The organism is Anderseniella sp. Alg231-50 (genome assembly GCF_900149695.1).
Taxonomy (GTDB): Bacteria; Pseudomonadota; Alphaproteobacteria; order Rhizobiales; family Aestuariivirgaceae; genus Anderseniella.
This window is the reverse complement of the sequence record NZ_LT703003.1, coordinates 2,401,555-2,459,225: the sequence shown is the minus strand read 5'-3', so window position 1 is coordinate 2,459,225 and position 57,671 is coordinate 2,401,555. Positions and strand designations below refer to the sequence as shown.

Below are 57,671 nucleotides of genomic sequence, written 5' to 3'. Positions count from 1 at the left end.
CCGCCTTTGCCAACCGGAACACGTCCGAGATACGAGATACTGCCAAGGACGCCCCTTTGCAGGAAGACATCCGCCTGCTTGGGCGCATGCTGGGCGACTGCGTGCGCGACAAGGAGGGCAACGAGATTTTCGACCTTGTCGAAAACATTCGCCGGACTTCGACGCGGTTGCACAGGTCGGATGACAAACCATCCCATGACGAGCTCCAGGACCTGCTGGAACAACTGACGCCGGAGCAGGCGGTCGAGGTGATCCGCGCCTTCAGTTATTTCTCGCACCTGGCAAACATTGCCGAGGACCAGCACCACATCCGCCGTACCCATCATCATGAACTGGCAGGGTCTCCGCCGCGGGCCGGTTCCCTGCAGCGCGCCATTAGTACAGCACTTGCGTCAGGAATGACCGCCGGCCAACTGGCGAAATTCTTTGAAACCGCGCTGGTGTCGCCGGTTCTGACCGCCCATCCGACAGAGGTGCGGCGGCGCACGACCATGTACTGGGAAAGCGACATTGTCGACCTGCTGCGCGAACGCGAGCGCGGCCAGCTTACCGCGCAGGAACTGGCAGCCACGGAGACGCAGTTGCGCATCGCCATCGAGACCCTGTGGCAAAGCAACCTTTTGCGCCGCTCCAGGCTCACGGTGGCGGATGAAGTCAAGAATGGCGTATCGTATTACAACAGCACCTTTCTGGCCGAAGTGCCCCGGCTGCACCAGCAGGTCGAGGAGACGCTTGCCCGGCATCTGGACGGCAAGGCCATGCCGTCGCTGAAGTTTATCCAGATGGGCAGCTGGATCGGCGGCGACAGGGACGGCAATCCGTTTGTGACAGCAGATGTCCTGCAACAGACCCTGACTCTGCAGACCGATGCTGCACTGAACTATTATCTTGAGGAACTCGAAGGGCTGAGGAGCGAACTGTCGATTGCGACCACCGTGTCCAATGTCTCCGACGCGGTGCTGGCGCTGGCGCAAGGTTCGCCCGACAAGTCCGCTCACAGGGAAAAGGAGCCGTATCGGTTGGTCTCACGACTGATCAAGCACCGTGTTATGGCGACAAGGCACAACCTGACCGGGACGGCTTCGGAAAACGACGATAACGTGTATCCGCCTTACCAGACACCGGATGAACTGATTGCAGACCTCGATGTCATGTACGCTTCATTGTGCGAAAACGGCTCGAAGCTGATCGCCAATGGCCGTCTCAGCAGCTTGCGCCGGGCAGTGGAATGCTTCGGGTTCCATCTCGCCAGTCTCGACCTACGGCAAAACTCGGATGTGCACCAGCGCACCGTGGCAGATCTTCTGGCTGCCGTGGACCCGGACGTCGACTACCTTGCGATGAGTGAAGCTGAGCGGGTCGAAATCCTGGAAACGGAACTTACCCGGCACCGGCCACTGCTGCGCCCGTACTGGGATTACAGCGAGGAGACGGCAAAGGAACTGGCTATTTTCAGGGCGGCCAACGAGGCGCACCAGAAGTACGGCCCGCGGGTCATCACCACGTCGATCATTTCCAATACCACCAGCGTGTCCGATCTGCTTGAACTGGCGATCCTGCTCAAGGAGGCCGGTCTGATAACGCCGGAGGGTACTGCCAGCGTAAATATTGTGCCGCTGTTCGAGACCATCGAGGATTTACGGGCGTGTACCGAAATCATGGATCAGCTGTTGTCGATCCCCGCTTACCGCAAGCTGGTTGATCATCTCGGCGGTGTGCAGGAAGTCATGCTGGGTTACTCGGACAGCAACAAGGACGGTGGATTTGTTACCTCCGGCTGGGAACTCTACAAGGCCGAAACAGGCCTGGTCGCACTCCTGACCCGCCACGGTGTCCGCCTGCGCCTGTTCCATGGGCGCGGCGGTTCGGTGGGGCGCGGCGGCGGTCCGGCATTTGAAGCTGTTCTTGCCCAGCCTGCGGGGGCCGTTCAGGGCCAGATCCGGGTCACCGAGCAGGGCGAGATCATTTCAAGCAAGTATTCAAACCCCTGGCTTGGCAGGCGCAACCTGGAAACCCTTGTCGCAGCCACGCTTGAAGCCTCGCTGGAGCAGCCTGACAAGCATGCCGTTCCGGCGGAATGGCTCCAGATCATGGAAGACCTGTCGGCCTATGCGTTTGCCGCCTATCGCGACCTGGTCTACGAAACCGAAGGCTTTGAGGATTTTTTCTGGTCTTCAACGGTGATCAACGAGATCGCGACCCTGAACATCGGTTCACGGCCTGCGTCGCGCGCCAAGACCCGTGACATCACGGCATTGCGCGCTATTCCCTGGGTGTTCAGCTGGGCACAATGCCGTGTCATGCTGCCGGGCTGGTATGGCTTCGGGGCAGCGGTGGAGAAATGGCTGGACGCAGATCCGAACAACACGACAGACAAGCTGACCGAGCTTTACAATGCCTGGCCGTTCTTCCGGGCCCAGTTGTCGAACATGGACATGGTGCTGGCCAAAACCAGCATGGCCATTGCCCGGCGTTATGCCAACCTGGTCGAAGACGAAACCCTGCGTGAAACCATTTACGGCCGCATCCGCGGGGAATGGCAGTCCACGGTTGACGCGGTGCTCCGCATCAGCCGCCAGCATGAACTGCTGGAACGCAACCCGCTGCTGAACCGGTCGATCCAGAACCGCTTCCCGTATCTCGATCCACTCAATCATATTCAGGTCGAGATGATGAAGCTGAGCCGGGCCCAGTCGCAGGATCCCAAGGTTTTGCGCGGCATTCAGCTTACCATCAACGGCATTGCCGCCGGCCTGCGCAATAGTGGCTAGGGCCGAGCGTCGTGGCTCAATGCCCTGTGATGTGGTCACGGGACTTTAGTTCAGCCGACCTGCACGGTGCTTGCGAATGGTCGTGCCATAGTGTGCGGAATAGGCTCTCGCGAGCGACGCAGACGACGAAAACCCTGTCTTGGCAGCGATCTGGGAACAGGACAACCTGGTTTCCTCAACCAGTCTCCGCGCGGCTGACAGGCGGATTGAAGCATAGTACCGGCCCGGCGACACATTGATCTCCCGCAAAAAAATCCGGGTAAGGGTGCGCTGAGAACACGAGGCCAGAATCGCAATCTGGTCGACCGACAGCGGCTCTTCTATATGGGCGCGCATGGCGTCGATTGCCTTGAGCATTTGCGGCGACCGGTTTGAGACACTCAGGTTGATGGCACCGCGACCCTCGCGGTATTTCATCTCGGCATCGTAGACGAACATATTGGTGACGTCGAAGGCCAGTGCCGAGCCGTAGTCCGAATATATGCGCGAAATCATCATTTCCAGCCCCGCCGTGGCACCGCCGGCACTGATGCGGGGACCATCGGAAACAAACCGGTCGCTTACAACCTTCACATTGGGAAATGTCTCGGCGAAATCGCCGAGCTCCTCCCAGTGGACGGTCGCCCTGTATCCGTCCAGAACACCGGCGCTGGCCAGCAGCCACGCGCCCATGTCGATGGCACCGAGATCACAGCCGTGATGGTCCAGTCTTCTTAATGCGGCGCTGGTCGTGCGCGTGGCATGTTCACGCGCGCCGACGCCGGCAATTGTAAAAAGGTTCTCCGGCAGCCGGGACACTGAATTGAGATTCTTGCACCGGATTTCAATGCCGCTCGAACTGGTTGCAGTCGATCCTTCGACACTCAGCAACCGCCACTCATACAGCTTTTGACCGGACAGACTGTTGGCGGCCCGCAAAGGTTCGAGACCACTTGCGAGAACCATGTTGGAGAAACCATCCAGCAGCAGGAAATCCATCAGTATGGGCGAGATTGTCATAACAAGTGAAATCTATGGCTGAAATCGCAAAATTTATAGTTGTTTTTCAACCTAGGCTTTTTCGATGCGGAGGTTAGGGCAGGATTCTAAAAAACAGATACGAGGCTGTTCCGACAAGTGGGCGGGTACTTTGGCCACACCGGATCAGGACGAATTTTGGTTACCGGGGACAATACCCCGGTGCTGACCGCCTCTGACATGTTCGAGCAACTTTTCGGGTTCTGCCGAAGCCGGGTTGCTCTTGCGGGAGCAAAACAAGAATTACGGGAGTAGGTTGGATGAGCTTGAATCCAGTGAAGTATGCGTGCGGCCGATTGATTGCGTTGGTCATTCTGGGATGCATGACCGTTTCGGGCGCAAGTCACGCCCAGGACAGTTCAACCACATCAGGTGGTGATGCCATGAGCGCCGGCAGGGCGCTGACATTCACTTCCTGGACCGGACCCTATATGCGAAGCCAGATGCTTGGGTTTGTCAGGCCGTACGAAATGGCCCGGGGCTCACGCGTGCGGGTGGAACACTATGCCGGCGGTATAGATGAGATCCGCGACCAGGTGGAATCTGCAAACGTCATCTGGGATGTGGTCGATCTGACCCAGGCAGATTCGCTTCGCGCATGCAATGAAGGCCTGCTTGAGAACCTTGAAGATATTGATCTGCCTGACGGCAAGGACGGTGCAAAGTTTCGTGACGACTTCGTCGATGGCGCGCTCAACAAGTGCGGGGTAGGCGTTATCGTCTGGGCCACTGCCTACGGCTACAACAAGGACGTCTTTACCGACGGTGCCCCAGGCTCAATAGCCGACTTCTTCGATACCAAGAAATTCCCCGGTCGGCGCGCTATTCGCAAGGATCCTTCGGTGGTCATGGAATGGGCCCTGATTGCCGACGGAGTTGCACCGCAGGATGTCTACCCGCTGTTGGAAACGCAAGATGGTGTCAAACGTGCCCTGAAAAAGATGGATGCGATCAAACCAGGCCTGCAACTGTGGACAAAGGGACTGGAGCCGGTGCGGCTGCTGAATGCCGGTGAGGCGGCCATGAGCATGATCTGGGCGACCACCGGAGCCACCGAAGCGCAGAAGGAGAATGCCAAATTTTCGATCATCTGGGATGGCCGGGTCATCGAACTCGATCTTTTCGGCATTCCCAAAGGCAGCCTCAACAAACAAGCCGCCATTGATTTCATCCGGTTTGCCAGCAGCTCTGAATCGCTGGCAAACATGGTGAAGCAACTGCCCAACGGGCCAACCAGAAAATCGTCGCTGGCACTGTTGCCGGAAGACGTGCAGGCACAATTGCCGAACGGACCTGCCTATGCAGACAAGGTTTCGATCCGGTCTGATGCGCAGTGGTGGTCGAAGAATCATGCATCCCTGAAAGAAGCGTTTGACGCGTGGCTGGCGGAATCGGGCCAGCAGGGTGCAGCCGGTACAACAAGATAAGGGGAAGGAAGAATGTCTGACAATTCACCCAATAAGCCCGACAACCTGATTGCCAAAACAGGCCTTTTTGCGGGTATGAATGCGACCATGGCGATTGCGTCCATGATGATGATCCTGGCCTTTGTCGGCTATACCATCATCGATGTGGAACGCTCATCGGCCGTATTCCTGGTCGGCAAGAATTTCATAATTGGAACAATGGACTGGTTTTACGTACTGGTCGTGAATGCCGCCCTGTTCTTCTCGCTTTGGCTGTTGTTCAGCCGGTTTGGCGATGTGAAATTGGGCAAGGATGATGATGAGCCGGACTTTTCGACCTTTTCCTGGATTGCGATGCTGTTTTCAGCCGGTCTCGGATCAGGCTTGATTTACTGGGGCGTCTCGGAGCCAATGTTCCATATTCAGGGCAACCCGATTGCTGATCAAACCGGTATTGAGGCAAATTCCACAGCCGCTGCCGTCAAGGCAGTAACCGTGACAATCTTCCATTGGGGATTCCATGGTTGGGGACTTTATGTACTGGCAGGCTTGTGTCTGGCGTATTTCGCCTACCGCAATGACTTGCCGCTGACACCCCGTGCAGCCCTTTACCCGATCCTGAAAGACCGGATCTACGGTCCCTGGGGGCATCTGGTCGACCTGATTGCGGTATTTGGTACGATTTTCGGTATTGCAACATCCCTTGGCCTCGGCATCACGCCGATAGCCGCAGGTATCGAACGTCTCGGACTGATGGAAAACAACCTGACCAATCAATTGATACTGGTCGCGATCATTACGGTGCTGGGAACCGCGTCTGCGGCGTCGGGTGTCGGCAAGGGGGTGCGGATATTGTCCGAGATGAACGTAATCGCTAGCCTGGGACTGCTGATCCTGTTTCTTGTTCTTGGGCCAACGGCGTTTCTTCTCGGGGTAACCATCTCGGGAATAGGCGACTATCTGTGGAACGTCGTTCCGATGGGTTTCTGGATCAACGGGGACCCCAAGAACGAGTGGCAGAGCTGGTGGACCATTTTCTACTGGGGATGGTGGATTGCGTGGTGCCCGTTTGTGGGCATGTTTATCGCCCGCGTATCCAAGGGGCGGACCATCCGCGAGTTCTGTATTGCCGTGCTGTTCGTTCCGGTCTCCGTAGTGATGATCTGGATGGGTGTTTTCGGCGGAGCTGCTGCGGGTGTTGATCTGTTCTACAACGCAGGTGTTGCTGAAGCAGTCAACGATGATTATGCCCGCGGCGTGTTCCAGACCGTAGCCGGATTTGGCTATAGCTGGCTGACCACGCCGATCTATGCCCTGATCACGGTGCTTCTGATTTCATGGTTTGTGACTTCGTCTGACTCCGGCACGCTTGTGCTATGCACGATGCTTTCCATGGGAGACGAGCACCCGCCCATCAAATTCCGCATTTTTTGGGGATTGACCGTGGGAGTTGTAGCGGCCGTGTTGATGCTGGCAGGCGGCTTGAGCGCCTTGCAGACAGCATCGATTGTAGCTGGGCTGCCAATTGCGGTAATTGTGCTTCTGATGATCTATGGCATGGTGAAAACCCTGCATGAAGAGCATCCGGCGCCTGATTACAAGGACAAGTACGACCTGGAGTTCCTCAACAGGTAAATTGCCTATTCAACAAATCAAGTGCTTGGCCAAGAGTTTGGCCAAGCACAGACTGTCTACTCCCCAATTCGCTGCAGATAGCCGTGATAGAATGTTTCTATGCCCCATTCCATGTTCGAAAGCGGGCCGGGCCTGAAGGCGACCGAATTCACCCCCTGCTGGTTGTAGCGGATGATCCGCTCATCATCCTGGGACGTGACATCCCACAGCCAGGTCAGATCGTCGATTGTGTAGTCGCGTCCTTCAACGGCGTCACCACGGACCATCCAGACAATCTGGATGTCTGTTTCCTGCAGTGTCCTGGGGACGAAACGATATCCGACGATGTAGTCGGCATAGGCCAGGAAGCTGTTGAGCGGCCCGATCATCACATCCGTTGCGCCGCCGTCATACCCGGTGAGTTCTCCCACCAGTGGTGCCACCGGTTTACCTGACCGCGAGCCGGTCTTGTAACCGGGATAAAGCGGATAGCGCCGGTAATAGATGTCGCTGCCGAGGTTTTCCGCGTCAGGTCCGGTCTCGTTGAGTTCAGCAACAGGCAGGCCGGCAAGACTCGAATTCTCCGCCAGTGCCGACAGCAGTTCCTCTGTCATGGAGGCGGGGTCCTTGAGGCTGTGCGAGCGTGAATATTCCTTATGTGCAGGCGCACAGTGATAACACTCGAGATAGTTTTCCAGCGCCAGCTTCCAGTTGGCAGGTACCGGGTAGGATGCAGAGTGCGCCACCTTCAGGTTCTCAATGCCGAACGGCTTTGTAAGCGGTGCAAGCCGTTCAAGGGCAGGTTGCAGGTCGGGCGGCTGATCGGAAAGACAAACGAAAATCAGGCCCTGGAATATTTTAAGGCTGGCCGAGAACAGACTGTAGTCAGCGCGGTTGAAGTCAGCGTCCATTTCACGCTCAGTGCGCAGGCTGCCATCAAGATCGTATGTCCAGGCATGATAGGGGCAGGACAGCACGGAGGTTTTCCCGGACGCTTCCAGGCATACTCGCGAGCCACGATGACGGCAGACATTGACGTGCGCACGGATTTCACTTTGCCGGTCTCTCACCACGACAACCGACTCGGCACCATAGTCGAACCTGAAGAAATTTCCGGGTTCGGGGACCTGGCTCACATGGCCGACCCAGATCCAGTTCCGGTTCCAGAACGATTTGATATCGTGGTCAAAAACGGCCTGTGAGGTGTAAAAAGCGCCCGGCAGCGCAAAACCGGCTTGTCGGGTTGTTGCCAGTTCCTTCACGTCGGCAATAGCGGCTTGGTCCAATGACATTCCCATACTGAGGCTCCACTTCAAGTGCCTGACAAGGCAGTGATTTCCCGCCTGAATACTGCAGCTGCAACATCTGCGGGGTCTTTCTCGAAATCGCGCGCAGCCATGTGGCCGGAGTAGACAGCATCGGCAATGAGGCCGGGAGCCGCCGCGTCGCCAATCAGTTCGAGTGTTGCGGGCCTGAACCCGTCCGCGCCTGCTTGCTGCAACTCTTCAAACAATCCGGTGTGGCGTAGACGTTCGGTCACCAGGACAACCGCCTCACAGGTAAGTATTTCTGCCTGCCCGGTGAACGTACAGGCCACCTCGCAAGAGCCGGCGGCTATGGTCTTGAGCTGCTTGTGAGGCATGATCTCGACGCCCTTTTGCAACAACGAGGTCTGTATTCTGCTCTGCTCAAGCGTCGCCTGCGTCCATGGCGACACCATGCTGGCAGGCGTAATGAAACAGACCTTGTTGCCGAGCTCTGCAAGACGTTCGGCAATGACGCCGGCCAGATAGGCCTGATCATCATCATAGATGACCACCCGGCCTGAAGCCGGCAGGTTGCCTGACATGATGTCGTCAGGCGTGAACATTGAAGCACCTTCGCTGATTTGAAGCGGTGTCCTGGACGTCCTGCCGACGCCATCGCGCCGCCAGCTTGCGCCGGTTGCAAGAAAGATGTTGCCGATGCCAAGCTCGTCGATGTGAGCCGCGTCGAGCTTGCTGTCGAGGAAGACCTGAACGTTGCCGCGCTGGGAGAGGTCATAGGTCCTGTGATCAGCGACTCTTTTCCAGGCGCCGAGACCGGGCAGGGCGGACTCGCGCAGGACCCTGCCGCCAAGCTGATCCGCGGCTTCCGCCAGTGTCACGTCATAACCACGCCTGGCAAGCTGCATGGCGCATTCAAGACCTGCCGGGCCGCCGCCGACCACGAGCGCATCCTGCTCGCTTCCCCTGGCGTGAATTTTCTCCGGATGCCAGTTACGTCGCCATTCTTCACCCATGGTGGGGTTTTGCGTGCAGCGGATCGGGATGCCGAAACTGTCGCAGGACACGCAGATATTGCAGCCGATGCACTCGCGGATTTCCTCAATCCTGTCGTCCCTGATCTTGGCAGGCAGAAACGGGTCGGCAATAGACGGGCGTGCAGCCCCGATGAAATCAACGACACCGTTCCTGACCATGGCGGCCATCATGTCGGGCGAATTCAACCGCCCGACTGCAACGACGGGCTTGGAGGTGAGCTTCTTGACGAAGTCGATGTAGGAGGTCTGGTAGCCGTCTTCCGGCTGGAACCGGGTGGTTGCTGAATCATTTGACCAGTCAGACACGTTCACATCCCACAGATCGGGGAATTCAGCCAGCATCTCCACCACTTCGCGGCCTTCAGCCGATGCCTGCATGCCGGACGGACCCATCATTTCATCAACAGCGAAGCGAAGCGCCACGGCGCAGTCATCGCCGATTGCGTCCTTTGTGTCTTCGAGCAGTTCCCGCATCAGGCGGGCACGGTTTTCCAGGCTGCCGCCATACTCGTCGGTGCGATCATTGTATTCCTTCAACAGGAAATGATGCGCCAGTGTCATGCGATGGCCGGCATACACGTAGACGATGTCAAAGCCTGCCCGCTTTGCGCGCAAGGCTGCGTCCCTGTGCCATTGACGGAAGGCGCGGATATCCGACTTGTCCATTGCCCTTGCCTGCTTGGGGTAAATCAGATCGACGGTCATGTCGGACGGCGCCAGCACGGGCGCCCTGGACATCAGGTTGGCTGAGTGATTGCCATTGTGAACAAGTTCGATTGCGGCAAGTGACCCTTTATCATGTACCGCCTCGGTCATCAGGCGGAGTGCCGGTATGTCATGGTCGTCCCAGATCCGCTGTTCGGGATAAGGTGACAAGTCCGATGACGGGTGCAGTTCTGCTTCTTCGGTGCTGACAACGGCCCAGCCGCCTTCGGCTTTCATGGCTCGCATGGCCGCATGGGCACGCGGGCGCAAATGGCCAAGCCCGCAACAATGAGGCACCTGGTAAAACCGGTTGCGTGCTGTGACAGGACCTATTTTGACCGGTTCAAAAAGTACAGAATACTTGCCACTGTCCGCCATGCGTGCGCTCCGTTCACAAACCCGATCAGCGCCGTTGAGCCCGGGTAAAGTGCAATCGGCTCGTCGACCTGATCACCATCAAAAGTTTGATCGACCGACATTGGCAAGGCTTGCATATTCGTCGGCTGATCGTGGTTGTCGGCCCTGGATTTTTCCAGTCGTGTCCTAGCGTTCAATTTCTGGACATGCATTCATTTTATGATGCAATTGCGATGCGGAGTCAATTCATTGTATGATTATGGACGCACGATCATATCAATTGAACCTCCGGGCAAGCCGCAAGTTGAACAGCACTCAGAACCTGCAATCAGAGGATCGGCAGCCACGCCGGTATTCCAGCGAGGAGAGCCGTCGCCTGCTCATCGAAGCAACGCTTGAGTCAATTGTGGAGGTTGGTTTTTCCAGTACATCGGTCAGCGAGATCGTTAGCCGCGCAAAGCTGTCACGCGGCATGGTTCATCTGTACTTCGACAACAAGGATGCGCTGCTGATCGCCGCCGCGCGGCATTCGGCAGAGGTTTACTACAACACTCTGTCTGAACAGCTGGATACCGCAGGCTCAAGCCCGCAGAAAGTTGTTGAAACTGTTGTATTGAGTGACCTCGGCGAGAAGCTGCTGAACGAGCAAACCATAAAAATCTGGTTTGCGTTTCGCGGTGAAGCCCATGCCAATAAAGCCATCGCCCAGTTCAGCGACACGCGCGATGACCACTTGCGGGACATGATTTTCAATGCGTTCCTTGAGATAGCCACCGCACAGCAGGCGACTGATCCAGGGAAAATTGCCAGAGATGCGACCCACGGTACGTTGGCCTTGCTGGAGGGCATGTGGACGGACTATCTGCTGCATTCAGATTCATTCAGCCGCACATCAGCGGCGCGCATCATATTCCGGTTTCTGTCCGCGCTGTTCCCGCAGCATTTCAACCTTGAGGGCGCGGTTGTGGAACGGGATCTGCCCTGCACATCCTCATAAAGATTCAGATACGCACGGCGGGTTCGGACCTGATTGCGCGCGGATATGTTCAGCTTTCGAAGTCGCAGTTCGCCCAGGTGGGGGCTTGATAGTTACAAAAGAAACTATCACCCTTGCACTGTCTGAAAAATATGCGGCGCGTCGATCGCAGACCGCATCGCAATAACGAAAAGTCCCGGGAGGATTTCCAATCATGAAGTTTGGTTTCAAAACGCTGCTGAGTGCAGGGCTGCTGGCGTCCGGCATGGCTCTTTCCAGCATGTCCGCCTTGGCTCAGGAAGTGACGTTGAAGGTTCACCATTTCCTGCCGCCGAAGGCGACGACCCATGCCAAGGTGCTGGTGCCGTGGAAAGAGGCTGTAGAAAGCCAGTCCGGCGGACGGATCAAGGTTGAAATCTATCCGGCCATGCAGCTGGGCGGCAAGCCGCCGCAACTCATGGACCAGGTGCGTGACGGCGTGGCAGACATCGTCTGGGCGCTTCCCGGCTATTCTCCCGGACGATTCCCGAAGATAGCCGTGTTCGAACTGCCATTCATGGTGTCCGATGCGACTGCAACGTCGCAGGCGGTGCAGGAGTATTATGAGACCCATGCCAGGGAAGAGTTTTCAGATGTGCATGTCCTGCAGTTTCACACCCATGCCCGGGGCCTGTTCCACACGGTCAAGAAACCGATCAAGTCCGTGGACGATTTCAAGGGGCTGAAAATGCGCGCGCCTAATCGCGGCATTGGTGAAGCCCTCGGAGCGCTAGGCGCATCGGCAGTCTTCATGCCGGTACCGGCACTGCCGGAAGCCTTGTCCAAGAACGTGGTCGACGGAGCAGTGATCCCGTGGGAGATCGTGCCAGCCCTGAAAATACATGAGCTGGCACCGAACCACACCAGGACGCCCGGCGCTCGTGGCCTGTACACGGCTGTTTTCGTGTATGCGATGAACAAGGCCAAATACGACGGACTTCCAGACGATCTGAAGAAGGTCATTGACGACAATTCGGGCATGGCAATGGCCAAGAAAATCGGGGAAGCATGGGACGTGGCGGAAAAGCCGGGTGAGGGGCTTGCCTCTGCCAAGGGCAACCCGATCATTGATCTGAGTGAAGCCGATATTGCCAAAATGCGTGAGATCACCAAACCGGTCACCGACAAGTGGATTGCCGACATGGGTGCGGACGGGCAAAAGCTGCACGATGCCGCCAGTGCGTTGCTGGACAAATACAGCAAGTGATATCGGGGGCATCCGATTGTTGAACCGCTGAAGAATGGGTGACGGCGTCCACAAGGGCTCCAGTCTGAAACGCGTTGCAAGGTCAATTGAGTGGCTTTGCGGCGCGTTCGCTGTTGCCGGTGGCTTCGTCCTGTGCGTCATCGCCATGACGACGGTCGTCAGCGTGCTTGGGCGCAAATTCTTCGGTGGCGCGATTACCGGTGACTTCGAGATCGTGGAGATCGGTTGCGCCGTTGCGGTGTCTCTGTTCCTGCCCTATTGCCAGTTGAACAAGGGCAATGTGATTGTGGACTTTTTTACCCTGAAGGCGTCCCCGGCCGCACAGCGCCGGCTCGACGCATTGGGCTGCGTGCTGCTGACCCTTGTCGCCATGCTGATGACATGGCGCCTCGGGGCCGGCGGCATATCCCTGTATTCCAGCAATGACCAGACGATGGTCCTGCAGGTTGGAACCTGGTGGGCATTTCTCGTTGTAGTGCCGTCAATGGCATTGCTGAGCGCGGTCGGCATTTTGACAACGATGCGAGCCTTGAGTGATGACAGCACCACACCGGACAACTCCGCGACACCGGAAACAATGTCATGAGCGGTCCGGTAATCGGCATGGTTGCCGTGGCGGCGATGCTGGCCATGATGGCGCTGCGCATACCGATTGCCATTTCCATGTTCCTGGCCGGGGCGGTCGGGTATGTGTCGGTTTCCGGATGGATCCCGCTGCTGGGCTACCTGAAGACCAGCCCGTATTACCAGATGTCTTCCTACTCGCTGTCGGTGGTGCCGCTGTTCCTGCTGATGGGGCATCTGGCAACCCATTCAGGCATGTCGAAAGCCTTGTTCAATGCGGCCAATGTCGCGCTTGGCCGGTTCCGCGGCGGTTTGTCCATGGCTTCGATCGGGGCATGTGCGATGTTTGGCGCCATATGCGGGTCTTCCCTGGCAACGGCAGCCACAATGGGGCAGGTCGCCTTGCCGGAAATGAAACGCCGCAAGTATTCCGATGCGCTTGCCACCGGCACAATGGCGGCCGGAGGCACCCTGGGCATCCTGATTCCACCGTCTGTGATCCTGGTGATCTATGCCATTCTCACCGAACAGAATGTCGCTAAAATGTTTCTCGCGGCTTTCGTGCCGGGCCTGCTCGCAGCGGCAGGTTACCTGATCGCCATAGCGATTTATGTCCGGCTCAATCCGGAAGCGGGGCCGGCCGGAGAGCCGCTCAGCAAACTGCAGATACGCGAGGCACTGCTGGGGTCTGCGCCGGCGGTGGTGGTTTTTGTCGTTGTTATCGGCGGTATCTACGGCGGAATATTCACACCCACCGAAGCGGCAGCCTTCGGCGTCATCGGGGTTGGCGCAATAGCCCTGGTCAACGGCATGCGCTGGGCCGGCCTGAAGGACGCCCTGACCGGCACGGCGGTCTCGACGGCGATGATCTACATGATCCTGCTGGGCGCGGACATTTTCAACGCTTTCCTGTCGCAAACCCAGTTGCCGCAAACCCTGGCTGCCTCCATCGGCGGGTCAGGCCTGTCGCCAATGACAATCCTCATCATGATCCTGGTCCTGTACCTGGTGCTGGGCTGCGTGATCGATGCGCTGTCGATGATACTGCTCACCATTCCGATCTTCTTTCCGATTATCAGCGCGCTCGATTTCGGCATGAGTCCGGAGCACACGGCCATCTGGTTCGGCATCATTGTGCTGATTGTTGTGGAAGTCGGGTTGATCACACCGCCGGTGGGCATGAATGTCTTTGTGATCAACAAGCTGGCCGGAGATGTTCCGCTTGCCGACAGCTTCAAGGGCGTCGTGCCGTTTCTGATATCAGACTTCGTGCGGGTGGCGTTGCTGCTGGCGTTCCCGGCCATCACACTGTTCATGCTGGAGATATTTTGACGAGAGGTCTGAGCGATAGCTGCCACAAACCTCTTGTGCCGTCTACGGATCCAGCACTCCCAAAGCTTTCTCCAGAATCGAGATGCCGCGCAGCATGTCATTACGCTCCGTGGCGGTCAGTCCGGACAAAAGCTGAACCTCGAACTCCAGCATCCGGGGCTCAAGCTGCTTGTAGGCCTGCTCGCCGCGTAGCGTCAGGTTCAGCTTTTCCAGCCTGCGGTCCGCGGCATCTCTTTTGCGGGTCAGCCAGCGCCTGGTGTTGAGGGAGCTGACCGCCCGGCTGACCTTGGTCTTGTGCATGGAAGAATGTGCACCGATCTGCTTTGCCGTCAGCTCGCCGAACTGGGCGAGAGTGGAAAGGGTTCGCCATTCAGGAACCGTGAGACCATACTTTTTCCGGTAGATGGATGAGAGCTGGATGCTCGCGGCGGCGGCAGCGCGGTTCAACCTGTATGGCAGGAAGTTCTCCAGCTGTAGTTTCTGGCCCATATATCTCTCTTGATAGTTACAAATGTAACCATCATTCTTACCCGATCACTGAAGCAATTGTAATCACCAATGGACGACATGATGAAACTGCAATACCAGCCGGGCTTCGGGAATGACTTCGAAACAGAGGCCCTGAAAGGCGCCTTGCCACAAGGACAGAATTCACCGCAAGACTGTGCCTACGGGCTTTATGCGGAACAATTGTCAGGCTCTCCGTTCACGGCATTGCGCGGTCAGAACGAAAGATCCTGGCTGTACCGGATCCGGCCGTCGGTGAAGCATGTCGGACAGTTCAGCAAGCTTGATCTGCCCGGTTGGAAAAGCGCCCCGTGCCTTGATGATCATGATTTAACGCCCACACAGCTGCGCTGGGACCCGCCGCCATTCCCTGACGGTGAGGTGTCGTTTGTGGAAGGCATGCGCACGGTTACCACCGCCGGTGATGTGAACACGCAGACCGGCATGGCGGTTCATCTGTTTTTCGCCAGCAGATCAATGACGGCGGAAAGTTTTTTCAATGCTGACGGAGAACTCCTGATCGTGCCGCAGCAGGGCCGGCTCCTGGTGTTCACCGAAATGGGCAAGCTCGACGTGGGCCCGTGCGAAATCTGCCTGATACCACGAGGCATGAAATTCCGGGTCGAGGTGATTGACGGACCGGCGCGCGGATATGTGTGCGAAAACTACGGCGCCAAGTTCACCCTGCCAGAGCGCGGTCCCATCGGCGCAAACTGCCTGGCCAATCCGCGTGACTTCAAGACGCCGGTTGCGGCATTTGAAGATGTGGATGAACAGCACACGGTGATCATGAAATGGTGTGGTGGGCTGTATGCAAGCGACATTGATCACTCGCCCATGGACGTGGTTGCTTGGCATGGCAACTACACCCCTTTCAAATACGACCTGAGGACTTTTTCGCCGGTCAATGCGGTTCTTTTCGATCACCCGGACCCGTCCATTTTCACGGTCCTGACAGCCCCGTCCGAGAGTCCCGGCACCGGCAATATCGATTTTGTCATCTTTCCGGAGCGGTGGTCGGTGGCAGAACACACGTTCCGGCCACCCTGGTATCACATGAACATCATGTCGGAGTTCATGGGGCTGATACACGGCGTCTATGATGCCAAGGAAGAAGGCTTCGTGCCCGGTGGCATGAGCCTGCACAATTGCATGTTGCCGCATGGACCTGATGTTGATGCGTTTGAGAAGGCAAGCACGGTGGACCTGAAACCACACAAGCTGGAAAACACACTGGCATTCATGTTTGAAACCCGGTTTCCACAACACCTGACAAGCTATGCCGCCCGGCTGGAAACCCTGCAGGACGATTACACCGATTGTTGGGATGGCCTGGAAAAACGGTTCAACTCCGAGGATGCCGGATAATTCTCCATGAAGCTGGCATCCCTTGATAATGGCACCCGCGACGGTTCTCTCGTGATCGTAACATCCGACCTGACACGGTGTGTTGGTGTGTCCGCGATTGCGCCAACCCTGCAGCAGGCACTGGACAACTGGGACGAAGTAACCCCGGAGCTGGCACGTCACGCTGCGTTGCTGGAACGCGACGAAGACATGGGCGGGCCGTTCGAGCAATCCCGCTGCCGGTCACCGCTGCCTCGCGCGTTCCAGTGGGCAGATGGATCGGCCTTCGTGAACCATGTGGAACTGGTTCGAAAAGCCCGTGGCGCGCAAATGCCTGAAAGCTTCTGGGCAGAGCCGCTGATGTACCAGGGCGGGTCGGACAGTTTTCTGGATCCGCACGGTGAAATCGTGCTGGCGCATGAAGCCTGGGGCATGGATTTCGAAGCCGAGATTGCGGTTGTCACCAATGATGTGCCGATGGGGGTGTCGCGCGAGGCGGCACTCGACCATGTTGTGCTGATCATGCTGGCCAATGACGTGTCTCTGCGAAACCTCATACCGGGTGAACTGGCAAAGGGATTCGGGTTTTTCCAGTCCAAGCCGTCAACAGCATTTTCTCCGATAGCTGTAACACCGGACGAGCTCGGGACCGCCTGGGCGGATGGCAAGCTGCATCTGCCGCTATTGTCCGACCTGAACGGCAAGGCGTTCGGTAAACCGGATGCCGGCGTCGACATGACGTTCGATTTCGGCGACCTGATTTGCCATGCCGCACGTAGCCGGCCCCTGTGTGCAGGCTCGATAATCGGTTCCGGTACCGTTTCCAACAAGGGGCCAGAGGGATCGCCGGGCAAGTCGGTCACCGATGGCGGGGCGGGGTATTCCTGTATCGCGGAGTTGCGGATGGTCGAGACTATCCGCGATGGTAGTGCGCACACGCCGTTCATGTCGTTTGGAGATGTCGTGGACATCCGAATGATGACGGAAGCGGGCAGTTCGATTTTTGGCTCAATCACACAAAAGGTTGTCAGACACCATGGCTAAACAATTCGCATCCACCGGTGACATGGAAGAGAAGAAGATTTCATTCAACGAGATCGGCGACAACCTGTACGCCTTTACCGCTGAAGGTGATCCGAACACCGGCGTTATCATTGGCGATGACAGTGTGATGATCGTTGACGCGCAGGCCACGCCCCGGCTTGCCGGCAAGGTCATCGAGAAAATCAGAACCGTGACCGACAAGCCGATCACGCATGTGGTGCTGAGCCATTATCATGCGGTACGCGTGCTTGGCGCGTCTGCCTATGGTTCCAATGAGGTCATCATGTCCGAAATGGCCCGCGCCATGGTTGTTGAACGTGGCCAGGAGGACTGGGATTCGGAGTTTGAACGGTTTCCCCGGTTGTTTCAGGGCCATGAAAGCATCCCAGGCCTGACCTGGCCCACAGCGACTTTCAATGACCGCATGACGGTCTATCTCGGCAATCGCCGCATCGACCTGATGTACCTCGGACGAGCCCACACTGCCGGTGATATCGTGGCCCATGTGCCCGATGCAAACGTCATGTTTACCGGGGACATCGTCGAGTACAAATCTGCGTGTTATTGCGGGGACGGGCATTTCCTGGATTGGCCGGAAACGCTTGAGACCATACGCGACTGGGATGTCGATGCGATCGCACCGGGCAGGGGGGACGCGCTTGTCGGCCGTGAAATGGTTGGCGAGGCGCTTGATCTTACCGCCGACTTTGTTCGCTCAACCTTCAATCCGGTTGCCCGGATTGCCCTGAAGGGCGGCGATCTGAAGGCTGCATACGAGGCATGCCGCGAACAATGTGATCCGAAGTTTTCCGACTATGCCATCTATGAACACTGCCTGCCATTCAATGTGGCACGCGCTTTCGATGAGGCTCGCGATGTGGATACGCCGCGCATCTGGACCGCGGCCCGCGACAAGCAGATGTGGGAAGCGCTGCAGGGTTAGTTCATGAGCAGTTACGACTACCAGCCGTTCGAATACTCCGTCGCACCGGAACTGTCGGGCAAAGGCACTGGTCCTTATCCGGTTGTCATAATAGGTGCCGGACCGGTTGGGCTCAGCGCAGCAATCGACCTGGCGCTGCATGGAGTGCGCTGTGTCGTGCTGGACGACAATGATGTGGTGTCGGTCGGCTCCCGGGCCATTTGCTGGGCCAAGCGCACGCTGGAAATATTCGACAGGCTCGGTGTCGGCGAGCGCATGGTGGAAAAAGGCGTGACCTGGAAAGTCGGACGGTTGTTCCATCGTGACCGCGAGGTCTACAGTTTTGACCTGCTGCAGCAGGCCGGACACAAAATGCCCGCCTTCATCAATCTGCAGCAGTACCATGTCGAGCAATATCTGGTTGACAGATGTGCCGACTTTCCAGATCTGATCGATCTCAGGTGGAAGAACAAGGTAACCGGCATTGGACAGCACAAGGACGCGGTAACGCTTCAAGTCTCCACGCCGGACGGCGACTATGACCTGGAAGCGGGTTTCGCTGTTGCCTGCGATGGCGCGCGCTCGCCGGTTCGTTCAATGCTCGGCCTGTCGTTCGAAGGCACGCATTTCGATGAACGGTTTCTGATAGCAGATGTCGAGATGAAGGCGGATTTTCCGTCCGAGCGCTGGTTCTGGTTTGAACCGCCGTTTCATTCAGGCCAGTCTGCCCTGCTGCACAAGCAACCGGACAATATTTACCGCATTGACCTGCAATTGGGCGCAAATGCCGATGCGGAGGAAGAGAGCAAACCGGAGCGGGTTGTTCCCCGCATCAAGGCGATGATGGGAGATCGTCCCTTCGAGCTTGACTGGGTCTCGGTGTATTCGTTTCAGTGCGCCCGGCTCGAGCGCTTCGTTCACGGCAGGATCGTCTTTGCTGGTGATTCAGCGCACGTGGTTTCGCCGTTCGGTGCCCGTGGCGGCAATGGCGGTATCCAGGACATAGACAATCTGTGCTGGAAACTTGCCCAGATTGTCAGGTTTCAGGTGCCGACTGAGCTGTTGGAAACCTACAATACGGAACGCGTTGAGGCAGCGGATGAAAACCTGTCGAATTCCGCGCGTGCCACGTCCTTCATGACGCCGAAGTCGGCGATGGAGAAACGGTTTCAGGAAGCAACGCTGCGCCTGGCAGGTGAGGTGGAATTTGCCCGGACCCTGGTCAATTCCGGGCGCTTGTCGGTGCCATGCAGTTATGCTGCCAAACATCAAAACCTTGGCGTGGAACACAAACTTCCTGAACCGGCGTGTCCCGGTGCACCAGCCCAGGACGCACCCCTGGGCGATGACTGGCTGTTGAACAGGACCGGCAATAATTTCTGTCTGCTGTTGATAGGATTGTCGATGCCGGACGGGGAAGAACCACCCGATGGTGTTGTGATCCTGGAAGTAGAGGCAAGTGACGATGTTCGCGCGCGCTATCTGGGTGATGAGCCACAGGCGCTTTACCTGTTGCGGCCGGACCAGCACATCGTCGCCAGATGGACGCAGTATTCAAGGAGCTGTGTGAGCGAGGCAATATCAGGTGTGCTGGCAAACAACCGGGAGAACTTTCATGTCACAGGGTGACCAGCTTGTTACGGCACTGAACATGGCTGAACATGACGACTTTTATGCGGATCTCTTAAACGCCCATGACGGATTGAGCGACGAAGAGAGCCAGGCATTCAATGCCCGCCTCATTCTCATACTGGCCAATCATATTGGAAACCCTGATGTGCTGAAGCAGGCATTGCTGGCGGCCCGGTAAGCTGGTCACCTGCCGATCATTCCCGGTTTTCCAGATTGTTCAGCTTGGTATTTCCAAGCATAGCCAACAGCAGGGCGCGGCCTGTCTTGAGAATCGGATAGAGGATCCTGGACAGGGTTTTTGACCTGAAAACCAGGAAGTTCATCCTGTTGAACACACCGGTTTGGGTGCTCAGCAATGCCAGGGTGTGGATGGCGTCCGCGCCATGATAGAACTGATCTCCGATCTTGAGGACAAAACCTTCGTCCATATCAAGGTTCAGTGCGTTGATTTCCTTGACGATTGGCGGGTTGTCGCGAGCATTGAGAAGCTCGAAAGTCCCGGCGGCCTGCTTGATTGACAAATGTTGGGTATAGTTCCGGCAAACCGGGCAATCGCCGTCATAAACAAGGGTGATTGCAGGAGATGTCATGGTTTCAGTTCAGCTTCGCCCCGGAAAATTTTTCCGCATACCTTTCCGGCATAGTCGAATGTGCTTTTTCCGGTCCAGCGGATTTCAAGAATTGCGTGTGGCAACCGTTCAGGCCGGATCGGGTTTCGCTTCATCTCCTTCTCCGTCACGATAAATCGTAAGGGGACACCGATATACCTGGGATTGTTCCTGAGCAATTTTTTTATGGACTCCACTTTCAGGGGCCGGCAGCGGAAAATGAAATACAGGTTGTCGCGCGCCAGCGTAAGAACGTCTTTTTGGTCCATGGTTACCTCAAACCCCTCAAAACGCGCATCGAAAAAATGAATTAAGGGGGTGGGATGAGGACCGGTATACATGCCATAGCCCCCCAGTTTCCACTGGTTTATCATATCCCGCGATACCAGGTTCAGATGAACAACGATCCATACCGAATGGACCAAAATAAGCCCCAACAGGACGATCTTTTGAATGGACCAGCCGGACGGCTTTGAGAATGGAAGTTCAAAGGACATAATTGACGAACTCCCCAATTCCGTGCATGTCGATCAGCAGCAGAGCACCACAAACTGCAAACAGCGAATAAGACATTCCCACTCTGAATGCTATACACAACAACGCAATGTTCAGGACCTGAAAATTCATCTCGTCCGCATACAGCCCCGCGCCAAGCAGAAAGCCCACTTCGACTGTCAGGAAAATCAACGATTTGACACCGGCCAGAAGCAGTAATCCTACCGCGATCTGCCAGATCACTATGAACGTGCCAAGGAATATGTGCCAGCCGCATGGATTGTTCAGCGTGTCTTCAGAACAAAGAATGCGAAACATGTTTTCGGTGGTAGTGCCAAAATAACTCAAGTAGGCAATGTACGATCCGTCGAGATAGGTGCCTGCAAGCAGCTTCTGCGCCGCAGCACCCAGCATGACAACACCGAGGGTGATGCGCAGGTAATCTGCATACAGCGGTTGTTGCCACCATTTCGTGAAGAATATCGCGATCGGTATCGTCCAAACGGCAAGCCAGCCGTGGTTTGCCTGGCCGGACCATGCGATAGCAACATCATACAGGAAGACGACGCAGAAAGCGGCGACGGCAATCCGGCTGTATTTCTCGGACAAGGTGCCTGCCAGTGTAACGACTGCACCTAAAAGTACAGCTGTCGAAAAAAACCAATGAAAATTGTCCGGTTTGAACTCACCCGGAATCCGTTCGAAACACACCGACAGCATCGCCGTCATCAATGCCAGCCGGATGTACTTGCCAACGTCCTCGCCAGACTTCACCACCGGAACAGGCATCAATATGTCCGGCAACTTTGGAATTGTCAGCCCCTGCATGCTCATCGCCCACTCACCATTGCAATTCTTACAGCAAGGTAACTCGATAGCAGACAATAACATCTTGAACAATCGCAAGTCGTGCGGATTGTGGAAGAATATTGCGGTGGCGCACATTCCCCCCTTGTGATGCTGCGAAAGCGTCAGGAGAACGACTTAAGAACAGGCACGCCGGCCACGGGTGTGTAAATCTGAGTCAAGATCACGAGCCACGCAATTGCCAACCCGACTGGCTCTCACATCTGTCCAGCAGGGCTCAGGGCTGATTGATTTGCCTGCTGAGGGAGCGCGCGGTTTGCTTTGCACTTTCGTCGCCAGCGTCGACAGCCTTGTTGTACCAGTCCAGCGCCAGTTTGGAATCCGGCCTCAGGCCCTGCACACCCAGTTGAGCAAATATGCGCGGGTCATAGGTAGAACCGATCCTGGCGGCGGCAAGCTGATCGCCCTGCTGGAAAGCGTGCTGATAGAGCTGACGTGCCGATACGATGTCGCCAAGCAGCAATAATTTGTCGCCACGCTCAAGCAGAATACTAACCTTCTTGCCGTTCTTTGAAGGCAGAGGACTCTTGCTGTCATCTGCCGTTTTATCCTCGGCCAGATCGGAGTTTCCCAGCTCCATTGATTCCGGCGGTACACTCAATGCGCTTTCAATGGCAGCATCGTCGGCATCGGTGGCTGTCGCAGAAACAGTGTTGGACTTGGGAGCTGTCACCTGTGGCGACAGGCTGGCAACTTTCTGTTCCGTTTCCTGCTTTGCTGTTTCAACAGGCACCATGATGAGTTCGCTGGTGGCAGTATCGGAAGCCGCTGCCGCTTGCGCCTTGTTCAGGTTGTAGATGGTGTCAGGCGCTGCCGGCATCGCTGTGGGGGCGATACGCACAAGCCGTTTGGCTGCCGGTTTGACGAAGTTGGGAGCCGGTTTGGCGGGCTTGGATTCAGCAACGACCTGCTTGGCAGCAGCTTCATTCTGAACCTGGATCGGTGCAACTGGTTCACGAACCGGTTCGGCGGCTTTTTCAGTCTCCAGGTCCGGCAGCCGGGGAATTTCAACCGCTGCTACTTCGGTTACTTCCTCAACCGCTTGCTGCGGTTCGATCGCAGAAGATGAAGATAGTGCCAACGCTTCCGCGTTCTGGAAGTGGGAGCTCGACGAATCCTCCACGGCGCTGCCGCCACCTGCTGCAGATGCGGTTTGCAGACCTTGCAAATCCGGCGCATCCAGGCTGTAGGAGGAGAGGAACTTCCAGTCGTCGGCTGTCCTGTAGTAAAATGCGCCAAGGCCGCTGGCACCGATAAACATCAGCGCAGCAGAGAATGCATACCACTTGCGGGCCTGCCTGTTGCGATGGGCGTCAAGCTGGGCGCGCCGATGTGCCATGACAGCCATGCGGTGTTCGAAGACCTCTTCGCGGGACCTGAATTTTGACGCGCGCGCAGGGCGCTGCGCGGCCTTTGCAGGGATGTCGCGGGCATCATGTTTAACTGCACCTGCACCAAGCGGGGAAGATGTCGAGGACGGGTCGGCGTCATCCAGGTTGGTCGCCTGTTGATCATTCCAGATTTCATCGCCTATTTCGGCCAGATCTAGCCTTAATGAATCCAGTGAACTTCGATTGTCGTCGGCCTTCTTGCTCATGATGTCATTTTCCCTGTTACGCGCGCGACCTCGTTGGATCGACTTACTTACTGGCCGGGTTTTCCCGGCATGCTTTGTCTAGTTTGCCTTGGAAACCGCCTCATTCCATTGGATAAATTTGTTGAACAGTATCTTCTGGTCTGACTGGCTGAGTGCCACCGTGCGACCCTGACTGGCGAGATACGCCTGGAACGCCTCAAACAGTTTACGCTGTTTCTTGGTCGGCGCAGCTGTAGCCACCTTGGCCTGGTTTGCCGCAAGCCAGTCCCTTGCAACCGAATACCTGCGCCAGCCCGGCAATTCCGCGGCGAGGTTCACTTCACCCCATTTCTGGTGCCGCGGTGCCTTCTGGAATTCGTCAAACTGCGCGAAGAAGCTTTCGATAAACCGCTTCACGCGATAATAGCGCCCGGTCTTCGGTTTCCAGTTGAACACCGCCATGACTGCCCCGACTGCGATGGTATCAACCGGGCTGTCAGCATCCACCATATTGCCGTAGTCCTTCGAGCTCAGCTTTGCCGGCAGGTAGCTGCGCTGCAGTTTTGCCGTGTAGGGGACCGGCACGATGTGCAGTCCGTCATCCTTTTTGACGGAAGTGAAAATGGATGCGGGTTTGCCGGCGACATAGACCATTGCATCAATCTTGCCGGTGCGCACTTTCTCCAGGGCGTCTTCGTAGCCGTGGCTGGACGGGGTGACCTTGATTCCGAGAGCGCCGAACACTGTTTCGGACGTCATGTAGGTGCCTGAACCCTTACCGCCGAAGTTTACCTTCTTGCCGCGAAGTTGCCTGATGTCTGTTATGTCCCGGCGTGCGACCAGATGCAGCTCTTCATTGTAGAGCTTGGTGATGTAGTTCACCCGGTTGCGAATATCGCCGTAAACTTTCTTGTTGCGCAAATAGGTCAGAACATCCGATTGAACGATGGCGACATCAACCCCGCGCAGATACAGCAAATCCTCGATATTCTTGATGGAACCCTTGCCGACAATAGGCAGGATGCGCAGATTATCGATATCATCCAGTTCGGCCTGCAAATCGGCGGCTATCCGGATATAAGTTCCTCCGATGCCGCCAGAGATCACACTCACGGTGTCATTGTTTGCAGCCTGCACCCTATCGGAATGGGCTTGCCCAAACGCTGATCCGACAGGGACAATACTGATAACCACAAGAGAGAACAATGCGGCAACCGCCGCAGAAAACAAACGATACATATGACCCCTTTGCCCGGCGTAAACACCAGGACTTTGGGTAAGACTATACGTACGGATACGTACACTTACACGCCGTGCCATCCCATTTTCAGGGCTCAGATTGTGAATATCGAATCAGGTTTAAACGAGTAAAGAATCGGGTAAAATTATGTTCGTATGCTGGCAATTGTGTGGCCACGTTAACTTATCAACAAATTGAAATTCTTACCTTGCGTGCACTAAATAGCGCTACGTTCAGCAAGTCAGTAGGCTGATTTCAGCATTTAGTACATGCTCTAATTCAGGGCAAAGTGAGTCTAAAAAAAGGCCAAGTATGGCCATTTGAGTGTCTGGCACTACCAATGCAGCTGTGTTTTGCATTGCATTGTCAGAGCCCAAAGTATGTGGCATTTAAAACTGCCTGGAGCATCGATGAGCGCGCAACTTTTCCAGATACGCCTGATTTTCCGCTGAAATTGACCTGATGGTCACAAAACCGGTGCGGCCGGGGTTCGATTTGGCGAGCGCGGTTTTGATTTTAACAGTATCGGAATCGCTTTACGGTGCAATCTGGAGCAAATGGAGACAGGCATCATGGGTATCGAAAGTCTTGTGGTCTTGCTGCTGGTCGGCGCCGTGGCCGGCTGGTTGGCGGGCCAGATCATGAAGGGTTACGGCTTTGGCCTGATCGGCAATATTGTGGTCGGCATCGTGGGGGCATTCGTCGCCGGCCTGATCTTCCCGGCCATCGGTGTATCGCTCGGCAGTGGCATCATCGCATCGATAATCCATTCCACGATCGGGGCCATCATCCTGCTGTTTGTGATTGGCCTCATCAAAAGAGCCTGATAAGCGAGGGTGCCAGCTCAGAAAAACTTCCTGTGTGAGAAACTGCCACAGAAGCAGTATGTCAAACTGCACCGGAATTGGTCTTGTTTGTGAGGCTTGTAATATATTGAAGCTGCAATATCTGTTTGTTTTCGCGACCGGTTTCTTCTTGTTGCCGGACGGCATCTCTATGGCTGCATCTGCGGACCGGGATGTGCCGTTGCCACGACCCAAGCCGGTGCAACCGCAGGCGCTACAACCGTCGGCACCTGCGGTGAGTTATTCCAACCTTGGCGAAAATGCCCCCGGCCGCAGCGAGCAATGCAAAGCCGCACTCAACGCTGCCGGAGCTTCCTTCAAATGGGTAGGGACCGCGACAGAGGGATCGTGCACGATAGGCGATGCGGTGGAACTGGCGTCGGTGAACAATGGAACGGATACGATCAGTTTCCGGCAGAAACCGGTCATGGCATGTGAGTTTGCCGCCTTGCTGGCGAGATGGACAGGAGAGGTGGCCGGTCCGGTGATGGCAGACCACGCGGGCGCCAGGCTGAAAGCGATAGACACCGGGCCAGGCATTGTGTGCCGCAGGCGGGCAGGCGGCGCAAAGGCCAAGATCAGCGAGCATGCCAAGGGAAACGCACTCGATATTACCGGCTTTCGATTGTCGGACAAACGCAACCTGCAGATTGGCGGCAACCTGGGCAAGCAGGAGAAACTGGCGTTCAAAGCCCTGCGTACGTCGGCTTGCGGATACTTCACCACAGTGCTCGGGCCCGGTTCCAATCCGGCCCACCAGCACCATTTTCATTTCGACCGCGCCAAACGCGGCAAGTCATACAATTACCGCATATGTGAATGAAACATGTCCGCGGGCAATGGGTGTGACGCGAGTTTGCCATAAATTGACGCGATGGTTCTGTCGCGTCAGACTTAACTAACGGCGGTTGTGATGCGTCTGATACCCGTTTCGAAAAATACGCCCCCGATGTCTTTCGGAAGCATTGAATCGACAGTCTTTACCCGGTTTCGCCGGGTTTCCTGGGCCATACCAGCGGCGATCCTGTGGATATCCGGTTCCGCACCAGTTTCAGCGCAAGGCTTTGCCGTTTCCTACAGTGATCCTAACCTGTGCGTCGCTTCGGTTTTGTATGCCACCGGCAGGCAAATCCTGGAAACCCCTGACCGGGACCTGACCCCGACGCCACCTCCATCGTCCCGTCCGCCGCAAACGCGGCCGGAGGATATCCCCGATTGTGTCCCGGTTCCCGGCCTGACGAGCGTTCCCGGGCAACCTGCTGCTGTCACGACCGAGCCGACACCAAAACCGCCCAAGCAGGCCGGCGAAGATCAAAAACAGCCTCCTGTTGCATCAAAACCGCCTGAAGAGGATCAACCGGGCGAAAAACCGGAACTGGGACTGGTCAAGGCACAGGACACGCTTGTCTCGCTGATCCTTGTCAACGAGGACGATGGTCAGCCTCTGCAGGGCGCCACGGTCCGGTTGCTGGCCCCAGAACCCGATCTGCCAGGCGGTGACACACCTGATGCAGACCTCACCGGTTCGGAAAACTATGCAGCCGGGGTTGAGGGCGATGAGCTGGGGGATGACGGACAGCTCCTGCTGTCGGTGGCACCGCAACCGGAAGATGATCCTGGCAGCATCAAGCTGACAGAGGTGTCAGAGGATAAGACCGCCGCCGACGCCGTGACACCCGGCAAGCCCGAGGTGACCCGGACGGCGCGGGTCGTCAGGCAAAATCCGCAACTGGTCGTTGCGACCGCGGCCAACTGGACACGCTTGCCGGTAAGACTGGTTCCCCAGGGGGCAAAGGTATGCGTCAACCGGAACTTCCGTATCGGAGACAACAATATCCATGTTGTCAGTCTTCCGGGGCAGCACATCGCCGAGTTCGCCCGGAATGCCAGTCGCTGGCAGGAGACTGAGTTTGTCGAAGCAGACCCGTGCCGCAACAAGGAAGACAGCAAGGACCCGCTGTATGAAACATCAGGACTGTGGGGTCAGAAGTTCGACAATCAATGGGCGATCAAGCGGGTTGGTTTTGAAGAAGAGAAACTGCCCCAGTGGCCGAGCAGGCTGCCTGCCTCGACAGACGTTACCGTCGCCGTCATCGACACCGGCCTGGACTGGTATCATCCCGACATAGACCACGACAAGATATGGACTAATCCCAACGAGGTGCAGGGCAATGGTATCGACGACGACAAGAACGGATATGTCGATGACATTGTGGGCTGGAATTTCGTCCGCAACAGAAACAAGCCGTGGGACTATGATGGTCATGGCACGTTCGTAACCGGTGTCATTGCCGCTGCGCAGAACAATGGCATTGGTATTTCAGGCATCAGTTCCTCCGCCAAAATCATGCCCTTGAAGGCGCTTGATGCTTTTGGCCGGGGATATGCCTCCATGGCAGCAGAGGCGATCAACTATGCTGCAGAGCATGGCGCACGGATCATCAATCTGAGCCTGGGTGGCCGGACCCTCACCAAAGTTGAACAGCTGGCTATCGATCATGCGCGCAGCAAGGGGGCTATCGTGGTGGTTGCGGCAGGCAATTCCGGCAAGTCGGTGGCGGACTTTTCGCCCGCCGGGCTGCGCGGTGTTGTGACCGTAACCGCAACGGACCGCAAGGACAGGCGGGCCGGGTTTTCCAATTGGGGACCTTTGGTGGATATTGCGGCTCCGGGCGTGGATGTGTTGAGCCTGCGGGCCCGGCGCACCGATCTTTTGTCACTCATTCGTGGTGTGAAATACAAGCGTGGTGAAGGTATTCTCGGAGAGGACCGGTCTTACTATCGGGCCAGCGGAACCTCATTTGCCACTCCGATCGTGACAGGAACTATAACAGAGCTTCTCGCCGGCAATCCGGAACTCACCGCTGAACAGGCGACCCGCATGGTGTTGCATTCGGCCCGGGATATCGAGACGCCGGGGGTTGATAACTATACCGGCTATGGACTGCTGGACGCCACGGCGGCGTTGGCGGCGGACCCGGAATACTTCAATGAAAGCCGGATCAGCGGCGTCAAGGTTGTTACACGCAGCGGCAAGCCTGTGCTGCGTGTTCTCGGCACGAGTAACACCGACGATTTCAAGGAGGCGGTTATCCGGCTTGGCAAGGGACCGGAACCGAAAAAATGGCTCGAAGTGAGCCGGAAGATACTGAAACCGGTGAACGACGGATTGCTGATCGAATTGCCGACCGGGGTTTTCAAGGGCGCCAAGCAGTGGACGATCAGGCTGATTACCCGGCACAAGAACGGAGCCGAGCGCGAGGCACGTTTCAGCCTGAAACTTGGATAACGAACAGTCAGGGTCGATGCCCTGGTTTGAACAGGAGTTGATTGCGATGAAACAACACGGTCTTTCATGGGTGCTGGCGATGTCGATGGGCATGGTGCTGGCGACGCCGGCAGATGCGGTGATTGTTGATATCGACATTGAAACCGAAGGAGAACCGGTTCCGGGCGCGTCGATTTCGTTTCGAACGCCCGGTGGCAAGGATGTGCCGGGCATAAAGGTGACGGAGGTTTCCGAAGAGCCCGAAGAAGTTGAAGAGGATGAGCCGGGCCGGGTGGTTGAACTGGATATCCCGCCGGTGCGCGTGGACGAGGAAAAGCCAGAGAAAGAGCGTCCCGAAAAGGAACGCGACCCGCAGCGGGAAACCGATCCGGACAAGCCCGGCAAGCCGCGGCCGGGACGTCACCGTGTTGAACTGCCCGACAATCTTGTTGGCCGCGACCTGGTTGTCGTGGTGACCAAGGGCGATGAAGTGGTGAAACGCGATCCGGTGCGGGTCGAGCAGGACACGTCCCGCATCGCTGTCGAGGCTTATGATCCCGTCGATGCCAGGCTGACGATCAAACTGGCGCAGGACAAGAAATGCCGCCGTGGCAAAACCTGCAACTACAAGCTTGAGGTAAGCAATGACGGCGCGGGAATTTACAAGGGTCCGCTGTTTCTGACCGGCGTGTTGCACGGCGCCGTGCGCAAGCCGGCAAAGCAGGACGGGTGGCAGTGCGCCTATAGCGGCCGGGGCAAGCAGATCTGCCATAGCCAGGTCGCGCTTCAACCCGGCGCCAGACAGTCCTGGACCCTGGGCGCCAGATTGCCCAGGCGGATGTCACAGACATCCTCCAATTGCCTGGAGATCGATGTGTTTTCCGGGGAGGTTTCGGGCCGTGTAAATCCACTGCTTATGGCGGTGCAGCTCGGCCTTGCCGGCCAGGGCATGAAGGTCGGACGCCCCGACGGCATCATGGGGCCGAAAACGGCAGCGGCGCTCCGGCAATTTACCGAGCAGAACGACTATGAGGGCACGGATGACCTTAATGACGTGTTCACGGCCCTTTACGGGCTGGCGCCGGCGCGGTTGGGCCGCCTGGGGGTTTCCGGCCGCAAGCACTGCAAGCGGGTAGCGCTGTATGCGCCGCCAAAACGGAAAAAACGGGTTACCAAGATCAAGCGCCGCAGGCCGCAATACCGGGATGACGACGACTTCGACGATTACGATGACTACGACGACTATGATGATTATGACCGGCGCCCGAACATCGGGATCGGCATTGGCGGATGGAACAGAGGCTTTTACCGGGGTCGCGGCAATCGCCGCCGCCGGTAGGCCACGACCTTCTTATGGCGGTGTCATGACACCGATGACCGCGCCGGTCATCAGTGTTGCCAAGAGGCCGGACACCAGCGAACGAGGCCCGAGAGACAGAATGTCGACCCGCCGGTCCGGACACAGGGCCAGCAGGCCGCCGGTCATGATCCCGAGTGAGCCGAAATTGGCGAAACCGCACAGTGCATAAGTCAGAATAAGCCGGCTGCGGTCCGACAGTACAGTCGTGCCGGTATCTGCAAGTTGCAGGTAAGCAAGCAGTTCGTTGAGAACGGTTTTGACACCGATCAGCTGGCCCGCCTGAGCGGCTTCGCTCCACGGGATGCCGGTCAGCAATGCAAGGGGTGTCATCACCCAGCCGAATATCTGTTGTGCTGAAACGGTTGCACCGAAAGGTGATGTGGCAGCCGACAATGCCATGTCGACCAGCGCGACGAGCGCGACCATGACCACCAGCATGGCGGCAACCGACACCACAAGCCTGACGCCGTCGGTTGTGCCGGTTGCGATGGCTTCCATGACCGAATCGCTTTTATACGGTTCGCCAATCTCGGTGACGTCGATGGCGTCTTCCTCGCTCGACCAGGGCACCATCAGACGGGCGGTCACCAGCGCTGCCGGCGCGCTCATCAGTGAAGCCAGCAGGATATGACCTGCGGCGCCGGCCAGTACCGGTTCCAGGAATATTGCGTACAGGGCCATGACCGTGCCGGCGACTGTGGCCATGCCGGTGGTCATCATGGCGAACAGCGCGCCGCGACTGGCGCCTTCAAGGTACGGCCGAGCCAGAATGGGTGCTTCCACCATGCCGACAAACACGTTGGCTGCAGCGACCGTGCCTACCGGACCGGTGACGCCCATGCTGCGGCCAAGCAGCCAGGCAAGGAAACCGACAACTTTCTGCAGAATGCCCAAGTGGTACAGCAGTCGCGCAATAACGCTCATCATTACGATTATCGGCAATGCCTGCAGTGCCAGTACAAACCCTTTGCCGGGGTCTGTAACGGTGAAGGGTGTGGGACCGCCTGCCAGATATCCGAACAGAAATTTCATGCCGGTGCCGGTTGCCGTTTGCAGCGCAATGACGGCGCCTGCCAGCAGATCAAAGACGAAGCTGAGTTGCGGGATCAGTATGAACAGGCCTGCGATGATGAACTGCAGCGCAATTCCGCCGGCTGCAATCTTGCCGGCCTGGCCTATGGGAACCGCAGCACGCCGTTCGCACAGCAGCCAGGCAATGAGCGGAATAACAATCAGCCCGCACAGGCTTTGCAGCATCAATCCCAAAATTCTCTCCCACCCGGATAACTGCTCTGCACCCCTGTGCGGCAGGCAACGATAAACGATTATGCGCTGTCATGACCATCAATTTTCCCGCTAGTCCACCAGGAAACTTTTTACCTGTCAGGCTTGCTGACGGCGCGGTGTGCTTCATGGTATGAGACACTGCCAACAGCCTGAAAACAGAATGGATGAGTGAGTTGAGAGACCATAAGCAGGGCGATTTTTCCCGCGAAGAAGTAACGCTGGCGAACCGCAATTCGGGCATCGCCCTGGAGATGTTGCGTTATGACGTGACGCCGATCGGTATGCACTACCTGCTGACCCACTTCGACTATCCGTATCTGGAGGCTGATACGTGGACGCTGGAGATCGGCGGCCTGGTGGGCAAGCCCACTGTGCTCGAGCTCGCTGACCTCAAATCGTTGCCTCAGATCACCCAGACGGTAACCCTGGAGTGCGCCGGTAACGGTCGCGCCAATATTGACCGGCGCTATCAGAGCATGCCGTGGCAGCACGAGGCGGTCAGCACGGCAAATTGGACCGGGGTGAGGCTCCGCGATGTTCTTGAAAAAATTCAAATAGACCCGTCAGCAGTTGAAATCGTGTTTTACGGTGCCGATCACGGTGAGGACGCCCAGGGTGAACATGACTTTGGCAGGTCTCTATCGGTCGCCCATGCCATGCAGCCGGAGGTTATGCTGGTCCATGAAATGAATGATCTGCCGTTATTGCCGCAGCATGGAGCGCCGGTGCGCATGATCGTGCCCGGCTGGTACGGCGTGGCCAGTGTGAAATGGCTGACCCGCATAGAAGCGATTGACCGGGCATTCGACGGCCCGCAGCAGGTTGGCACTTACATCTTTCGAGACAAACCGGAAGACCCCGGCACGTTTGTGCAGGAAATACGCGTCAGGTCGCTGATGATTCCGCCGGGGTTTCCTGACTTTTACTCACGCAGGCGTTTTGCCGACGCCGGGCCGGTGGAAATAATGGGCCGGGCCTGGTCCGGCAATGGCGTAGGTATCTCGCGGGTCGAGATCAGTGTCGACGGCAGCTGGCATGAGGCTACGCTGACGGCACCAGACTCGAAATTTGCCTGGGCCCGCTGGCACTGGCACTGGGATGCAACGCCCGGCGAGCATGTTCTGCAATGCCGCGCAACCGATGCCAACGGGCAGGTGCAACCGCTTGATGCGCGCTGGGACAATCAGGGGTTTGGCAACAACGCAGTGCAATCGGTGACGGTTACGGTGCGCTAGCCGCAACCGCCGCTCAGACCTCGCGGCTCCAGGACAATGTCATGATGTGTTGCGGGCCGCTGGGGCCGCCAGTGTAGATTTCGCCGGTATCATGAAACCCGCCGGCACTGTAAACATGGTGGGCCATCTTGTTGCGGCAGTTGACGGTCAGCACAACACCGGCGGCAGCCGGGTATTGCTGTTTCAGGAATGCCGGCAAGAGCAGGAGAAACCCTTTGCCAAAGCCTTTGCCCTGATGTCTCTGATCAATGACCACCTGACACAATTCCAGCATTGGCTGGCGGATATAGCCTGGCGCTTTGGTGTCGATCTGGAAGAACCCGACAATTTCAGCTTCGTGTTCGATTACCATATTGTCGCGGAGTAGGGCCGATGTCCCAAGTGTGAGCGGCATCGGATCCACGAACTGTTGCTGCTGGTCGCCCACGCTGAGCCTGCCGACAGCCTCATGGTCTTCCGGTAGCATGCTGCGCAATATGATGGTGGGTGGTTTCATGGTTGACCGTTTTTTGTTTCCTCGTCGGGCATTATTGGTAAAGGTGCTGCATGGCAAGCTCAATTGCCGCGTCTTTCGCATGAAAGGTTTCTCTGATGAACGACAAGTTTGCCGGGATAGGCAGCTTCCCGAGGGCTGAGTTGCTGTCCGGACCAACGCCTGTCGAACGGCTTGACCGGTTGTCGCAACAACTCGGCATTGAGCTGTCAATCAAGCGGGATGACCTGACCGGGCTTGGTTTTGGCGGCAACAAGGTCAGGCAGCTTGAATTCTACTTCGGTGCTGCTCTTGAGAAAGGCGCCGATACTGTGCTGATCACAGGCGCGGTTCAATCCAACTACGCGCGCACTGCCGCAACAGCTGCCGCCAAGCTTGGGCTAGGTGCTGTAATTCAGATGGAAGATCGCGTGCGGGGCATGGATGCAATCTACAACACATCCGGAAATGTCCTTTTGTCCCGCATGCTGGGCGCGGAATTCATGCGCTATCCGGAAGGCGAGGACGAAGCCGGTGCCGACCTGGCGCTGCGCCAGCGGGCCGAGGAACTGAGCAACGAAGGACGTACGCCCTACGTCATTCCGCTGGGCCTGAACAATCCGCCCCTTGGCGCATTGGGGTACATGAAGGCGGCTGAGGAAATCCTGCAGCAGGACGACGGGTTCGACTGCATGGTGGTTGCCTCGGGAAGCGGCCTGACTCATTTCGGACTGTTGGCCGGCCTGCGCGCACTGGGTTCGAGCATTCCGGTTCATGGCATCTGCGTGCGGCGCGACGCTGCGGCGCAGTCCCAGAGGCTGGCTACGGTGGGCACAAACCTTGATGCGCTCCTGAACTGTGATCCGATTGTTGATGCTGCGGATATCCTGACCTGGGACGGCGCGCTGGAGCCGGGCTATGGCCATGTCGGACCGCCTGCGCGCGAGGCGATCATGATGATGGCGCGTCAGGAAGGATTGTTTCTGGACCCTGTTTACACCGGCAAGAGTTTTGCCGGTGTACCGGGACTGGTAAAAGAAGGCGTGATTGCAGCGGGTGCGCGGGTTCTGTTTATTCACACTGGCGGCCAACCAGCCCTGTTTGCCTACCAGAGCGAGCTTGAAATTTAGTGCGACTTGCAAGCAGGGAGGCGGTCGGGTGACCGCCTCCCCATGTTGTTGATTAGATCCGGCTCAAGCCAGCTGATCGCCGATCGGCAGGTTGCGAATCCGCTTGCCGCTGGCGTTGAAGATGGCATTGGTGAGCGCCGGAATGAAAGGCGGCACTCCCGGCTCGCCGACACCTGTTGCATGCACCGCGAACGGATGCGGCACGATGTGGGTGTGCACCACTTCGGGGAAGTTGTCGGCACGCACCATTTCATAGTCGTTGAAATTGCCCTGCTGCACTTCACCGTCTTCAAAGGTAAGCCCCAGGTGCAGGGCGGTGGTCATGCCGAACACACACGCACCCTGCATCTGCGAACGGATGCGCTCCGGGTTGGCGGCGAAGCCGCAATCGATCGCCACATGCACCTCCGGCACTTTGACGGTGCCGCCTTCCACCCTGGCGTGAACCACCATGGCGATATAGGACACGAAGCTGCGGTGAACCGCGATGCCAAGACCCTCACCGTCCGGCAGAGACCTGCCCCAACCGGCCTTGTCGGCAGCCAGTTCCGCAACCGCACGCAGGCGCGCAGTGTCGAACGGGAATTCCTTTTGCGGTTCATACTGGTTCCAGAACTTGCCCGGCAGGCCGGACGCCTTGGCTTCCAGGACGCGGTCCGGACCAATCATTTCGATGAGAAAGTCTTTCTGGTCCTTGCCCAGTTCCGCCGCCAGTTCGGCGGTTGCCGACTGGACCGCAAAGGCGCGAGGAATGTTGGACACCGAACGATACCAGCCGATGCGCGTGTGTGCATATGCCTTGCATTGCTCGGCGCTGACATTGGGCAGCGCGTAGGGCAGGTTCTCCAGCCCCATGCCGATTTCGATTTCGTGCTGGTTGCCCTCATCCTTGACGAATGTCGACAGGAACGATGGCGCGGCACTGCGATGGCGCCACGCTGTTACCTTGTTGTCGGCGTCCAGGCCGATATCAATGCGCTCGACCGAAGATGTGTGGCTGTATCCGTTGCGGACATCGTCCTCACGGGTCCATTGCACTTTCACCGCACCACCGACTTCTCTGGCAAGGAAGGCGGCTTCAGTGGCAAAGTCAGCCTTTGACTTGCGCCCGAACCCGCCGCCGAGCAGGGTGACGTTCACCCGCACGGCATCCGGTTTCAAACCGAGATACTCGGCCGTGTCGGTGCGTGCCGTGTAGGGGCTCTGGACTGGCGCCCAGATCTCGCACTTGCCGTCCTTGTAGGCGGCAACTGCTGCGGGCGGCTCCATCGGCGCATGGGCCAGATGGGGCTGGTAGTATTCATAGGTCATTGTACGGGCAGCTGATTTCAGCGCGGCTTCGGTGTCGCCCTGATTGCGCACCGATGCGCCGGGTTGTGCAACCGATGCACGCAGTTCCTTCTCGTAGCCCGCAGTGTTGAACGACCCGTGCTCGCCCCTGTCCCAGTCGATTTTCAGTGCATCGCGGCCCTGCAGGGCGGCCCAGGTGTTTTTGGCAATCACGGCCACGCCACCCAGTGGTTTGAATTTCGACCCCAGCGGTGTCACCGGAATTTGCACGATTTTTTCGACACCGGGTACTGCCAGCGCGGTGCTGTCATCGACAGACTTGATGGTTGCGCCGACGACAGGAGGCCGGGCAATGACGGCAAATTTCATGTTCGGCAAATTCACATCTGCGCCGTAGACCGCCTTGCCGGTGGTGATGTCGTGCAGGTCGTAAATGGGTACCTGGCCTTTGCCGATATAGCGAAACTCCTGTTCGGTCTTGAACCGGAGCTGGTCGCGGGCAGGGGTTTCCAGGGCCATGGCCGGTTCTGCCAGGTCACCGTAGCCGATGCGGGTGCCGAGCGTCTTGTGCGTCACCTGGTGGCCGGATGCCTCGACCATATCTTCGCTGACGCTCCATTTCCTGGCGGCGGCCAGTTCCAGCATTTTGCGGACGGCGGCGCCGATCTCGCGGCATGGCTGAATGTGGTGGCGCAGGCTGCGCGACCCGTCGGTATCCTGGTTGCCGTATCTGGGTTCATCGCCTTCGGCCTGGACAATGGTGACACGGTCCCAATCGGCTTCCATCTCGTCAGCAATGATCATCGGCAGGGAGGTCCGCGAACCGGTGCCCATCTCAGAGCGGTGCGCGATGATCGTGACTTGTCCGTCAGGCGCGATCGACACGAAAATATGCGGATCGTTGCGCACGCCGTTGGGCATGTTCAGGCCTTGCGTCGGGTAGGCCTCAAAAGCCTGAGCTGTGCCCGGCAGGAAATGGGCGGCCAGGACGAAACCTGCTGCTCCCTTGAGAATGCCGCGGCGGTTGACTTCTGTCGTTGCGACCTTTCGCAAGGCGGCCTGCAGTGCCTGGCCGGTTGTCGAATTGGAGCTTTCCGCGAATGATTGAAGTTGATGTAACATGGCTTCACGCTCCCGTTGATGCTTGGCGGACGGCGGAAATGATGCGCTGATAGCACCCGCACCTGCAGATGTTACCGCTCATGGAGTCGAGAATTTCCTGGTCGCTGGGCTTCGGATTGGACTTGAGCAGGGAAGCTGCCTGCATGATCTGGCCGGCCTGGCAGTAACCGCACTGCGGCACGTTCTGGTCGCGCCATGCTACCTGGACAGGGTGTTTGCCGTCCTCACTCAGCCCTTCGATGGTGGTGACGGACTTGCCGTCGAGTTCCTGCATTGATACCAGGCAACCGCGAACCGCTTTTCCGTCTACATGTATGGTGCAGGCGCCGCAAAGGCCGGTGCCGCAGCCGAACTTGCTGCCGCTCAGCGCCAGTTCGTCGCGTACATACCAAAGTGCCGGCATGGAAAGGTCCCCGTCGAACGAATGTTCAACGCCATTTACGGTGATCTTCATGAAACTGTTCCTCGCATCTCACTCACTCAACAAACTCACTTGAGCTTGTTGACTGCGTGCACGAGCCCTCTCACCCGCTCGCGCGTGGGTGTTGGCCGGCTTGTCGCGACGCCGTTCTATGCGGAAACCGGAAAGATGACAGCGTCAGGCCGACCTTCAGACAACAACACGAATGTGGAGGTTTTTGGTTTTATGCCTGCAATTCATTGACTGCCGGGGAGCAGCGTTCAGCAGGACAGTTTCGAGGCTTGTGCTGCCAGTTTCTCAATTGCCGACCAGTTTTCAGATTTCAGGTGCTCAGGCGGCACGATCCATGATCCGCCCGCACATAGTACGTTCGGCAGCTTGAGGTAGTCTTCGACATTTTTCGGGTTCAAACCGCCGGTCGGACAGAAGTGGAAATCGGGCATGGGGCCGGCAAATGCTTTCAGCGCCGGTGCGCCGCCGGATGCCTCGGCGGGAAAGAACTTGGCAACATCAAATCCGTGTTCGTTGAGCCGCATCATTTCAGAGACTGTGGCAACGCCACCCAGCAACGGCAAACCAAGGCGCGCGCAGGACGTAACGAGTGTTTCCGTTGTGCCTGGAGACACGCCAAACCTGGCGCCTGCATCTATCGCTGCTGATACATCGCCGTCTGACACCAACGTACCCACACCGACCACACAACCAGCCACCGAGCTCATCTGCTTGATGACGTCAATGGCCGCCGGCGTGCGCAGTGTTACTTCCACGACCGGCAAACCGCCCGACACCAATGCTTGCGCCAGCGGCACGGCGTGTGCTGCCTCGTGAACCACCAGGACAGGAACGATGGGCACTGCATGAAGCATGGCCCTGAGCTGGCCTGAACTTTCTTTGCCGGTGAGCATTTTCATGGGTCTCCGAGTGCCAATTGGAAAATCGGCGTGAACTTGGTCATCACGATGATTGCTGAAAACTCTTCCGCAGAAAGAGCGATCGGGCTTCATCGACTGTTATGGCATGTGGCATTTTAAAACATCTGCAATCAATATCTTACTGCCAGGAGCCAATATTCCATTCAGGATTTTCCACCTCCCGGCAAGGCCGCACGGGCCTCTTGCCTGTGCTTGAAAAAGTACCATACTAGTAAACATAATGATTGACACGTCAAATTCAACATGACTAATTTCATCATCGAACCCCATTTCAGAAGGGTTGTTCCAGAATGGTTCTGGTGGCTTTTCGGGGCTAGTGGAGGAAAAAATGAACCTGATTAACAGTATAAAAAAACTTGCGTCCGGCGCCGTTATTGCCGCGACGGCTTTGCTTGCAGCCACCGCTGCAAAGGCAGAAGATGTTACGCTGCGCGGAGCCAGCCTGTTCGACAATGAGCACGCCTATTCCAAGACCCTCATCAAGCTTGGTGAGCTGGTCAACAAGGAATACGGCAAGAAGGTCACCTTTGACCTGCGTGGCAACAGCGAGCTGGGTATCGAGCCTGACTATGTCAACTTCCTGACCCAGGGTGTTGCCATCGATTATGCCATTATCGCGCCATCCAACCTGGCCCGTTTTGCACCTTCTGTGCCGTTGATGGACATGCCGTTCGTGTTCCGTGACCTCGATCACTGGAACGCGGTTCTGTCCAGCGACGTTTTGAAACCGCTGGAAGAAGAACTGCTCAAGAAGGCGGACCTGATGATTATCGGATATGCAGGTGGCGGCACCCGCAACCTGATCTCCAACAAGAAGATTTCCAACATCGAAGAGCTGACCGGTCACAAGATGCGCGTCATGGGCGCTCCCATTCAGGCACGGGTGTTCGAGGCGATCAAGGCGGCCCCATCGGCCATCGCCTATTCCGAGGTATATAATGCCATCCAGACCGGTGTTGTGGACGGGCTTGAAAACGAGTCGGCCAGCCTGCTTCAGTACAAGTTCTTTGAGGTTGCACCGCATATCACACTGACCCAGCACTCGATTACGGTTCGCCCGATCATCTTCAGCGGCAAGGCGTTCCGCAAGCTGCCTGAAGATCTTCAGAAAGCCATTCTCAAGGCTGGCAAGGAAGCCGGCGAATTTGGCCGTGCGCTTGAGTCATCTGAAGACTCCAAGAAGCTGGACCAGATGAAAACCGCCAAGCAGATCGAGGTTCACGCCTTTGCCGGTCGTGAAAAGCTGCTTGACCTGGTGACGCCGGTTCAGGACGCCTACGCAAAAGAGCTGGACGCTGAAGGCCTGTTGCAGGCCATTCGCTCTAAATAACCGGAGCCGGGAATTTCCCCTGTGGTAATGTTGATCACAGGGGAAATCTTTGCCGGGGTTTGATTTCAGGTCTTCACGCTGGAAGGCCGGAAATTCGCCGCACGGGGGAGGGGACATCATGATCGAGAAAGCTCTGGAAAATTTCTGCCAACTGCTGCGCATAGCAGTGGGTGTCCTGGTCGCAGCGCTCATTGTACCGGTCACGATGCAGGTGCTGGCCCGTTATACCGGCATCATCCCGGTCTACCTGTGGACCGAGGAACTGGCGACCTACCTGTTTGTGTGGATGGTGATGCTGGGCTCCATCATCGCGGTTTGGGAAGGTACGCACTTCGATGTGCATGTCGTGCGCGACGCCACATCGCCGCTCGGCAAGCTTGTGCAGAAAGGCTTTGTGCTGCTGGTCATGTGCGTGTTCGCACTGCTGTTTGCCTATTACGGTATCGGCTACGCAAAGTTCGGGTCCATCCAGACATCGGTGATGATGCAGGTCAACCTGCTGGTGATTTACATAACGGTGCCGTTTGCCGGGGTCTGCTGGGCGGTATTCGCCCTGTTCCGGTTGTGGCAGGCCATCCAGGAATACCGGTATAGCTCCGGAAGGCCGGCGGCATGATCATTTCCACCGGTTATGCCTGCCTCATTCTGCTGACAGGTTTCGTCACGCTTGTCGTGGCGCGCGTGCCGGTCGCCTTTGCACTCGGAATCGCAACCATCCCGCTGGTGGTGTTCGACATCCGGCTGACGCCGTTCCTGATCATGGATCGGATGTTCAATTCCTATAATTCGTTCATCCTGCTGGCCGTCCCGTTCTTCCTCCTGGCGGCGAACCTGATGAACGGTGGCAAGATAACCGACAAGCTGATCGAGTTCGCCCGGGTCCTGACAGGTTGGCTGCCGGGAGGTCTTGGTCATGTGAACGTTGCCGTGTCGATGCTGTTTGCCGGCATTTCCGGATCATCGACGGCAGATGCCGCGGGATGCGGCAAGATTCTCATTCCGGCCATGACCCGACAGGGTTTCGATCCGCGGTTTTCCGTCGCCATAACTGCTTGTTCATCGGTCATGGGCGTGATCATCCCGCCCAGCATCCTGATGATTGTGTGGGGTGGCGTGATGTCGATTTCAGTGGGCGCGCTGTTTCTCGCCGGTGCGATACCGGGTCTGATGATTGCGGCCGCCCTGATGGCCACCGTTTACGGCTATGCGAAGGTGTATGACTATCCAACAGCCGGAACACCGACCCTGACAGAATTCTGGAGTGCGCTGAAAGGGGCCGGGCTGGCCTTGCTGACGCCGGTGTTCGTTATTGGCGGCATTGTGGGAGGTGTCGTCACACCGACGGAGAGCGCGATTATTGCCGCCTTCTACTCGTTCTTCCTGGGCTTTGTCGTGTACCGCACCATAACCTTACGCGACACGGTCGGCATCCTGTATGAAACGGGCCGGTTTGCATCGATCTCGCTGTTTGCGATCGGCACGGCCTCGGTCTTCGGCTGGATGCTGGCCTTCTACAATGTGCCGCGGCTGATGGTCGGCGTCATGACCGGCCTTGAATTCGGCCAGTTCGGAACCGCGCTGGTGATTGCCGGTTTCTTTTTGCTGTTCGGTTTGTTCATCGACGCCATTCCCGCGATCATCATTCTGGGCACGGTCCTGTACCCGGTGGCATCCGCCGCCGACATTCACCCCGTCGTCTTTGCTATTATCGGCATCGTTTCGCTTGCCTTCGGCCTGGTTACACCGCCCTACGGACTTTGCCTGCTGATCTCGGCGTCCATTGCCGAACTCAACGTGGTCAAGGTCTTGCGGGACGTGGTCATCATCCTCGTGCCGATGCTTGTCATTTTACTGCTCATCATCCTGTTTCCGGAGATCGTCCTCTGGCTGCCCAGGACGCTGATGCCCGGATTCAAGTAAATCGCCGTCAGGCGCCAAAGCCCGAATTTCAACAGGAGAACACTATGCAGTTAGAAAACAAGACCGTGATCGTAACCGGCGGTGGCCGTGATATCGGCCGCGCCTGCGTCATGCGGCTGGCAGAAGAAGGCGCCAGGGTCGCCATCAATTATTATGCAAGCGGCGACGGCGCGCAATCTGCAGTCGAGGAAATCAAGGCGGCAGGCGGACAGGCATTTGCGCTGGGAGGAGACCTGACGAAGAGCGAGGATGTGGCAAGCCTGGTTGACAGGACCCGTGCCGAATTCGGCGATGACATCCACGGGCTGGTCCACGTCACCGGCGGCCTGGTTGCACGCAAGAAAATCGACGAAATGGACGAAGCCCACTGGAACCGGGTGATGGACCTGAACACCACCAGTTACTTCCGCATGATCAAGGCTGTCGAGCCGTACATGTCGGACGGCAGTTCCATTGTAGGTTTCGCTTCACAGGCGGGCCGCGACGGGGGTGGGCCGGGAGCGGTCGCCTATGCCGCGTCAAAAGGCGCTGCCATGACCATGACACGTGGGTTTGCCAAGGAATTCGGGCCTCGCATCCGGGTGAATGCCATCTGTCCCGGCATGATCGACACGGATTTCCACAATATTTTCACCAAGCCGGAAGTCCGCGCCCACGTTGCCAATATCACGCCGATGAAACGCGAAGGCACATCTGAAGACACCGCAAACCTGGCGGTGTTCCTGATGACTGACCAGTCATCCTTCATGACCGGCACATGCGTCGATATCAATGGCGGCGTGCTGTTCTCTTGAGCAAGCGTTTCGGCAGATAGGCAATGTGCACTACAAGGTGACCAGCGCACCATGGTGCTGGATCACCCGTGCAGCACATTGCTGGCCTGCTGCAATAGACCTGGCAATGTCGCTGGTCTGGAGGAATTCAGCCAGAAAAGCGCCGTTGAAGGAATCACCGGCCCCGGTTGTGTCGACCGGGTTTGCAACATGCTCGGTCCGGTACCGGCAAACGCCGTCACCGGACCTGACTAAAACATCGCCGGAGCCGTCTTTCAGAACGATGATGCCAGCGCCGGCCTCGGCATAGCGGGCAAGAACCGCTTCCCCGCTGGTGTCGCCAAAGCTGCGCTGTTCATCATCGCAGCTGGGCAGGCAGATGGTCGAAGCGCCGGCAGCCAGATGCATCAGCTGCTTCATCTGTCCGGGGTCCTGCCACAGTGCAGGACGGATATTTGAGTCAAAGGCTACTGTCTTGCCCCGTGATCGCGCGTTCTTCAGGCATGCAATCAGCGACAGTGCATCTTCTTCCGGCAGAATTGCCAGTGTGATGCCGGAAAAATAGATGGCATCAGCCGCTTCGACTGTTTCGGTGAGCTTGTCCCGGTCTGCTGCAAGCAGGCGGGCTGCCGAGGCGTCACGCCAGTAGCTGAAGCTGCGCTCACCTTCATCCAGATGGATCATGTACAGGCCGGGCCGCCGGTCTTCCAGCCTCTGTATTGCGCTGCAATCAATGCCGGCATCTTCAAAGAAGCTGAGCATCTCACCCGAAACGGTGTCGGTTCCGACCGCCGACATGAAGCGGGTTGTCCAGCTGTCATCAAATCCTGCACGGGCATACCACAGCGTGTTGAATACATCGCCTGCAAAGGATTTCCGCAGCAGTCCGTTTTCAGTCTGCGCCAGCTCGACCATGCATTCGCCGATGCCGACAAACACGTTCGCGTGCATCGAAGGATCAGTCTTCGAAGTAGTCACTATGGGATTCTCTGGCGGCATTGAACGTCTGGTCAAGCCTGCCCAAATGATGCCGTATCAGTTTGATGGTGCCGGTCTCGTCATGTTTTTTGAGCAGGTCGTAAATTTCGGCATGGTCTTCGCGGACTTCACTCAGTGCTGGCTGGGATGAAAGCTGGATCATGCACAACCGGTCGAGGTGTGCCTTGTTGCCGGCGATTGTATCAAAGGCAAACTCGGCATCGCCGGCCCGGCAGATCAAATGATGAAATTCGTAGTCAAGGTCATGGAAATCATCCACGTTCATGCTTTCAACACACTGCTTCTGTCGTTTGAGGTTCTCATCAAACGAAACACTGTCCATATCCATTTTCGATGCGCAGATACGACGAATGACCTCAATCTCCACGGCTGTGCGAATGAATCTCGAGTTCATAATGTGGCTTTGTGAAATCTTCCTGACCAGGGTTGCTCTTTGCGGGCGAATTTCCAGCAGTTTCATGTTGCTCAGCCGGATGAAGGCTTCTCTCACCGGCTGGCGTGAAACATTGAACTGACCGGCGATTTCAACCTCGGACATGCGGGTGCCGGGTTCGAGCTTCAGTGTGACGATGTCAGCATGAAGGCGATCGAAGACCTCGTCGACAGTGGTCCGGCGGCCAAATTCATTTCCAAGTGCGTACATAAGAAATCCTCATTCAAGTGCGAGGTACCATACTAGGATAAAGGCCGGTTTCAAAAGACTTTCGGCACACTTTTACAGATAACTGACGCTGGGGGTGGCGCCGGTCTTGTCAACCCGTCATGGTTGTGATGGCGAGATGGGGACATATATGAGGGGCACAATGGAAGAAAGACACTATCAGATAATCGGACTGCTGGGATTCATAATCGCCGGCCTGGTTTTCATTGCTGTCGGGATCAACTTCGGCGACACGCTGACTATCGTCGGCAGTGTCATCTGGGTGATATCTTGCATGATCTGGATGGTCCCGTTTCTGAAACCGAAAAAGCAATGATGTTTGCCGCGAACGAAAAGGGACTGAAGCGAGATGCAACCAAGGCGCAATGAAATCGAGTTCGATGCCGAAGGTGCCATATTGCACGGCTGGCACTATGTACCTGATGGCAGCAGGGGATCTTTTCCTACCATTGTCATGGCGCATGGATTTTCTGCTGTTAAGGAACAGTATCTCGATGACTATGCCGCGGCGTTTGCGGCCGCCGGCCTGGCTTCCATCGTGTTTGACAATCGCAATTTCGGCGCAAGCGAGGGTGAGCCTCGCCAGGAAGTTGATCCGGTTCAGCAAGTCCGGGATTATCGGCATGCGATCAGCTATGCCTGCACGCTGCCCGATGTCGACGTTGACCGCATTGGCGTGTGGGGAACCAGCTACAGCGGCGGTCATGTTCTGGAGGTCGCAGCCTATGACAGACGGGTAAAATGCGTTGTCAGCCAGGTGCCGACCGTCAGCGGTCCTGAAGCTGCGCTGCGCCGGACACGTGCCGACCTGATGCCGGGTGTGCTCGCTGCCCTGCAGGCCGACCGGGCTGACAGGTTTGAAGGTGCTGCGCCCAAGATGATCAAGGTGGTTACCGATGGTGAAGGCGGACCCGGTGCGCTGGCCGGTGATGACAGCTGGCAGTTTTTTATGGGCAGCCGCTCTCGCGCGCGTGGATGGATCAACGAAGTTACCCTGCGGTCTGCCGAGATGGCCCGAGAATATGAACCCGGAAATTGCATTCACCGCATCAGCCCGACACCGCTTTTAATGATCGTGGCCGACCATGATCATGTGACGCCGACCGATCTGGCGCTTGAAGCGTATGAAAGAGCGCTGCACCCGAAGAAGCTGGTTGTGCTGAAGGGCGGGCATTTTGTTCCCTATGTCGAACAGTTTTACGAGTCCAGCGGGGCGGCAATCGGCTGGTTCAGTGAACACCTGTTCGGGCAGGGCTGATTTAGGCGGTTCCGTGAACGGCTGCGGTGCAGATTTTTTCAACAGATGTTGAATTACCGGACTCGCTAAAGTCACCAGTGACGTTTCCAGACCGGCAAATGCCGGTTTTTCCGATGGATGATGCGCGCGTGACGGATTAAAACACCCCTGTTCAGGGAGGTTCCGCATCATGTTTTCCATTTTCCCGTCTGCACGCTTGCGCCCGTCACCGTTCTTCGATGCCACTGTGGCGGACGGAGTGAAGAGTTTTTCCACCTACAATCACATGTTGATGCCGACGGGTTATGGACAGCCTGAAGAGGAATACTGGCGCATCATCAACGGTGTTTCCATGTGGGATGTGTCGGTCGAACGCCAGGTGCAGCTGCAAGGCCCGGATGCGGGCAAGCTGGCACAGATGCTGTGCCCTCGTGACCTGACAAAGTGCGTTGTAGGCCAAGGCAAGTACGTAGCTGTGTGCAACCATGCCGGCACGGTGATCAATGACCCGATCCTTCTGAAACTGGATGAACAGCGCTTCTGGCTGTCCATCGCCGACAGCAATATCTGGTTCTGGGCGGGTGCCATTGCGGCCGAGCGCGGGCTCGATGTCGAGGTGAGCGAACCGGACGTGTCGCCATTGGCAGTGCAGGGACCGAAGGGCGAGGACGTTGTAGCGTCGATATTCGGCGACTGGGTGCGTGACCTGAAATACTTCTGGTTCAAGGAAACCGAGATCGACGGCATTCCGGTCGCGGTTGCACGGTCCGGCTGGTCAAAGCAGGGAGGCTTTGAGCTCTACCTGATGGATGGCTCAAAAGGCACCCGGCTCTGGAACCTGGTCAAGGAAGCCGGCAAGCCCTGGGACATCGGTCCCGGCAATCCCAACCATTGCGAGCGGGTGGAAAGCGGGCTGTTGTCGTTTGGCGGAGACACCGACAACCACACCAATCCATATGAAGTCCGCATGGGCCGGTATGTGGACCTGGACGTGCCGGACGACGTTGTCGGCATCAAGGCGCTGCGCAGGATCAAGGCGGAGGGGCCCAAGCGGCACCAGCTCGGCATCATGCTGGAAGGCGATGAGCCGGACCAGGTGGCATTCAGCTGGTTCGACATCAACTCGCGTGGCGAAAAGATAGGCGACATGACCAATATTGCCTGGTCGTACCGGTTGAAAAAGAACATCGGCTTTGCACTGGTAAGTGTAGATGCGAAACCCGGTGATGCGGTGACCGTGATGAAGAACGGCGCTGAAGTTGCCGCGAAGTTGTGCGACCTGCCGTTTATTTGACCGAAGCCGGCGCGGGTGAAGCTGCCCGCGCCTTCATGGCTTTCGCGGCCTGGGTGTATCCACCATTGGCCCCGTCGATGAAGTGCACATGCAGCGACTGGGCAAGGTCGAACAGCAGGCAGGTCATCAATGCTGCGTCCGAGCGCCATGTACCGTAATTCAGCTCACCTGCGGCAAAGCCGGATTCGAGAAAACTCTCTATTTCATCTGCCTGCTCTGCGGTCACATCGATCACCAGCCTCAGGGCACCGTCAAACTTTCGGAAGTCAGTGTTGGCTTTCAGTTCTTCACGATACCTGGGCGCATCATACTCAACATATTTGCGGTTGTAACGCTCGGCCAGGCTTTGAAACGCGTAGGTCAGTGTTGTCCACGCCAATGCACCGTAGCGACCATACCTGCCGCGCAGTGCGGCACGCTCCATGGCCAGGCTGGGGGAACTGATACCAGCCAGTTTGAGGTTGCTGTTTTGCACCGGAGCACAATCGTTGATCGGCTTGCCGAGGATGCGCGTCAGTTTTTTGTTGATCTGACTTGTGGTGACCTTGTTGCCGGCGGTTTGCAGAATGACGGTGAGCATGACGCCGTTGCGGGCCTGCAATGGTTGCCAGCGGCATGACAGACCTTCCAGGTCAAGTGATTTGCCGGCGTCTTCCGGCGACAGGTGCCAGTTGTTCTGTGCCTCGTCCTTCAGCCATTTGTCAGCCAGTTCCAGACCGCCACCTGCAAACATGGCAAGATGATTGTTTCCTGCCAGCTGGAATTTCCTGACCTGAACGTCGGTGCCCGCCTGGCGCAATTCGCGAACCGGTATGGCGGCTGCGCGCAAGGTCAGGCCGAACAGGGGTTCACATTGATCCTGCAGGGAACCGAGCCTGTTGCGCGCCGCTTTCAACGCGCCAGGCGGTACGGCAACCACGCCACCGTCACCACCGAACATGAACGGCACATCGACGCCGTCGCACCCATTGAGCACCGCCACGATCGAGGCGGCGCCGACCATGTTGACGGACTTGTACTCGCCACGCTCGATCGCACCGGTCGAGTTGACGACGTCTGATATCAGGACGGTCCAGCCGTCCGGCAATGGCATGAAGCCGAGCCCGTCGGAAATGGTGTCGAAGTCTTCCGAAGGTTTGAGGTTGCCATAGAAATTGTCGATGTCGGACACGTGGTGTTCTTTCCTGCGGAATTTCCGGTCATGGCGCGATGCCAGTTTGCACTCTATACAGGCCGGGTCATAGGCCTAGCTGATTGAAACGGTAACAACGTGCTAATTGGATTTTACGCAACCATGAAGTCACCAGATGACCCGGTGCCGTCAGGTGACCGGACGATGGCACGACAACTGGTGAAAGCGCTGCAGATTGCCGGGCACGAGGTGGACCTGGTTTCCAGCCTGAAGTGCCGCTTGCGTACGCCCGGTATGCTTGAGGAAATCGCGCTGGATGCAGGACGTGAAGTTGATCAGGTTGCAGCGCGCTGGCGGGCACAGGGCGTCCCTGACCTGGTGATGACCTATCACGTCTACTACAAGTCACCGGACTTCATAGGGTCGGAACTGGCCAGGCGGTTTGATATTCCGTTTGTAACAGTTGAGGCATCTCATGCGGGCAAGCGTGATCGGGATGAATGGGCTGCCGCACAGGCGATCTCATCGGCTGCAATCAGGCAGGCTGACCTGAACATATGCTTTACGGACAGGGATGCAGAGGGTGTGGCGAAGTTGGTGAAACCTGAGCGGCTGGCTGTCCTGCCGCCATTTGCGGACTTCTCCGGATTGCCTGCAGTTCGCCAACACAATGACGAAGCTGAGACGGTCGAGTTGATTGCGATTGCCATGATGTTAAAGGGCAACAAGCTGAAAAGTTTCAGCCTGCTTGCCGAGGGGCTTCGGCGATTGAAGTCCCGCAACTGGCAGCTCACGGTTGTTGGCGACGGACCAGTACGCGACGATGTCGAGAAAATGTTCGACGGTCTCGATCTGGTGCGGTTCGTTGGGCAGAAGGACCGGGCAGGGGTGGCTGACTATCTGGCCAACTCCGACGTGCTGGTGTGGCCAGGGTACCGTGAGGCGTTCGGACTGGCCTATCTCGAGGCACAAGGGGCGGGGCTGCCTGTGGTTGCAATGCGGTCCGGCGGTGTCGAGGCCGTTGTGGATGATGGCAGAACCGGCCGGCTGGTTGAGGAGGGCAACGTGGCGCAGTTTGCAATTGCCGTCGATGAGCTGATTGGGAATGCCGACTTGCGCAACAGCATGGGAAAACAGGCGCTTGCATTTGCTCGCGGGGAGCGCGGGATCGCGATAGCGTCTGCACGACTGGATGCATTGCTTAAAAGAGTGGATATCGGATGAGCCATCCCGAGCTTGAGTTTGAATTGCAGAACTGGCGGGGTGCCGGCAAGCCGCCGCAAGTCTGGTGGCGCGATGATGATGCGGTGTCGGCGACCCCGCGACTGGACCGCCTCACTCAGGTCACTGGCGAAGCCGGCGTTGAGGTTTTGCTTGCCGTGATCCCGGCACATGCGGATCAGTCGCTGGCGGATCATGTCGCACAAAATGGCAATCTGACCCCGTGCGTGCACGGCTGGTCGCACACCAACCATGCCCCTGCGGGCGAGAAGAAATGTGAACTTGGAGACCATCGGGCGCTGGACACAGTACTGTCAGATATATCCCGGGGCCGGCAACAGCTTGCACGGTTGTTCGGTTCAAGGCTCGCGCCGGTTCTGGTGCCGCCATGGAATCGCATGCGCGGCGATCTTGCCCCGCACCTCGGCGAAATTGGCATAGATGCGTTTTCAACCTTTGCGCACAAACGCACATTGCCCGCCATACAGGCAAACACCCATGTGGACGTGATGGACTGGAAAGCAGCGGGCGGTGCCGCGGGAAAGGAGCAAGACCGGATACTATCCGAACTGGCTGCGGCACTAGGGGTTTCGCGCGCGAACGGATTTTACCCTGTCGGCCTGCTGACCCACCACCTGGTTCATGATGATGCGGCCTGGTCTGCGCTTGGCGGCGTGCTGGCGCACCCTGGTCTGAACTGGGTGCCGTTTGCCGACACCCTGGATCATCATCCCAGAACCACCAGCTGATCGGCACCGGCCAGGGTGGATTTCCGCCGGCGGGCAGGTTTGGCAGGTTCGTATCCCTGTTCAAGGGCAACATCGTACGTGTGGCCGTCGGTCAGGGCGCGGCTCCTGGTTGTCTTGTTGTGTTTTTCCAGCTTGGCCGACATGTTCGCCGCTGACCCGATCACCGTGAACTCCAGCCGCGAGTCGTCGCCTATCGTGCCAAACACAATGGGACCGGCAGCAACGGCTGCGTTGACTTTGCCGCCGGCAAATACCTTCAGCGTCTCATCCGTGTCCCAGGTGTCGGTTTCAGCAATGATCGCATCAATCGCGCGCACCGCATCGGCGGCATAGGTTTCACTTGCGCGCACGGCACCGAACGTCGCCATGATGCCGTCGCCCATGAATTTGTCGATGGAACCGCCATGTCCCTGGATAATGCCCACAATACGTTTCTGGTAGGCGATCAGCAGGCCCAGCACATTCTCAGCGTCCTTGCCTGAGGCGTACTTGGTGAAGCCGCGCAGGTCGACATTGAGGATCGCCGCTTCAACACGCTTGCCCTTGCCGGGCGTGGCGGCTTCGTCAGCATTGCGAATGTCGGATGCCACCGCGCTGTCGAAGTACCGGGACAGTTCGTTAGCCGCCTGGGCATCAGCAGTTGCCCTGACCAGAAGGTCATTGGCCCGGCTCAGAGCGACGGCAATGATGCCGGCGACCATGACAATGGTGATGGTCTTGTCGAACTCGGCGCCCAGCAGAATTTCGTTGCCGGTCAGGTATTCGATGTAATTGCGTGTCGTGCTCATGCCATGTGCGGAATACACCGCATAGGCAACCAGGGTCAGCCAGCCGACCGCCGCCGCCAGCCCTGAGAACACAACAAAGCGGGCCTGGAAGCGAAGGGCGCGCAGGGCGATGAAGATGAACACGTAGAGCAGGGTGGGTGCCTTGAGATAGAACGAAGGCGGTTGATCGTACTGAATATGAAAGCTCCAGATCAGGAGCATCAGGATCGCAATATCGAAAATGATCGAAATGTAGACGGCCCAGTTCGGCAGGCCTGTCCGGTGCGCCCAGATCAACCCGATGACATTGAGGCCAAAGTAGATAGCCAGTGCCCAGGAGACCGGGGAAAACGCGGTGCCGAAATCGGTCTTCGGCGCAATCGCGTACAAAATCGCCCATGTTGATACGATGACCAGCTGGATAACCTTGATCAGAACTTCACTGGACTGGTCGTGACGATCTATCGAAGCCAGCACCCTGGGTGACAGCGCGCGTGCCGGAGTTGTGCCGGGCACGAGGCTCCTGATTCTGCGCCACGTCGAGGGCGTGCCCGAGTTCGCGGTTTCGGTAACTTGTTGCAGGGATGACATAAATGTCCTCCAGACAGGGGTTCTGCCCGATTGGCATGACGTTTGGTAGGGTATGATTTACACGTTTGCGTGGTCCATCAACAGGGCTGATGCAGTCAATCCGGTTCACGACCGCTCACGGTTGCGCGCCTGCATGACAATTGGCCGTGAACGGATTGATAAGCACAGGGTTTTCCACATGAATTCGCGTTTGATAAAAACCTGTATCCTGACAACGATATGTCGGCTATCGTAACCCAATTAACGGCGTTTGGCGTAATCGGGTGTCATGAGTTCCTCTGAAGATCTTCTACGAATCGAAGACCTGCGGATCAGCTTTCGCGTTCATTCATCGACCATCGAGGCGGTGAAGGGAGCAAGCTTCCGCATTCGTCCTGGCAAGGTGACGGCACTGGTTGGCGAATCCGGTTCCGGCAAGTCGGTTATTGGTCAATCGATCATGGGCATCCTGCCGACAGTGGGATCCATCGCCGGCGGGTCGATAACCTTCAATGACCCGAATTCCAAATCAGGACCGGTTCAGATTGAAGAACTGTTACCCAGTGGACCTGAAATGCGGGATCTGCGCGGCGGGCGCATCGCCATGATTTTTCAGGAGCCCATGACGTCGCTGTCGCCGCTGCACACCGTCGGCAACCAGATAGAAGAGGCGCTTCAGCTTCATCAGCCGGTGGACCGCAATGCGGCCCGGGCAAAGACCGAGGAAATGCTGGGGCTGGTCGGATTCCCCAATCCGGCAAAGGCCTATGACATGTATTCGTTCGAGTTGTCCGGTGGTCTGCGCCAGCGCGCGATGATTGCCATGGCGCTCATCTGCCGGCCGGCATTGCTGATTGCCGATGAGCCGACAACGGCCCTCGATGTCACGATACAGGCGCAAATCCTGCAACTGCTGAAAGACTTGCAGGAACGCTTCAACATGGCGATCCTGCTGATCACCCACGATCTCGGCGTGGTCGCCAACATGGCCGATGATGTGGTGGTCATCTATCACGGCCAGATCGTCGAAGCAGGCCAGGTGTCGCATATATTCCGGTCGCCGCAGCATCCGTACCTGAAGGCTCTGCTGAATGCGGTTCCGCATTTCGACATGAAGCGGGGTGAACGCCTGGTGTCACTGCGCGACGTCAAGGTCGATGCAGCGACGCTGTTGAAAGGTCCTGTGGCAGAAAAGGTTGAGTTGAAGGCGGATCCAGCGGGTGAGGGTGAGGAAGAGCCGCCGTTGTTATCGGTGCGCAATCTGCAGAAGCATTTTTTCACCAAGAAATCCGGCTGGCTCGCCAGCAAGGAAGAAAGTGTCATCAAGGCGGTTGACGGCGTCAGTCTCGACATCAGGCGTGGCGAGTGCCTCGGCCTCGTGGGTGAGAGCGGCTGCGGCAAGACCACCGTTTCCAAATTAATCATGCGTGCTGTAACTCCTGATGCCGGCGAGATCATTTATTCCGATCGCGGGCATGCACCGATCGACATGGCCCAGGCAAACGCGGCGGAACTTAACACGCTGCGCACCCGAATCCAGATGGTGTTCCAAGACCCGTTCTCCTCGCTCAATCCGCGCATGACGGTGTCCAACATCCTGACCGAACCGATGGAGATCCATAAGGTTGGCACGTCGGAAAGCCGGCGGCAGCACGCTGCCGGTCTGATGCAGGCGGTTGGCCTTGATCCCCGTTTCCTCAACCGGTATCCGCACAGCTTTTCCGGCGGCCAGCGGCAACGCATCGGCATTGCCCGTGCGCTTGCTCTCAATCCGGGCCTCCTGATCTGCGATGAGCCGGTATCGGCGCTGGATGTGTCAGTGCAGGCGCAGGTCCTCAACCTGCTCAAGGACCTGCAAAGCCAGCTCGATCTCACCTATCTGTTTGTGTCTCACAACCTGGCGGTTATCGATTACATGGCCGACCGTATAGCCGTCATGTGCCAGGGTCGGATCGTCGAGATGGCAAGCCGGGAAAAGATTTTCCGCAGTCCGCTGCATCCGTATACGCGGTCGCTACTGGCGGCGGTGCCGTTTCCGGATCTGGATCGGCCGCTGGATTACGATACCCTGTCATTGTCCGGCGCATCCGATGATACCTTGTGGCCGCAGGCCTTCAAGCGCGAGACCGGCAACGGGGGCATGGCCTCAATTGATGTTGGCGACGGGCACATGGTGCTTGCCAATGCAAATGCCAGCATGAAGGAGCTGCGTGCGTGATGACCTATCTACGCTTTGCAGTACTGGGGTTGCTTCTGCTTGCCGGAATGCAGGCAAGCGCCGTCGCAATGACGTTTCAGGAAACGCCGTACCTCGAAGACCTGGTGAAAGCCGGGAAAATCGATCCGGTTGCCAAACGGGTGCCGGCACAACCGCGGATAATCGACCTGGAAAAACTCGGGCGCGAGCCGGGTCGCCACGGCGGCAAGCTGCGCATGCTGATGGGACGCAAGAAAGACGTGCGGATGATGGTCTATTACGGCTATTCGCGTCTTGTCGGCTATGATCTGACTTACACGCTTCAGCCGGATATCCTGGCAAGCTACGAGGTCGAGGACGGCCGCATCTTCACACTGCATCTCAGGCCCGGGCATCGCTGGTCCGACGGAGCGCCGCTCACAACCGAAGATTTCCGCTTCACCTATGAAGACGTGATGCTGAACAAGAAACTGCGGCGCGGCGGCCTGCCGAATGCCATGCTGGTCGACGGCAAGGGACCCAAGTTCACCGTCATTGACGAGGTGACGGTGCGCTACGAATGGGACGCGCCAAATCCGAAGTTCCTGCCAGCACTGGCTGCGCCGCTACCGTTGTACCTGACCTATCCATCGACCTACATGAAGCAGTTTCATGCTTCCTATATCGGCAAGGATGAGGCCGATGCGCTGGCCAAGAAGCGCAAGTACAAGCACTGGCGGGCCATGTTCATTCGCCTGGGTCGGCAAAACAGGCCTGAAAACCCCGACCTGCCGACACTGGAGCCCTGGTACAATACCATTGCGCCGCCATCGGAGCAGTTTGTATTCAAGCGCAATCCCTACTTCCATCGGGTCGATGCGCAAGGCCGCCAGTTGCCCTACATCGATACTGTGGAAATGAACATCTCATCCACCAATCTGATACCCGCCAAGACCGGGGCGGGTGAGAGCGACCTGCAGGGCCGGTATGTCAGTTTTGAAGATTATACCTTTCTGAAGCAGAGTGAAAAACGCCAGGGCTACAAAGTATTGCTGTGGAAATCGGCGGTTGGCTCCAAGGTCGCCATCAGGCCCAATTTGAACTTCAAGGATGATGCCTGGCGTGCGGTGATGCAGGATGTCCGGTTCCGGCAAGCCCTGTCGCTCGGGATAAACCGGCATGAAATAAACATGGTGACGTTCTTCGGCCTGGGCAAGGAAGTTGCTGATTCACCGCTCAAGCAAAGCCCGCTGTTCAGTGCGGACTATGCAAGCGCGTGGGCCGCCCACGATCCGGTACTGGCCAATCGCCTGCTTGACCAGGCCGGTCTGGACAAACGCGACGAGGACGGCGTGCGCCTGTTGCCGGACGGCCAGCGGGCGGAACTGATCATTGAATCAGCCGGTGAAAGCACTGTCGAAACGGACGTGCTGCAGCTCATTACCGATCATTGGCAGGAACTGGGCCTGAAGGTTTTCACCCGGGCCACCCAGCGCGACATATTCCGGTCGCGCCTGAAGGCCGGCAACACGATGATGAGTGTGTGGTCGGGACTGGACAATGCGATCCCCCAGGCATCCATGTCGCCGGAAGAACTTGCACCGAGCAACGATTCCCAGACGCAATGGCCGCAGTGGGGCCTGTACGGCATGACCGGCGGCAAATCGGGAACCGAACCGGACTTGCCATCGGCCAAGCGGTTGTTGTCCCTGTGGCAGGAGTGGCAGCAATCGCGCGATGACGAGACCCGCAAGCGTATCTGGAACGACATGCTGAAGCTTTATACCAACGAGGTGTTTTCCATCGGTACGGTCAATTCGACATTACAACCGATTGTGGTCAGCAAGAAGCTGCGCAATGTGCCGGAGGAGGAAGTCTACAGCTTCCAGCCGGGCAGTTATTTCGGTGTGTTCATGGTCGACACATTCTGGTTCAAAGACGGCACCGGGGGCAATTAGGTCATGTTGAGATATATCGCATGGCGCATTGTCGTCATGATTCCCACACTGTTCATGATCTCCGCCCTGGTGTTCGCCATCATCGAATTGCCGCCGGGCGATTATTTCGAAAGCTATGTGGCCGAACTGCAGGCACAGGGCGAGAGTGTGGACCTGAAGGCGATCGAGGCACTGAAGGTTCAGTATGGCTTCGACAAACCTCCCGTGGAGCGGTACTTCCACTGGGTGTGGGGCATGCTGCAAGGTGATTTCGGCTATTCGTTCGAGTATGAGTTGCCGGTAACCGATGTGGTCGGCGACCGGCTCTGGCTCACCATGCTGGTGTCCTTCGTCACCATCATCTTCACCTGGGTCATTGCCTTTCCAATCGGCATCTATTCGGCAACCCATCAGTATTCATGGGGTGACTACGGCTTGACCTTCGTTGGCCTGCTCGGTCTTGCCACCCCGAACTTCCTGCTGGCCCTGGTGTTCCTGTACCTGGCCAATCTGTGGTTCGGCACCTCCATCGGTCACCTGATGGATGCGCAGTATTTCAATCAGCCGATGAGCTGGGCCAAGGCACAATCCATCCTGGAGCACCTGATCATTCCGGTGATCATTATCGGCACGGCCGGCACCGCCGGCATGATCCGGCGCATTCGTGCCAACCTGCTGGATGAGTTGCAGAAGCAGTATGTGATTACGGCCAGGGCCAAGGGACTGCATCCGTTCAAGGCGCTGATGAAGTATCCGCTGCGCATGTCGATGAATTTCTTCATTTCGGACATCGGCTCGATCCTGCCGGCCATTATCTCAGGCGCGGAAATAACCGCGATTGTGTTGTCACTGGAAACCACCGGTCCGCTGCTGATCCGGGCCCTGCAGGCGCAGGACATGTACCTGGCCGGGTCGTTCCTGATGTTCCTGGCGTTCCTGTCGGTTATCGGGGTGTTGATTTCAGATTTTGCGCTGGCTTTGCTTGACCCGCGTATCCGGCTGCAGGGGGCGCAAACCAAATGAAGATGACATCGCCATTGCCGCCACCCGGCAAAGAGATGGGGCACTACGTGTCCGACGCGCCGTTCGATGTCATGTCGATCGAGAAGATTTCTCCCGAGCAGGAAAAAGTCTATCTCGCGCCGCAGTGGAAGCTGATGTGGTGGAAATTCAGACAGCACCGTATCGCAGTGTGGTGCGGGGTGTTTCTGGCGATTTTATATGCCACCATTTTTATCAGCGAGTTTCTGGCACCGTACAACATCCAGAGTCGTCATGTGGACCACATCTATTCTCCGCCACAGCGTGTGCATCTCATCCATGAAGGCGAGTTTGTCGGGCCGTTTGTGTATCGCCAGAAATACACGCTCAACATGGAAACGCTGAAACGCGAATATACCAAGGATACCAGCACGCTGGACAAAATCCGCTTCTTCTGCAGCGGCGACAAGTACTACTGGTGGGGGCTGGTGGAGATGGAAACCCATCTGTTCTGCCCTGCCAATGGCGGCGAATTGTTCCTGCTGGGCACCGACCGGCTGGGCCGGGACATGTTTTCGCGTATCATGGGCGGCGCCCGGATATCGCTGACCATCGGCCTGCTTGGTGTCATGGTCAGTTTTGTGCTGGGCATCGTCATAGGCGGTATGGCCGGATACTATGGCGGCTGGGTCGATATGGTTGTCCAGCGCATCATCGAGGTTCTGCAATCACTTCCCTCCATACCGTTGTGGCTGGCGCTGGCCGCCATCATGCCGGTGACCTGGAGTCCGCTGGTGGTGTATTTCGGGATCACAGTCATCCTCGGCCTGCTGGACTGGACCGGGCTGGCCAGGGCGGTGCGCTCGAAGCTGTTCTCATTGCGGGAAGAAGACTATGTGATGGCGGCCCAGCTGATGGGCGCGAAACCGAGGCGCATAATATCGCTGCATCTCGTGCCGGGCTTCATGTCTCACCTGATCGCCACTGCGACGATTGCCATTCCGACCATGATCCTGGGCGAAACAGCGCTCAGTTTCCTGGGCCTGGGACTGCGTCCGCCGATAACCTCATGGGGTGTCCTGCTGATCGAAGCTCAGAACATCAATGTGGTCGCGCTTTATCCATGGTTGATGCTGCCGGTTGTCCCGGTGGTGCTGGTCATCCTGGCGTTCAACTTCCTTGGGGATGGACTTCGTGATGCTGCCGACCCATACAAGTAACGCTGCTTGCGCCGCTGGCATCAGATCACGTCCAGCACACCGGCATGTGAGAGGTTGTGGTGTGATATGGATCGGTCATGATGGTAGTGCATTGGGGCACTTTGATTGCGCTTGAGTTCTGAGTGAGGGTTCATGAAACGTCTCGGCAATGTTCACATTCTGATGTACAGCCACGATACTTTCGGGCTGGGGCACCTTCGCCGCTGTCGCGCCATCGCTCATTCTCTGGTTGAAAACTTCAAGGGTGTCAGCATCCTGATCATAACGGGGTCGCAGATTGCCGGTGCGTTCAACTTTTCGGCTCGCGTCGACTTCGTGAAAATTCCCTCGGTCATCAAGCTGTACAATGGCGAGTATACCTCGATCGACAAGCATATCGATCTGACCGACACGTTGCAGATGCGCCAGTCGATAATCCAGCACACGGCGGAGTCGTTTCAGCCCGACATAATGATCGTGGACAAGGAGCCTCTGGGCCTGCGGGGCGAAATGCTGCCCACATTGAAGTATCTGCGCGAGCAGGGATGCCGGCTGGTTCTGGGCCTGCGTGATGTGATGGACTCAGCCGAAAAGCTTGAACGGGAATGGGAAAAGACCGACGCGCTCGCGCATGTTGAAAATCTCTATGATGATATCTGGGTCTATGGGACCGAGGACTTCTGGGATCCGCTGACCGGGCTTGATGTCAGTGATCAGGTGCGAGAAAAAACCCTGTATCTTGGTTTTTTGCGCAGGTCGCGACCGTCCTCTCCGGTTACAATGAACCTGCCCAGTGAGCCCTATCTGCTGGTGACGGGCGGCGGTGGCGGCGACG

Annotated in this window: 50 protein-coding genes (1 of these 50 running past the window's edge); 32 read left to right on the top strand and 18 right to left on the bottom strand. The window is 57.3% G+C overall.

Annotated features, from left to right (window positions below; genetic code table 11):
• Positions 1 to 56 precede the first annotated feature (56 nt).
• The gene (ppc, locus tag DHN55_RS11680; RefSeq protein WP_337660196.1) at positions 57 to 2,771 is read left to right on the top strand and encodes a phosphoenolpyruvate carboxylase; all 2,715 of its coding nucleotides are present in this window, start codon (positions 57 to 59) and stop codon (positions 2,769 to 2,771) included.
• Positions 2,772 to 2,816: 45 nt separating this feature from the next.
• Here ppc and DHN55_RS11675 read toward each other — a convergent pair whose 3' ends face one another.
• Positions 2,817 to 3,770: a helix-turn-helix domain-containing protein gene (locus DHN55_RS11675; RefSeq protein ID WP_108881434.1), complete on the bottom strand. Its 954-nt coding sequence runs from the start codon at positions 3,768 to 3,770 to the stop codon at positions 2,817 to 2,819.
• A 278-nt stretch (positions 3,771 to 4,048) separates the two neighbouring features.
• Here DHN55_RS11675 and DHN55_RS11670 point away from each other — a divergent pair, with 278 nt between their 5' ends.
• Entirely contained in the window at positions 4,049 to 5,215 is a 1,167-nt protein-coding gene (locus DHN55_RS11670) for an extracellular solute-binding protein (RefSeq protein ID WP_108881433.1), read from the top strand.
• A gap of 12 nt (positions 5,216 to 5,227) precedes the next feature.
• Complete coding sequence (locus tag DHN55_RS11665) at positions 5,228 to 6,829, top strand: BCCT family transporter (protein WP_337660195.1); 1,602 nt, start codon at positions 5,228 to 5,230, stop codon at positions 6,827 to 6,829.
• 56 nt (positions 6,830 to 6,885) lie between these two features.
• On the opposite strand, the gene DHN55_RS11660 is transcribed toward DHN55_RS11665, so the two are convergent.
• Together DHN55_RS11660 and DHN55_RS11655 are read right to left on the bottom strand one after the other, a co-directional pair.
• Complete coding sequence (locus tag DHN55_RS11660) at positions 6,886 to 8,100, bottom strand: SRPBCC family protein (protein ID WP_108881432.1); 1,215 nt, start codon at positions 8,098 to 8,100, stop codon at positions 6,886 to 6,888.
• Positions 8,101 to 8,120: 20 nt separating this feature from the next.
• Entirely contained in the window at positions 8,121 to 10,193 is a 2,073-nt protein-coding gene (locus DHN55_RS11655) for an FAD-dependent oxidoreductase (RefSeq protein WP_108881431.1), read from the bottom strand.
• A gap of 283 nt (positions 10,194 to 10,476) precedes the next feature.
• Between DHN55_RS11655 and DHN55_RS11650 the strand changes: the two genes are divergently transcribed.
• From DHN55_RS11650 to DHN55_RS11635, 4 genes are all read left to right on the top strand, one after another.
• On the top strand, positions 10,477 to 11,169 hold the full coding sequence (locus DHN55_RS11650) for a TetR/AcrR family transcriptional regulator (protein ID WP_337660194.1): 693 nt from the start codon (positions 10,477 to 10,479) through the stop codon (positions 11,167 to 11,169).
• 193 nt (positions 11,170 to 11,362) lie between these two features.
• Positions 11,363 to 12,394, top strand: a complete 1,032-nt coding sequence (locus tag DHN55_RS11645; protein ID WP_108881430.1) for a TRAP transporter substrate-binding protein DctP — start codon at positions 11,363 to 11,365, stop codon at positions 12,392 to 12,394.
• A 34-nt stretch (positions 12,395 to 12,428) separates the two neighbouring features.
• A complete protein-coding gene (locus DHN55_RS11640) occupies positions 12,429 to 12,980 on the top strand; it encodes a TRAP transporter small permease subunit (protein ID WP_108881429.1) in 552 nt (183 codons plus the stop codon).
• Positions 12,977 to 14,290: a TRAP transporter large permease subunit gene (locus DHN55_RS11635; protein ID WP_108881428.1), complete on the top strand. Its 1,314-nt coding sequence runs from the start codon at positions 12,977 to 12,979 to the stop codon at positions 14,288 to 14,290. Before DHN55_RS11640 ends, DHN55_RS11635 begins: the two co-directional genes overlap by 4 nt.
• A gap of 42 nt (positions 14,291 to 14,332) precedes the next feature.
• Here the strand turns inward: DHN55_RS11635 and DHN55_RS11630 are convergent, their stop codons facing one another.
• Complete coding sequence (locus DHN55_RS11630) at positions 14,333 to 14,779, bottom strand: MarR family transcriptional regulator (protein ID WP_108881427.1); 447 nt, start codon at positions 14,777 to 14,779, stop codon at positions 14,333 to 14,335.
• Positions 14,780 to 14,848: 69 nt separating this feature from the next.
• On the opposite strand from DHN55_RS11630, the gene hmgA reads away from it, so the two are divergent.
• The 5 genes from hmgA to DHN55_RS11605 are packed head-to-tail and all read left to right on the top strand — an operon-like array spanning position 14,849 to position 19,920.
• Positions 14,849 to 16,165: a homogentisate 1,2-dioxygenase gene (hmgA, locus tag DHN55_RS11625; protein WP_337660193.1), complete on the top strand. Its 1,317-nt coding sequence runs from the start codon at positions 14,849 to 14,851 to the stop codon at positions 16,163 to 16,165.
• Positions 16,166 to 16,171: 6 nt separating this feature from the next.
• A complete protein-coding gene (locus tag DHN55_RS11620) occupies positions 16,172 to 17,188 on the top strand; it encodes a fumarylacetoacetate hydrolase family protein (RefSeq protein ID WP_108881426.1) in 1,017 nt (338 codons plus the stop codon).
• Positions 17,181 to 18,131: an MBL fold metallo-hydrolase gene (locus DHN55_RS11615; RefSeq protein ID WP_108881425.1), complete on the top strand. Its 951-nt coding sequence runs from the start codon at positions 17,181 to 17,183 to the stop codon at positions 18,129 to 18,131. The genes DHN55_RS11620 and DHN55_RS11615 overlap by 8 nt, the downstream gene beginning before the upstream one ends.
• Before the next feature lie 3 nt (positions 18,132 to 18,134).
• Positions 18,135 to 19,739, top strand: coding sequence for an FAD-dependent monooxygenase (locus DHN55_RS11610; RefSeq protein ID WP_108881424.1), 1,605 nt, complete (start codon positions 18,135 to 18,137; stop codon positions 19,737 to 19,739).
• A complete protein-coding gene (locus DHN55_RS11605; RefSeq protein ID WP_108881423.1) occupies positions 19,726 to 19,920 on the top strand; it encodes a DUF2783 domain-containing protein in 195 nt (64 codons plus the stop codon). Before DHN55_RS11610 ends, DHN55_RS11605 begins: the two co-directional genes overlap by 14 nt.
• A 16-nt stretch (positions 19,921 to 19,936) precedes the next feature.
• Here the strand turns inward: DHN55_RS11605 and DHN55_RS11600 are convergent, their stop codons facing one another.
• From DHN55_RS11600 to DHN55_RS11580, 5 genes are all read right to left on the bottom strand, one after another.
• Entirely contained in the window at positions 19,937 to 20,332 is a 396-nt protein-coding gene (locus DHN55_RS11600) for a DCC1-like thiol-disulfide oxidoreductase family protein (RefSeq protein WP_108881422.1), read from the bottom strand.
• Entirely contained in the window at positions 20,329 to 20,847 is a 519-nt protein-coding gene (locus DHN55_RS11595) for a hypothetical protein (RefSeq protein ID WP_108881421.1), read from the bottom strand. Before DHN55_RS11595 ends, DHN55_RS11600 begins: the two co-directional genes overlap by 4 nt.
• On the bottom strand, positions 20,837 to 21,790 hold the full coding sequence (locus DHN55_RS11590; RefSeq protein WP_337660192.1) for a hypothetical protein: 954 nt from the start codon (positions 21,788 to 21,790) through the stop codon (positions 20,837 to 20,839). Before DHN55_RS11590 ends, DHN55_RS11595 begins: the two co-directional genes overlap by 11 nt.
• A gap of 139 nt (positions 21,791 to 21,929) precedes the next feature.
• Positions 21,930 to 23,309, bottom strand: a complete 1,380-nt coding sequence (locus tag DHN55_RS11585; protein ID WP_108881419.1) for a hypothetical protein — start codon at positions 23,307 to 23,309, stop codon at positions 21,930 to 21,932.
• 78 nt (positions 23,310 to 23,387) lie between these two features.
• Complete coding sequence (locus DHN55_RS11580; protein ID WP_337660191.1) at positions 23,388 to 24,527, bottom strand: TAXI family TRAP transporter solute-binding subunit; 1,140 nt, start codon at positions 24,525 to 24,527, stop codon at positions 23,388 to 23,390.
• Positions 24,528 to 25,100: 573 nt separating this feature from the next.
• Between DHN55_RS11580 and DHN55_RS11575 the strand changes: the two genes are divergently transcribed.
• The 4 genes from DHN55_RS11575 to DHN55_RS11560 all read left to right on the top strand — a co-directional run bounded on the left by DHN55_RS11575 (position 25,101) and on the right by DHN55_RS11560 (position 29,980).
• The gene (locus DHN55_RS11575; protein ID WP_108881841.1) at positions 25,101 to 25,355 is read left to right on the top strand and encodes a GlsB/YeaQ/YmgE family stress response membrane protein; all 255 of its coding nucleotides are present in this window, start codon (positions 25,101 to 25,103) and stop codon (positions 25,353 to 25,355) included.
• Between the two features lie 169 nt (positions 25,356 to 25,524).
• Positions 25,525 to 26,196 carry an extensin-like domain-containing protein gene (locus DHN55_RS11570; RefSeq protein ID WP_337660190.1) on the top strand — a complete coding sequence of 224 codons (672 nt, stop codon included), beginning with the start codon at positions 25,525 to 25,527 and terminating at the stop codon, positions 26,194 to 26,196.
• Positions 26,197 to 26,322: 126 nt separating this feature from the next.
• Positions 26,323 to 28,662, top strand: a complete 2,340-nt coding sequence (locus DHN55_RS11565) for a S8 family peptidase (protein WP_337660189.1) — start codon at positions 26,323 to 26,325, stop codon at positions 28,660 to 28,662.
• Between the two features lie 46 nt (positions 28,663 to 28,708).
• Entirely contained in the window at positions 28,709 to 29,980 is a 1,272-nt protein-coding gene (locus DHN55_RS11560) for a peptidoglycan-binding domain-containing protein (protein WP_337660188.1), read from the top strand.
• Positions 29,981 to 29,992: 12 nt separating this feature from the next.
• On the opposite strand, the gene DHN55_RS11555 is transcribed toward DHN55_RS11560, so the two are convergent.
• Positions 29,993 to 31,258, bottom strand: a complete 1,266-nt coding sequence (locus DHN55_RS11555; RefSeq protein WP_108881414.1) for a nucleoside transporter C-terminal domain-containing protein — start codon at positions 31,256 to 31,258, stop codon at positions 29,993 to 29,995.
• A 194-nt stretch (positions 31,259 to 31,452) separates the two neighbouring features.
• On the opposite strand from DHN55_RS11555, the gene DHN55_RS11550 reads away from it, so the two are divergent.
• Entirely contained in the window at positions 31,453 to 32,523 is a 1,071-nt protein-coding gene (locus DHN55_RS11550; protein ID WP_108881413.1) for a molybdopterin-dependent oxidoreductase, read from the top strand.
• Positions 32,524 to 32,536: 13 nt separating this feature from the next.
• Here DHN55_RS11550 and DHN55_RS11545 read toward each other — a convergent pair whose 3' ends face one another.
• Entirely contained in the window at positions 32,537 to 33,019 is a 483-nt protein-coding gene (locus tag DHN55_RS11545; protein ID WP_337660187.1) for a GNAT family N-acetyltransferase, read from the bottom strand.
• A gap of 95 nt (positions 33,020 to 33,114) precedes the next feature.
• Between DHN55_RS11545 and DHN55_RS11540 the strand changes: the two genes are divergently transcribed.
• A complete protein-coding gene (locus DHN55_RS11540; RefSeq protein WP_108881411.1) occupies positions 33,115 to 34,125 on the top strand; it encodes a pyridoxal-phosphate dependent enzyme in 1,011 nt (336 codons plus the stop codon).
• A gap of 63 nt (positions 34,126 to 34,188) precedes the next feature.
• On the opposite strand, the gene DHN55_RS11535 is transcribed toward DHN55_RS11540, so the two are convergent.
• The 3 genes from DHN55_RS11535 to eda form a co-directional block, all read right to left on the bottom strand.
• The gene (locus tag DHN55_RS11535; protein WP_108881410.1) at positions 34,189 to 36,537 is read right to left on the bottom strand and encodes a molybdopterin cofactor-binding domain-containing protein; all 2,349 of its coding nucleotides are present in this window, start codon (positions 36,535 to 36,537) and stop codon (positions 34,189 to 34,191) included.
• 4 nt (positions 36,538 to 36,541) lie between these two features.
• Positions 36,542 to 36,991, bottom strand: coding sequence for a 2Fe-2S iron-sulfur cluster-binding protein (locus tag DHN55_RS11530; protein WP_108881409.1), 450 nt, complete (start codon positions 36,989 to 36,991; stop codon positions 36,542 to 36,544).
• A 227-nt stretch (positions 36,992 to 37,218) separates the two neighbouring features.
• A complete protein-coding gene (gene eda, locus DHN55_RS11525) occupies positions 37,219 to 37,863 on the bottom strand; it encodes a bifunctional 4-hydroxy-2-oxoglutarate aldolase/2-dehydro-3-deoxy-phosphogluconate aldolase (protein WP_108881840.1) in 645 nt (214 codons plus the stop codon).
• A gap of 355 nt (positions 37,864 to 38,218) precedes the next feature.
• On the opposite strand from eda, the gene DHN55_RS11515 reads away from it, so the two are divergent.
• The 4 genes from DHN55_RS11515 to DHN55_RS11500 all read left to right on the top strand — a co-directional run bounded on the left by DHN55_RS11515 (position 38,219) and on the right by DHN55_RS11500 (position 41,934).
• Positions 38,219 to 39,220: a TRAP transporter substrate-binding protein DctP gene (locus DHN55_RS11515; protein ID WP_108881839.1), complete on the top strand. Its 1,002-nt coding sequence runs from the start codon at positions 38,219 to 38,221 to the stop codon at positions 39,218 to 39,220.
• A gap of 118 nt (positions 39,221 to 39,338) precedes the next feature.
• A complete protein-coding gene (locus DHN55_RS11510; protein WP_108881407.1) occupies positions 39,339 to 39,836 on the top strand; it encodes a TRAP transporter small permease subunit in 498 nt (165 codons plus the stop codon).
• Positions 39,833 to 41,140, top strand: coding sequence for a TRAP transporter large permease subunit (locus DHN55_RS11505; protein WP_108881406.1), 1,308 nt, complete (start codon positions 39,833 to 39,835; stop codon positions 41,138 to 41,140). The genes DHN55_RS11510 and DHN55_RS11505 overlap by 4 nt, the downstream gene beginning before the upstream one ends.
• Positions 41,141 to 41,184: 44 nt before the next feature.
• On the top strand, positions 41,185 to 41,934 hold the full coding sequence (locus tag DHN55_RS11500; RefSeq protein WP_108881405.1) for an SDR family oxidoreductase: 750 nt from the start codon (positions 41,185 to 41,187) through the stop codon (positions 41,932 to 41,934).
• A 30-nt stretch (positions 41,935 to 41,964) separates the two neighbouring features.
• On the opposite strand, the gene DHN55_RS11495 is transcribed toward DHN55_RS11500, so the two are convergent.
• Positions 41,965 to 42,864 carry a PfkB family carbohydrate kinase gene (locus DHN55_RS11495; RefSeq protein WP_108881404.1) on the bottom strand — a complete coding sequence of 300 codons (900 nt, stop codon included), beginning with the start codon at positions 42,862 to 42,864 and terminating at the stop codon, positions 41,965 to 41,967.
• A 7-nt stretch (positions 42,865 to 42,871) separates the two neighbouring features.
• Entirely contained in the window at positions 42,872 to 43,555 is a 684-nt protein-coding gene (locus DHN55_RS11490) for a GntR family transcriptional regulator (protein ID WP_108881403.1), read from the bottom strand.
• A gap of 160 nt (positions 43,556 to 43,715) precedes the next feature.
• Here DHN55_RS11490 and DHN55_RS22335 point away from each other — a divergent pair, with 160 nt between their 5' ends.
• The 3 genes from DHN55_RS22335 (at position 43,716) to DHN55_RS11480 (ending at position 46,104) form a co-directional block, all read left to right on the top strand.
• Positions 43,716 to 43,889, top strand: a complete 174-nt coding sequence (locus DHN55_RS22335; protein WP_337660186.1) for a hypothetical protein — start codon at positions 43,716 to 43,718, stop codon at positions 43,887 to 43,889.
• A gap of 33 nt (positions 43,890 to 43,922) precedes the next feature.
• Positions 43,923 to 44,831 (top strand): alpha/beta fold hydrolase, encoded by a 909-nt coding sequence (locus DHN55_RS11485; protein ID WP_108881402.1) that lies wholly within the window; start codon positions 43,923 to 43,925, stop codon positions 44,829 to 44,831.
• A gap of 169 nt (positions 44,832 to 45,000) precedes the next feature.
• Positions 45,001 to 46,104 (top strand): glycine cleavage T C-terminal barrel domain-containing protein, encoded by a 1,104-nt coding sequence (locus DHN55_RS11480; protein WP_108881401.1) that lies wholly within the window; start codon positions 45,001 to 45,003, stop codon positions 46,102 to 46,104.
• Here the strand turns inward: DHN55_RS11480 and DHN55_RS11475 are convergent.
• Positions 46,097 to 47,275: a DUF3095 family protein gene (locus DHN55_RS11475; protein WP_337660185.1), complete on the bottom strand. Its 1,179-nt coding sequence runs from the start codon at positions 47,273 to 47,275 to the stop codon at positions 46,097 to 46,099. The two genes, DHN55_RS11480 and DHN55_RS11475, sit on opposite strands and share 8 nt — an antisense overlap.
• A gap of 123 nt (positions 47,276 to 47,398) precedes the next feature.
• Here DHN55_RS11475 and DHN55_RS11470 point away from each other — a divergent pair, with 123 nt between their 5' ends.
• Complete coding sequence (locus DHN55_RS11470; RefSeq protein ID WP_108881399.1) at positions 47,399 to 48,460, top strand: glycosyltransferase; 1,062 nt, start codon at positions 47,399 to 47,401, stop codon at positions 48,458 to 48,460.
• Positions 48,457 to 49,206 (top strand): polysaccharide deacetylase family protein, encoded by a 750-nt coding sequence (locus DHN55_RS11465; RefSeq protein WP_108881398.1) that lies wholly within the window; start codon positions 48,457 to 48,459, stop codon positions 49,204 to 49,206. Before DHN55_RS11470 ends, DHN55_RS11465 begins: the two co-directional genes overlap by 4 nt.
• On the opposite strand, the gene DHN55_RS11460 is transcribed toward DHN55_RS11465, so the two are convergent.
• Positions 49,185 to 50,564, bottom strand: coding sequence for an adenylate/guanylate cyclase domain-containing protein (locus DHN55_RS11460; protein WP_108881397.1), 1,380 nt, complete (start codon positions 50,562 to 50,564; stop codon positions 49,185 to 49,187). The genes DHN55_RS11465 and DHN55_RS11460 overlap by 22 nt on opposite strands.
• A gap of 268 nt (positions 50,565 to 50,832) precedes the next feature.
• Here DHN55_RS11460 and DHN55_RS11450 point away from each other — a divergent pair, with 268 nt between their 5' ends.
• The 5 genes from DHN55_RS11450 to DHN55_RS11430 form a co-directional block, all read left to right on the top strand.
• On the top strand, positions 50,833 to 52,761 hold the full coding sequence (locus DHN55_RS11450) for a dipeptide ABC transporter ATP-binding protein (protein ID WP_108881395.1): 1,929 nt from the start codon (positions 50,833 to 50,835) through the stop codon (positions 52,759 to 52,761).
• Positions 52,761 to 54,677 (top strand): ABC transporter substrate-binding protein, encoded by a 1,917-nt coding sequence (locus tag DHN55_RS11445; protein WP_108881394.1) that lies wholly within the window; start codon positions 52,761 to 52,763, stop codon positions 54,675 to 54,677. Before DHN55_RS11450 ends, DHN55_RS11445 begins: the two co-directional genes overlap by 1 nt.
• A 3-nt stretch (positions 54,678 to 54,680) precedes the next feature.
• A complete protein-coding gene (locus DHN55_RS11440) occupies positions 54,681 to 55,679 on the top strand; it encodes an ABC transporter permease subunit (protein ID WP_108881393.1) in 999 nt (332 codons plus the stop codon).
• A 2-nt stretch (positions 55,680 to 55,681) separates the two neighbouring features.
• Positions 55,682 to 56,857: an ABC transporter permease subunit gene (locus DHN55_RS11435; protein ID WP_108881392.1), complete on the top strand. Its 1,176-nt coding sequence runs from the start codon at positions 55,682 to 55,684 to the stop codon at positions 56,855 to 56,857.
• A gap of 132 nt (positions 56,858 to 56,989) precedes the next feature.
• Positions 56,990 to 57,671, top strand: partial view of a glycosyltransferase gene (locus tag DHN55_RS11430; protein ID WP_108881391.1) — the 5' portion only. It continues 530 nt past the right edge of the window; the window shows 682 of its 1,212 coding nt (coding positions 1-682); it begins with the start codon at positions 56,990 to 56,992; its stop codon lies off the right edge, out of view.

Bases quoted from the DNA above. Each gene is read 5' to 3' on its own strand.
- DHN55_RS11675 (WP_108881434.1), bottom strand. From the start codon at position 3,770: ATGACAATCTCGCCCATACTGATGGATTTCCTGCTGCTGGATGGTTTC.
- DHN55_RS11670 (WP_108881433.1), top strand. From the start codon at position 4,049: ATGAGCTTGAATCCAGTGAAGTATGCGTGCGGCCGATTGATTGCGTTG.
- DHN55_RS11665 (WP_337660195.1), top strand. From the start codon at position 5,228: ATGTCTGACAATTCACCCAATAAGCCCGACAACCTGATTGCCAAAACA.
- DHN55_RS11660 (WP_108881432.1), bottom strand. From the start codon at position 8,100: ATGTCATTGGACCAAGCCGCTATTGCCGACGTGAAGGAACTGGCAACA.
- DHN55_RS11655 (WP_108881431.1), bottom strand. From the start codon at position 10,193: ATGGCGGACAGTGGCAAGTATTCTGTACTTTTTGAACCGGTCAAAATA.
- DHN55_RS11645 (WP_108881430.1), top strand. From the start codon at position 11,363: ATGAAGTTTGGTTTCAAAACGCTGCTGAGTGCAGGGCTGCTGGCGTCC.
- DHN55_RS11640 (WP_108881429.1), top strand. From the start codon at position 12,429: ATGGGTGACGGCGTCCACAAGGGCTCCAGTCTGAAACGCGTTGCAAGG.
- DHN55_RS11635 (WP_108881428.1), top strand. From the start codon at position 12,977: ATGAGCGGTCCGGTAATCGGCATGGTTGCCGTGGCGGCGATGCTGGCC.
- DHN55_RS11630 (WP_108881427.1), bottom strand. From the start codon at position 14,779: ATGGGCCAGAAACTACAGCTGGAGAACTTCCTGCCATACAGGTTGAAC.
- hmgA (WP_337660193.1), top strand. From the start codon at position 14,849: ATGGACGACATGATGAAACTGCAATACCAGCCGGGCTTCGGGAATGAC.
- DHN55_RS11620 (WP_108881426.1), top strand. From the start codon at position 16,172: ATGAAGCTGGCATCCCTTGATAATGGCACCCGCGACGGTTCTCTCGTG.
- DHN55_RS11615 (WP_108881425.1), top strand. From the start codon at position 17,181: ATGGCTAAACAATTCGCATCCACCGGTGACATGGAAGAGAAGAAGATT.
- DHN55_RS11610 (WP_108881424.1), top strand. From the start codon at position 18,135: ATGAGCAGTTACGACTACCAGCCGTTCGAATACTCCGTCGCACCGGAA.
- DHN55_RS11605 (WP_108881423.1), top strand. From the start codon at position 19,726: ATGTCACAGGGTGACCAGCTTGTTACGGCACTGAACATGGCTGAACAT.
- DHN55_RS11600 (WP_108881422.1), bottom strand. From the start codon at position 20,332: ATGACATCTCCTGCAATCACCCTTGTTTATGACGGCGATTGCCCGGTT.
- DHN55_RS11595 (WP_108881421.1), bottom strand. From the start codon at position 20,847: ATGTCCTTTGAACTTCCATTCTCAAAGCCGTCCGGCTGGTCCATTCAA.
- DHN55_RS11590 (WP_337660192.1), bottom strand. From the start codon at position 21,790: ATGTGCGCCACCGCAATATTCTTCCACAATCCGCACGACTTGCGATTG.
- DHN55_RS11585 (WP_108881419.1), bottom strand. From the start codon at position 23,309: ATGAGCAAGAAGGCCGACGACAATCGAAGTTCACTGGATTCATTAAGG.
- DHN55_RS11580 (WP_337660191.1), bottom strand. From the start codon at position 24,527: ATGTATCGTTTGTTTTCTGCGGCGGTTGCCGCATTGTTCTCTCTTGTG.
- DHN55_RS11575 (WP_108881841.1), top strand. From the start codon at position 25,101: ATGGGTATCGAAAGTCTTGTGGTCTTGCTGCTGGTCGGCGCCGTGGCC.
- DHN55_RS11570 (WP_337660190.1), top strand. From the start codon at position 25,525: ATGGCTGCATCTGCGGACCGGGATGTGCCGTTGCCACGACCCAAGCCG.
- DHN55_RS11565 (WP_337660189.1), top strand. From the start codon at position 26,323: ATGTCTTTCGGAAGCATTGAATCGACAGTCTTTACCCGGTTTCGCCGG.
- DHN55_RS11560 (WP_337660188.1), top strand. From the start codon at position 28,709: ATGAAACAACACGGTCTTTCATGGGTGCTGGCGATGTCGATGGGCATG.
- DHN55_RS11555 (WP_108881414.1), bottom strand. From the start codon at position 31,258: ATGCTGCAAAGCCTGTGCGGGCTGATTGTTATTCCGCTCATTGCCTGG.
- DHN55_RS11550 (WP_108881413.1), top strand. From the start codon at position 31,453: ATGAGTGAGTTGAGAGACCATAAGCAGGGCGATTTTTCCCGCGAAGAA.
- DHN55_RS11545 (WP_337660187.1), bottom strand. From the start codon at position 33,019: ATGAAACCACCCACCATCATATTGCGCAGCATGCTACCGGAAGACCAT.
- DHN55_RS11540 (WP_108881411.1), top strand. From the start codon at position 33,115: ATGAACGACAAGTTTGCCGGGATAGGCAGCTTCCCGAGGGCTGAGTTG.
- DHN55_RS11535 (WP_108881410.1), bottom strand. From the start codon at position 36,537: ATGTTACATCAACTTCAATCATTCGCGGAAAGCTCCAATTCGACAACC.
- DHN55_RS11530 (WP_108881409.1), bottom strand. From the start codon at position 36,991: ATGAAGATCACCGTAAATGGCGTTGAACATTCGTTCGACGGGGACCTT.
- eda (WP_108881840.1), bottom strand. From the start codon at position 37,863: ATGCTCACCGGCAAAGAAAGTTCAGGCCAGCTCAGGGCCATGCTTCAT.
- DHN55_RS11515 (WP_108881839.1), top strand. From the start codon at position 38,219: ATGAACCTGATTAACAGTATAAAAAAACTTGCGTCCGGCGCCGTTATT.
- DHN55_RS11510 (WP_108881407.1), top strand. From the start codon at position 39,339: ATGATCGAGAAAGCTCTGGAAAATTTCTGCCAACTGCTGCGCATAGCA.
- DHN55_RS11505 (WP_108881406.1), top strand. From the start codon at position 39,833: ATGATCATTTCCACCGGTTATGCCTGCCTCATTCTGCTGACAGGTTTC.
- DHN55_RS11500 (WP_108881405.1), top strand. From the start codon at position 41,185: ATGCAGTTAGAAAACAAGACCGTGATCGTAACCGGCGGTGGCCGTGAT.
- DHN55_RS11495 (WP_108881404.1), bottom strand. From the start codon at position 42,864: ATGCACGCGAACGTGTTTGTCGGCATCGGCGAATGCATGGTCGAGCTG.
- DHN55_RS11490 (WP_108881403.1), bottom strand. From the start codon at position 43,555: ATGTACGCACTTGGAAATGAATTTGGCCGCCGGACCACTGTCGACGAG.
- DHN55_RS22335 (WP_337660186.1), top strand. From the start codon at position 43,716: ATGGAAGAAAGACACTATCAGATAATCGGACTGCTGGGATTCATAATC.
- DHN55_RS11485 (WP_108881402.1), top strand. From the start codon at position 43,923: ATGCAACCAAGGCGCAATGAAATCGAGTTCGATGCCGAAGGTGCCATA.
- DHN55_RS11480 (WP_108881401.1), top strand. From the start codon at position 45,001: ATGTTTTCCATTTTCCCGTCTGCACGCTTGCGCCCGTCACCGTTCTTC.
- DHN55_RS11470 (WP_108881399.1), top strand. From the start codon at position 47,399: ATGAAGTCACCAGATGACCCGGTGCCGTCAGGTGACCGGACGATGGCA.
- DHN55_RS11465 (WP_108881398.1), top strand. From the start codon at position 48,457: ATGAGCCATCCCGAGCTTGAGTTTGAATTGCAGAACTGGCGGGGTGCC.
- DHN55_RS11460 (WP_108881397.1), bottom strand. From the start codon at position 50,564: ATGTCATCCCTGCAACAAGTTACCGAAACCGCGAACTCGGGCACGCCC.
- DHN55_RS11450 (WP_108881395.1), top strand. From the start codon at position 50,833: ATGAGTTCCTCTGAAGATCTTCTACGAATCGAAGACCTGCGGATCAGC.
- DHN55_RS11445 (WP_108881394.1), top strand. From the start codon at position 52,761: ATGACCTATCTACGCTTTGCAGTACTGGGGTTGCTTCTGCTTGCCGGA.
- DHN55_RS11440 (WP_108881393.1), top strand. From the start codon at position 54,681: ATGTTGAGATATATCGCATGGCGCATTGTCGTCATGATTCCCACACTG.
- DHN55_RS11435 (WP_108881392.1), top strand. From the start codon at position 55,682: ATGACATCGCCATTGCCGCCACCCGGCAAAGAGATGGGGCACTACGTG.